This is a genomic window from Erwinia sp. AC075, from assembly GCF_979253995.1.
Window position 1 is genome coordinate 3,537,718 of sequence record NZ_CEEDEU010000001.1, and the last position, 57,671, is coordinate 3,595,388.

At 54.6% G+C, this 57,671-nt stretch carries 46 protein-coding genes, 9 tRNA genes and 3 rRNA genes (2 of these 58 only partly in view); 12 read left to right on the plus strand and 46 right to left on the minus strand.

All coding sequences use genetic code 11. The annotated features are described in order from the left end of the window. Nucleotides 1-353, minus strand: the beginning of a protein-coding gene (gene recQ, locus AC0IXH_RS16630; RefSeq protein ID WP_013200259.1) for an ATP-dependent DNA helicase RecQ. It extends 1,474 nt beyond the left edge of the window; only the first 353 of its 1,827 coding nucleotides appear in the window; the start codon lies at nt 351-353; its stop codon lies off the left edge, out of view. A 54-nt stretch (nt 354-407) separates the two neighbouring features. Beyond that, on the minus strand, nt 408-1,286 hold the full coding sequence (gene pldA / locus AC0IXH_RS16635) for a phospholipase A (protein WP_041691856.1): 879 nt from the start codon (nt 1,284-1,286) through the stop codon (nt 408-410). A gap of 171 nt (nt 1,287-1,457) precedes the next feature. On the opposite strand from pldA, the gene AC0IXH_RS16640 reads away from it, so the two are divergent. Together AC0IXH_RS16640 and rarD are read left to right on the plus strand one after the other, a co-directional pair. Further along, nucleotides 1,458-1,928: a thioesterase family protein gene (locus AC0IXH_RS16640; protein WP_041692183.1), complete on the plus strand. Its 471-nt coding sequence runs from the start codon at nt 1,458-1,460 to the stop codon at nt 1,926-1,928. 66 nt (nt 1,929-1,994) lie between these two features. After that, complete coding sequence (rarD, locus tag AC0IXH_RS16645; protein ID WP_134823189.1) at nt 1,995-2,897, plus strand: EamA family transporter RarD; 903 nt, start codon at nt 1,995-1,997, stop codon at nt 2,895-2,897. A 53-nt stretch (nt 2,898-2,950) separates the two neighbouring features. Here the strand turns inward: rarD and corA are convergent, their stop codons facing one another. The 9 genes from corA to AC0IXH_RS16690 all read right to left on the minus strand — a co-directional run bounded on the left by corA (nt 2,951) and on the right by AC0IXH_RS16690 (nt 12,579). Next, a complete protein-coding gene (gene corA / locus AC0IXH_RS16650) occupies nt 2,951-3,904 on the minus strand; it encodes a magnesium/cobalt transporter CorA (RefSeq protein WP_013200255.1) in 954 nt (317 codons plus the stop codon). A 151-nt stretch (nt 3,905-4,055) separates the two neighbouring features. Beyond that, nucleotides 4,056-4,112, minus strand: a complete 57-nt coding sequence (gene ysgD / locus AC0IXH_RS16655) for a YsgD/CorL family protein (protein WP_371732180.1) — start codon at nt 4,110-4,112, stop codon at nt 4,056-4,058. A 157-nt stretch (nt 4,113-4,269) separates the two neighbouring features. Beyond that, nucleotides 4,270-6,432 carry a DNA helicase II gene (gene uvrD / locus AC0IXH_RS16660; RefSeq protein WP_013200254.1) on the minus strand — a complete coding sequence of 721 codons (2,163 nt, stop codon included), beginning with the start codon at nt 6,430-6,432 and terminating at the stop codon, nt 4,270-4,272. A gap of 57 nt (nt 6,433-6,489) precedes the next feature. Next, a complete protein-coding gene (gene yigB, locus AC0IXH_RS16665) occupies nt 6,490-7,206 on the minus strand; it encodes a 5-amino-6-(5-phospho-D-ribitylamino)uracil phosphatase YigB (RefSeq protein WP_013200253.1) in 717 nt (238 codons plus the stop codon). After that, nucleotides 7,206-8,114: a tyrosine recombinase XerC gene (gene xerC / locus AC0IXH_RS16670; RefSeq protein ID WP_471720735.1), complete on the minus strand. Its 909-nt coding sequence runs from the start codon at nt 8,112-8,114 to the stop codon at nt 7,206-7,208. The genes yigB and xerC overlap by 1 nt, the downstream gene beginning before the upstream one ends. Then, entirely contained in the window at nt 8,111-8,818 is a 708-nt protein-coding gene (locus tag AC0IXH_RS16675) for a DUF484 domain-containing protein (RefSeq protein ID WP_013200251.1), read from the minus strand. The genes xerC and AC0IXH_RS16675 overlap by 4 nt, the downstream gene beginning before the upstream one ends. Then, entirely contained in the window at nt 8,815-9,639 is an 825-nt protein-coding gene (gene dapF, locus AC0IXH_RS16680) for a diaminopimelate epimerase (RefSeq protein ID WP_013200250.1), read from the minus strand. Before dapF ends, AC0IXH_RS16675 begins: the two co-directional genes overlap by 4 nt. A 27-nt stretch (nt 9,640-9,666) precedes the next feature. Continuing rightward, the gene (lptM, locus tag AC0IXH_RS16685) at nt 9,667-9,903 is read right to left on the minus strand and encodes an LPS translocon maturation chaperone LptM (RefSeq protein WP_041691855.1); all 237 of its coding nucleotides are present in this window, start codon (nt 9,901-9,903) and stop codon (nt 9,667-9,669) included. 120 nt (nt 9,904-10,023) lie between these two features. Beyond that, nucleotides 10,024-12,579 carry a class I adenylate cyclase gene (locus AC0IXH_RS16690; RefSeq protein ID WP_013200248.1) on the minus strand — a complete coding sequence of 852 codons (2,556 nt, stop codon included), beginning with the start codon at nt 12,577-12,579 and terminating at the stop codon, nt 10,024-10,026. 286 nt (nt 12,580-12,865) lie between these two features. Between AC0IXH_RS16690 and hemC the strand changes: the two genes are divergently transcribed. From hemC to hemY, 4 genes are read left to right on the plus strand one after another with little or no spacing between them, the layout of a single operon-like run. Further along, on the plus strand, nt 12,866-13,807 hold the full coding sequence (gene hemC / locus AC0IXH_RS16695; RefSeq protein WP_106382073.1) for a hydroxymethylbilane synthase: 942 nt from the start codon (nt 12,866-12,868) through the stop codon (nt 13,805-13,807). Then, a complete protein-coding gene (gene hemD, locus AC0IXH_RS16700; RefSeq protein ID WP_471720736.1) occupies nt 13,804-14,550 on the plus strand; it encodes a uroporphyrinogen-III synthase in 747 nt (248 codons plus the stop codon). The genes hemC and hemD overlap by 4 nt, the downstream gene beginning before the upstream one ends. 17 nt (nt 14,551-14,567) lie before the next feature. Then, the gene (hemX, locus tag AC0IXH_RS16705) at nt 14,568-15,698 is read left to right on the plus strand and encodes a uroporphyrinogen-III C-methyltransferase (protein WP_338572105.1); all 1,131 of its coding nucleotides are present in this window, start codon (nt 14,568-14,570) and stop codon (nt 15,696-15,698) included. Between the two features lie 2 nt (nt 15,699-15,700). Continuing rightward, nucleotides 15,701-16,891 carry a protoheme IX biogenesis protein HemY gene (gene hemY, locus AC0IXH_RS16710; RefSeq protein ID WP_013200244.1) on the plus strand — a complete coding sequence of 397 codons (1,191 nt, stop codon included), beginning with the start codon at nt 15,701-15,703 and terminating at the stop codon, nt 16,889-16,891. Between the two features lie 577 nt (nt 16,892-17,468). On the opposite strand, the gene AC0IXH_RS16715 is transcribed toward hemY, so the two are convergent. From AC0IXH_RS16715 to trxA, 17 genes are all read right to left on the minus strand, one after another. After that, a tRNA-Pro gene (locus tag AC0IXH_RS16715) sits at nt 17,469-17,545 on the minus strand. A 90-nt stretch (nt 17,546-17,635) separates the two neighbouring features. Continuing rightward, nucleotides 17,636-17,712: transfer RNA gene (locus tag AC0IXH_RS16720), tRNA-Pro, on the minus strand. Between the two features lie 37 nt (nt 17,713-17,749). Next, nucleotides 17,750-17,836 (minus strand) — tRNA-Leu (locus AC0IXH_RS16725). Between the two features lie 15 nt (nt 17,837-17,851). Further along, nucleotides 17,852-17,927 (minus strand) — tRNA-His (locus tag AC0IXH_RS16730). A gap of 88 nt (nt 17,928-18,015) precedes the next feature. Next, nucleotides 18,016-18,092 (minus strand) — tRNA-Arg (locus tag AC0IXH_RS16735). A 180-nt stretch (nt 18,093-18,272) separates the two neighbouring features. Beyond that, nucleotides 18,273-19,004 carry a lipopolysaccharide N-acetylmannosaminouronosyltransferase gene (gene wecG, locus AC0IXH_RS16740; protein ID WP_106382076.1) on the minus strand — a complete coding sequence of 244 codons (732 nt, stop codon included), beginning with the start codon at nt 19,002-19,004 and terminating at the stop codon, nt 18,273-18,275. Between the two features lie 53 nt (nt 19,005-19,057). Next, nucleotides 19,058-20,398, minus strand: a complete 1,341-nt coding sequence (wzyE, locus tag AC0IXH_RS16745) for an ECA oligosaccharide polymerase (protein ID WP_206404784.1) — start codon at nt 20,396-20,398, stop codon at nt 19,058-19,060. Then, complete coding sequence (locus AC0IXH_RS16750) at nt 20,395-21,462, minus strand: TDP-N-acetylfucosamine:lipid II N-acetylfucosaminyltransferase (protein WP_471720737.1); 1,068 nt, start codon at nt 21,460-21,462, stop codon at nt 20,395-20,397. Before AC0IXH_RS16750 ends, wzyE begins: the two co-directional genes overlap by 4 nt. Continuing rightward, the gene (gene wzxE / locus AC0IXH_RS16755) at nt 21,459-22,709 is read right to left on the minus strand and encodes a lipid III flippase WzxE (RefSeq protein ID WP_346600805.1); all 1,251 of its coding nucleotides are present in this window, start codon (nt 22,707-22,709) and stop codon (nt 21,459-21,461) included. The genes AC0IXH_RS16750 and wzxE overlap by 4 nt, the downstream gene beginning before the upstream one ends. A 1-nt stretch (nt 22,710) precedes the next feature. After that, a complete protein-coding gene (gene rffA, locus AC0IXH_RS16760) occupies nt 22,711-23,841 on the minus strand; it encodes a dTDP-4-amino-4,6-dideoxygalactose transaminase (protein ID WP_053142042.1) in 1,131 nt (376 codons plus the stop codon). A gap of 4 nt (nt 23,842-23,845) precedes the next feature. After that, on the minus strand, nt 23,846-24,565 hold the full coding sequence (rffC, locus tag AC0IXH_RS16765; protein WP_013200238.1) for a dTDP-4-amino-4,6-dideoxy-D-galactose acyltransferase: 720 nt from the start codon (nt 24,563-24,565) through the stop codon (nt 23,846-23,848). Next, nucleotides 24,562-25,824: a UDP-N-acetyl-D-mannosamine dehydrogenase gene (gene wecC / locus AC0IXH_RS16770; RefSeq protein WP_134823181.1), complete on the minus strand. Its 1,263-nt coding sequence runs from the start codon at nt 25,822-25,824 to the stop codon at nt 24,562-24,564. Before wecC ends, rffC begins: the two co-directional genes overlap by 4 nt. Continuing rightward, a complete protein-coding gene (gene wecB, locus AC0IXH_RS16775) occupies nt 25,821-26,951 on the minus strand; it encodes a non-hydrolyzing UDP-N-acetylglucosamine 2-epimerase (protein WP_206404790.1) in 1,131 nt (376 codons plus the stop codon). The genes wecC and wecB overlap by 4 nt, the downstream gene beginning before the upstream one ends. A 48-nt stretch (nt 26,952-26,999) precedes the next feature. Further along, nucleotides 27,000-28,025, minus strand: a complete 1,026-nt coding sequence (gene wzzE / locus AC0IXH_RS16780) for an ECA polysaccharide chain length modulation protein (protein WP_346596385.1) — start codon at nt 28,023-28,025, stop codon at nt 27,000-27,002. Nucleotides 28,026-28,075: 50 nt separating this feature from the next. Continuing rightward, a complete protein-coding gene (wecA, locus tag AC0IXH_RS16785; protein ID WP_106382082.1) occupies nt 28,076-29,155 on the minus strand; it encodes a UDP-N-acetylglucosamine--undecaprenyl-phosphate N-acetylglucosaminephosphotransferase in 1,080 nt (359 codons plus the stop codon). 320 nt (nt 29,156-29,475) lie between these two features. Continuing rightward, entirely contained in the window at nt 29,476-30,735 is a 1,260-nt protein-coding gene (gene rho / locus AC0IXH_RS16790; RefSeq protein WP_013200233.1) for a transcription termination factor Rho, read from the minus strand. Between the two features lie 388 nt (nt 30,736-31,123). Continuing rightward, on the minus strand, nt 31,124-31,456 hold the full coding sequence (trxA, locus tag AC0IXH_RS16795) for a thioredoxin TrxA (protein ID WP_013200232.1): 333 nt from the start codon (nt 31,454-31,456) through the stop codon (nt 31,124-31,126). A gap of 117 nt (nt 31,457-31,573) precedes the next feature. Here trxA and rhlB point away from each other — a divergent pair, with 117 nt between their 5' ends. Then, nucleotides 31,574-32,866 carry an ATP-dependent RNA helicase RhlB gene (rhlB, locus tag AC0IXH_RS16800; RefSeq protein ID WP_151038561.1) on the plus strand — a complete coding sequence of 431 codons (1,293 nt, stop codon included), beginning with the start codon at nt 31,574-31,576 and terminating at the stop codon, nt 32,864-32,866. Nucleotides 32,867-32,873: 7 nt separating this feature from the next. Beyond that, on the plus strand, nt 32,874-34,358 hold the full coding sequence (gppA, locus tag AC0IXH_RS16805; protein ID WP_134823178.1) for a guanosine-5'-triphosphate,3'-diphosphate diphosphatase: 1,485 nt from the start codon (nt 32,874-32,876) through the stop codon (nt 34,356-34,358). A 61-nt stretch (nt 34,359-34,419) separates the two neighbouring features. On the opposite strand, the gene rep is transcribed toward gppA, so the two are convergent. Next, nucleotides 34,420-36,441 (minus strand): DNA helicase Rep, encoded by a 2,022-nt coding sequence (gene rep / locus AC0IXH_RS16810; protein WP_471720738.1) that lies wholly within the window; start codon nt 36,439-36,441, stop codon nt 34,420-34,422. A gap of 89 nt (nt 36,442-36,530) precedes the next feature. Here rep and ppiC point away from each other — a divergent pair, with 89 nt between their 5' ends. Next, the gene (ppiC, locus tag AC0IXH_RS16815) at nt 36,531-36,812 is read left to right on the plus strand and encodes a peptidylprolyl isomerase PpiC (protein WP_013200228.1); all 282 of its coding nucleotides are present in this window, start codon (nt 36,531-36,533) and stop codon (nt 36,810-36,812) included. A gap of 85 nt (nt 36,813-36,897) precedes the next feature. Here the strand turns inward: ppiC and ilvC are convergent, their stop codons facing one another. Continuing rightward, on the minus strand, nt 36,898-38,376 hold the full coding sequence (gene ilvC / locus AC0IXH_RS16820; protein ID WP_013200227.1) for a ketol-acid reductoisomerase: 1,479 nt from the start codon (nt 38,374-38,376) through the stop codon (nt 36,898-36,900). Between the two features lie 164 nt (nt 38,377-38,540). Between ilvC and ilvY the strand changes: the two genes are divergently transcribed. Continuing rightward, nucleotides 38,541-39,422 carry an HTH-type transcriptional activator IlvY gene (gene ilvY, locus AC0IXH_RS16825; RefSeq protein WP_013200226.1) on the plus strand — a complete coding sequence of 294 codons (882 nt, stop codon included), beginning with the start codon at nt 38,541-38,543 and terminating at the stop codon, nt 39,420-39,422. Here ilvY and ilvA read toward each other — a convergent pair whose 3' ends face one another. From ilvA to ilvL, 6 genes are all read right to left on the minus strand, one after another. Next, complete coding sequence (gene ilvA, locus AC0IXH_RS16830) at nt 39,423-40,967, minus strand: threonine ammonia-lyase, biosynthetic (RefSeq protein WP_013200225.1); 1,545 nt, start codon at nt 40,965-40,967, stop codon at nt 39,423-39,425. 5 nt (nt 40,968-40,972) lie between these two features. After that, a complete protein-coding gene (gene ilvD, locus AC0IXH_RS16835) occupies nt 40,973-42,823 on the minus strand; it encodes a dihydroxy-acid dehydratase (protein ID WP_013200224.1) in 1,851 nt (616 codons plus the stop codon). A 63-nt stretch (nt 42,824-42,886) separates the two neighbouring features. Beyond that, nucleotides 42,887-43,813, minus strand: a complete 927-nt coding sequence (locus AC0IXH_RS16840) for a branched-chain amino acid transaminase (protein ID WP_013200223.1) — start codon at nt 43,811-43,813, stop codon at nt 42,887-42,889. A gap of 19 nt (nt 43,814-43,832) precedes the next feature. Further along, on the minus strand, nt 43,833-44,090 hold the full coding sequence (gene ilvM / locus AC0IXH_RS16845) for an acetolactate synthase 2 small subunit (RefSeq protein WP_041691853.1): 258 nt from the start codon (nt 44,088-44,090) through the stop codon (nt 43,833-43,835). Next, nucleotides 44,087-45,733 carry an acetolactate synthase 2 catalytic subunit gene (ilvG, locus tag AC0IXH_RS16850; protein ID WP_471720739.1) on the minus strand — a complete coding sequence of 549 codons (1,647 nt, stop codon included), beginning with the start codon at nt 45,731-45,733 and terminating at the stop codon, nt 44,087-44,089. The genes ilvM and ilvG overlap by 4 nt, the downstream gene beginning before the upstream one ends. A 140-nt stretch (nt 45,734-45,873) precedes the next feature. Continuing rightward, a complete protein-coding gene (gene ilvL, locus AC0IXH_RS16855; RefSeq protein ID WP_071822090.1) occupies nt 45,874-45,972 on the minus strand; it encodes an ilv operon leader peptide in 99 nt (32 codons plus the stop codon). 345 nt (nt 45,973-46,317) lie between these two features. On the opposite strand from ilvL, the gene AC0IXH_RS16860 reads away from it, so the two are divergent. Continuing rightward, nucleotides 46,318-47,838 carry a YifB family Mg chelatase-like AAA ATPase gene (locus tag AC0IXH_RS16860; protein WP_471720740.1) on the plus strand — a complete coding sequence of 507 codons (1,521 nt, stop codon included), beginning with the start codon at nt 46,318-46,320 and terminating at the stop codon, nt 47,836-47,838. A 25-nt stretch (nt 47,839-47,863) separates the two neighbouring features. Here the strand turns inward: AC0IXH_RS16860 and AC0IXH_RS16865 are convergent, their stop codons facing one another. Further along, nucleotides 47,864-48,202, minus strand: coding sequence for a MaoP family protein (locus AC0IXH_RS16865; protein WP_013200220.1), 339 nt, complete (start codon nt 48,200-48,202; stop codon nt 47,864-47,866). Between the two features lie 121 nt (nt 48,203-48,323). Between AC0IXH_RS16865 and hdfR the strand changes: the two genes are divergently transcribed. After that, on the plus strand, nt 48,324-49,148 hold the full coding sequence (hdfR, locus tag AC0IXH_RS16870) for an HTH-type transcriptional regulator HdfR (RefSeq protein ID WP_041692181.1): 825 nt from the start codon (nt 48,324-48,326) through the stop codon (nt 49,146-49,148). Between the two features lie 143 nt (nt 49,149-49,291). Here hdfR and AC0IXH_RS16875 read toward each other — a convergent pair. From AC0IXH_RS16875 to btuB, 9 genes are all read right to left on the minus strand, one after another. Next, a tRNA-Trp gene (locus tag AC0IXH_RS16875) sits at nt 49,292-49,367 on the minus strand. A gap of 7 nt (nt 49,368-49,374) precedes the next feature. Then, a tRNA-Asp gene (locus AC0IXH_RS16880) sits at nt 49,375-49,451 on the minus strand. 101 nt (nt 49,452-49,552) lie between these two features. Next, nucleotides 49,553-49,668, minus strand: a 5S ribosomal RNA gene (rrf, locus tag AC0IXH_RS16885). A gap of 107 nt (nt 49,669-49,775) precedes the next feature. Continuing rightward, nucleotides 49,776-52,682 (minus strand): 23S ribosomal RNA (locus AC0IXH_RS16890). A 200-nt stretch (nt 52,683-52,882) separates the two neighbouring features. Further along, nucleotides 52,883-52,958, minus strand: a tRNA-Ala gene (locus AC0IXH_RS16895). Nucleotides 52,959-53,129: 171 nt separating this feature from the next. Beyond that, nucleotides 53,130-53,206, minus strand: a tRNA-Ile gene (locus AC0IXH_RS16900). Between the two features lie 75 nt (nt 53,207-53,281). After that, nucleotides 53,282-54,822 (minus strand): 16S ribosomal RNA (locus AC0IXH_RS16905). Together the 16S, 23S and 5S rRNA genes with 4 tRNA genes alongside form the textbook arrangement of a ribosomal RNA operon. A 375-nt stretch (nt 54,823-55,197) precedes the next feature. Then, nucleotides 55,198-56,049 carry a glutamate racemase gene (murI, locus tag AC0IXH_RS16910; RefSeq protein WP_471720741.1) on the minus strand — a complete coding sequence of 284 codons (852 nt, stop codon included), beginning with the start codon at nt 56,047-56,049 and terminating at the stop codon, nt 55,198-55,200. Next, nucleotides 55,994-57,671 carry the 3' portion of a TonB-dependent vitamin B12 receptor BtuB gene (gene btuB / locus AC0IXH_RS16915; protein ID WP_471720742.1) on the minus strand. Its footprint extends 197 nt past the window's final position, so only the last 1,678 of its 1,875 coding nucleotides appear in the window; the start codon falls outside the window, past its right edge; the stop codon is at nt 55,994-55,996. The genes murI and btuB overlap by 56 nt, the downstream gene beginning before the upstream one ends.

Consider the following 57,671-nt stretch of genomic DNA (forward strand, 5'->3'; position numbering starts at 1 on the left):
AGCAGCCGCACTTTACCCGTACGGCAACCGGCCATCACCTCCTGCTGCTCTTCACGGGTCTGGGTGGAGTTGAGGCAAGCGGCCGAAACGCCGTTAGCCAGCAGCTGATCCACCTGATCTTTCATCAGCGAGATCAGCGGAGAGACCACCAGCGTCAGGCCTTCTCTTACCAGCGCAGGGATTTGATAGCAGAGCGACTTACCGCCGCCGGTCGGCATAACGACCAGGCAGTCACGCCCGTTCAGTGAGGCCTGAATGATCGATTGTTGTCCTGGGCGAAAGTGCTGGTAGCCGAAGGTCTCTTGCAGTACCTGTTCCGCCAGCGCTTCCTGATTAATAACTGCCGTTGACACGTATTCCCCAAATCTGATGAGGGGTGAGCGGCGTCAACCACTCACCCAAAAACATTAAAACAGGTCGTTCAACATCACGCCCACACCCACGCGCGTCTGGCGGTGATTGTAGTCAATCAGTGATTCACCATAGCCGCTGAACACCTGAGTGTAGAAGCGAACGTGATTGGTCATCGGGTAGCTCCAGCCCATTTCCGCGCCGCCATAACCGCTGTTCCAGTTATAGTTGCTCTTCACGCTGAAAATGCTCTCGCCCCACTGATAGCCAACGGTCAGGCGATAATACCCCATGTACTTAGTGATATCCGGGTTATCATCATTATTTTCATTTTCTGGAAGGCGGTACCAGGGTTTGGCTTCGACCATCCAGTTGCCGTTCTGCGCCATCAAACGCGCATAGACACGGTTCCAGCTTCGCGACGTCGGTTCTGAGCGTCCGTTGGACTGGTGGTTCAGACCGGTTTCGATATCTCGCAGCGTCCAGCCGGCAAAGGTGTAATCCGTTGCCCATCCCACGAAGATCTGTGGCTGGTAGTCAGTTTCACGAAACGGTGAAGACGCACCGCGGTTTGAAAGCTGCCACCAGTTGCTTTGCGTATAAGACGCCGCCAGCACTGAGTTATCACCCAAAATGCCACGCCACAGCGGAAACGCCAGGCTAAGCTGGAATTTCACTTCATCATGCTTGGCTTTATTGCCCCAGTTATAGGTCTGGATCGCATCTTTATTGATGTTGCTGGTGTCGGTATACAGAACATAGTTACTTTCGTACGGGAAAAGAACGAAAGGGTTGTCATGCTTTTCCAACAGGTTAGCAATGATACTGCCAGGCACGGCGGGCTTGTCATGAACCTCAGTGACCGTGGCCTCTTGTGCCAGAACTAATGTGGGAAACAGGAAGGCTGCAACCAGCAATCCTCTCAGCATAGGCATAATGTTCTCCAGAGCGAATAAAGGGATAAGTGGATAAAAAGCACGCCATTCTACACAGAAAGCGAGTGTGGCATTAGCGCTGTTTTTGTAAAGTGGAAACCTGACCCGCCTGAGCCTAATATGGCCAGCTGCTTCCCATTAAAATGACATTGCCGCAAAGGAATTCTCATGATGTCTGCAGTCCCTCTGACTCAGGATGCCGCGCGCCGCCTGATCGGTGACATTTTTGTTTATCATATGCCGTTTAACCAGGCGCTGGGCCTGCATTTAGACCGGCTGGAACCCGATTACGCCGAGCTGAGCTTCGCCAATCAGACCCAGCTGGTGGGCAATGTGGCGCAGAAGATTTTGCACGGTGGCGTGATCGCGTCAGTGCTGGACGTGGCGGCCGGTCTGGTCTGCGTCAGCAGCGCGCTGACGCGTCAGGAGAGTATTACCGAAGAGGAGCTGCGTCAGCGATTATCGCGTATGGGCACCATCGATCTGCGGGTCGATTATCTTCGTCCGGGTCGCGGAGAGCGGTTTATTGCCACCAGCAGCCTGCTGCGGGGCGGCAATAAGGTCTCGGTCGCGCGCGTTGAACTGCATAACGACACGGGCCTGTATATTGCCAGCGCTACGGCCACCTACCTGACGGGTTAATGCGCTCATCATGCCGTCAATAGCAGTCCCTACACCCCTACATTAGACCTGATGGAGCCTGTTTTCATGGATGCGCAACACACCCGCCAGGGGATCTTTTTTGCCCTCGGCGCCTATTTTATCTGGGGTATTGCCCCAGCCTATTTCAAACTTCTGCAACAGGTCGCGCCGGGCGAAATCATGACGCACCGGGTGATTTGGTCATTCTTCTTTATGCTGTTGCTGGTCAGTCTCAGCCGGAACTGGGCCAAAGTGAAGCTGATCCTGCAGCAGCCGAAAAAGATCCTGATGCTGGCGGTCTCGGCCACGGTTATCTGTGCAAACTGGCTGATTTTTATCTGGGCGGTGAATAATCAGCATATCCTGGAAGCCAGCCTGGGATACTTTATCAATCCGCTGCTGAACGTGGTGGTGGGCATGGTATTCCTGAAAGAACGCTTTCGTCGCCTGCAGTGGCTGGCGGTGGCGCTGGCCGCCTGTGGTGTACTCATTCAGCTGTGGAAGTTTGGTTCGGTGCCGATCATTGCTATCGGGCTGGCGGTCACCTTTTCCGCCTATGGCCTGATCCGCAAAAAGATTGGCGTGGATGCCCAGACCGGCATGTTGGTCGAAACCAGCTGGCTGCTGCCGGTGGCGGCTATTTACCTGTTTGGCATTGCTGATTCCAGCACCAGCCACCTGAGCCAGAATCCACTGACGCTGAACCTGTTGCTGGTGGCCGCCGGGATCGTCACCACCATTCCGCTGATGCTGTTTACTGCCGCCTGTAGCAGGCTGCGCCTGTCGACCGTTGGCTTCTTCCAGTATCTGGGCCCGACGCTGATGTTCCTGCTGGCCGTGGTGTTTTATGGTGAGCAGATGACGCCTGATAAAGTGGTGACCTTCAGCTTTATCTGGGCCGCGCTGGCACTGTTTATTCTGGATGCGGTGTGGACGCTGAAGCGGAGCAGGCAGCCAGGTCTGGCCTGAGTGTTGAAACAAAAACCCCGCTTTCGCGGGGTTTTCGTTTTTTGCAGCCGGGATTAAAGCCAGTTTTTACGCTTGAAGTAGGCGTAAGGCGCCAGCCCTGCCAGGATCATCAGCGTAATCGCGCCTGGGTAACCAAAGCTCCATTTCAGCTCGGGCATAAACTCGAAGTTCATCCCGTAGCTGGATGCCACCAGCGTTGGCGGCAGGAACACTACCGAGACCACCGAGAAGATCTTGATGATGCGGTTCTGTTCGATATTGATAAAGCCCATCGCCGCCTGCATCAGGAAGTTAACCTTCTGGAACAGCGATTCGTTATGCGGCAGCAGCGATTCGATATCTCGCAGGATTTCACGTGCCTGCTCCAGCTGATTGCCCGGCAAACGCGCTTTACGCACCAGGAAGTTCAGCGCGCGCTGGGTATCCATCAGACACAAACGCACCTTCCAGCCGATATCTTCCAGCTCGGCCAGCGTCGACAGCGCACCATCGAATTCGTCGCCCTGCTGACCTTCCATAATCACGCGGCTGAGCTTTTCCAGATCGCTGTAGATGTTTTCGATTTCATCCGCCAGCTGTTCAATTTTGGTCTCGAACAGATCCAGCAACAGCTCGTAGGCATTCCCGTCGATCAGTGTCTGGTTACGGGCACGCATCCTGTAGAGACGAAAAGCAGGCAGTTCGCGCTCGCGCAGCGTGTACAGACGCCCTTCACGAATGGTGAAAGCCACGGTGGAGTTACCGGCGTGGTCATCCGCATCTTCATAGAAGAAAAAGGAGTGGATATGCAGGCCGTCTTCATCTTCAAAGAAACGTGCTGAGGCTTCGATGTCTTCCAATTCAGGGCGGGTGGCCAGGCTCTGGCCCAGCTCGTTCTGGACACGGTCACGCTCATTTTCTTCCGGCTCGATCAGGTCGACCCAAACGGAGCTGGACAGCTCGTCGTTCGGCTCTTCCAGCTCAAGGCGGGTTAAGCGGCTTTTATCCAGTTTAAATGCGCTCAGCATAGCTGTACTCCCAATTCACAGTATCAGAATGGGACAATACGCTTGTACACAGGAAACGAGAGCGTTTCGCTCAGCAACAGCATCTGACTCAGAGCGACGGAAATGCGAGGTCGCCAACAACCGCGAAGGCTATCAGCAGAAGAGGATAGCCTTAGGAGTTGTACCTGGATTGCAGGTCAATGAGCCAGTAGGTACTGGGTGTGTCCAAGGCGAATGTCCTCTTAGGGTAATGGTGCGCGCATGTTACGCTGTGCTGAAAATGGCGTCAACAACCGTACCAGCATAAATACGCAACAAATATTGACAAGTGTTAAGCGAGCAGGAGAGAGGATCGGGGTGACGAAAAACTCACCCCGTAAACGTGATTAAACTGCTTCAAGCTTCGCATAGGCAGCGACCAGCCATTTGATGCCCTGCCCCTGAAATGCCACCTGAAGACGGCTGTGTTCACCGCTGCCTTCCAGATTAACGATGGTACCTTCACCAAACTTGGCATGCCGCACCCGCTGGCCCAGCGCAAAGCCACTGTCATTCTGTGCCAGCGGCGTGCCCATACGCTGATGGTTAACCGGCCGGCTGACGCTGGCGCGCAGGCGAACTTCCTCGATGCACTCCACCGGCAGTTCGCCGATAAAGCGGGAAGGACGGTGATTCACCTCTTTGCCATACAGGCGGCGGGTTTCAGCGTAGGTCAGGGTGAGCTTTTGCATCGCTCGCGTCACGCCGACATACGCCAGGCGGCGTTCCTCTTCCAGCCGGCCGCCTTCTTCCAGCGACATCTGGCTGGGGAACATGCCCTCTTCCATGCCGACGATAAACACCTGAATAAATTCCAGACCTTTGGCGGCGTGCATGGTCATCAGTTGCACCGCATCCTGCCATTTGTCGGCCTGACCTTCGCCCGCCTCCAGCGCAGCATGTGACAGGAATGCCTGCAACGGCATCAGATCTTCATCTTCATCCTGATAGCTGTACTGCCGGGTGGCGTTGACCAGCTCCTCAAGGTTTTCAATACGCGCCTGGCCCTTCTCGCCCTTCTCCTGGTCGTACATCAACCACAGGCCGGAATCCTTGATCACCCGGTCAGTCTGCACGTGCAGTGGCATTTCACTGGTTTCCTGCGCCAGCGAATCCACCAGCTCGGTGAAGCGCTGCAGAGCAGAAGCGGCGCGACCCGCCAGCGCTTTTTCCTGCAACAGCGCGCGGGTACTCTGCCACAAGGTCAGCTGACGTTCGCGGGCGGTCTGACGCACAACGTCCAGCGTACGATCGCCGATGCCGCGGGTTGGCGTGTTCACCACACGTTCAAATGCCGCATCGTCGTTACGGTTGGAGATCATTCGCAGATACGCCAGCGCATCTTTGATTTCCTGACGTTCGAAGAAGCGCTGACCGCCATAAATGCGGTAAGGCATGCTGGTTTGCAGCAAGGCCTCTTCCAGCACGCGCGACTGGGCATTACTGCGATACAGGATGGCGCAGTCTTTCAGCGCCCCGCCGTTTTCCATCCACACCTTAATGCGGTTGACCACAAAGCGGGCTTCATCCAGCTCGTTAAAGGCGCAGTAAATCGAAATCGGTTCGCCATCTTTGCCATCGGTCCACAGCTCTTTACCCAGACGGCCATTGTTATTGGCGATCAGAGTGTTAGCGGCTTTAAGGATGTTATTGGTCGAGCGATAGTTCTGCTCAAGACGAACCGTTTCGGCCCCTTTGAAGTCGGTCAGGAAACGCTGAATGTTTTCGACCTGCGCACCACGCCAGCCATAAATGGACTGATCGTCATCGCCAACAATGATCACCTTGCCGGTGTCACCTGCCAGCATGCGGATCCAGGCGTACTGAATGTTGTTGGTATCCTGGAACTCATCCACCAGCACGTTGGTAAAACGCTCGCGATAGTGGTTGAGGATATGCGGTTTGTTGAGCCACAGCTCGTGAGCACGCAGCAGCAGTTCGGCAAAATCCACCAGCCCGGCGCGATCGCAGGCTTCCTGATAGGCCTGGTAAATGCGTAACCAGGTTTGCTCAACCGGATTGCCGTAGCTTTCGATATGTTTCGGGCGCAGCCCTTCGTCTTTCTTGCCGTTGATGTACCACATCGCCTGACGCGCGGGCCACTGCTTGTCATCCAGATTCATCGCTTTGATCAGGCGCTTCAACAACCTCAGCTGATCTTCACTGTCCAGAATCTGAAAATCCTGTGGCAGATTGGCGTCCAGGTGGTGCGCACGCAGCAAACGGTGCGCCAGGCCATGGAAAGTCCCAATCCACATTCCGCCCTGACTGGTGCCGATCAGCTGCTCTATGCGATGACGCATCTCTGCCGCCGCTTTGTTGGTGAAGGTCACCGCCATAATCGAATAAGGTGAGCAGTTTTCAACGGCCATCAGCCAGGCAATACGATGAACCAGCACGCGTGTCTTGCCGCTGCCAGCACCAGCCAGCACCAGCAAGTTGCTGCGCGGCGCGGCAACGGCGTCGCGTTGTTTGTCATTCAAGCTGTCTAGCAGGTCAGAAACGTCCATAGGCACCGTCAGGAAAGGGGGAGCGCCACGCGCTCCACTGGATATTTAACCAGTCTATTATATCAGCGCAGTCAGCGATGCCAACTGCGAAATTTCCAGCGTGGGAAGCAGGCGGGAATCTGCGATATGCATCAGGTTGCCTTTGCGCAGATTGATCCAGCAGGCCTGCATACCGCAACGCACTGAACCCGCAACGTCAGTCGTCAGGTCATCGCCCACATGCAGAATACTCTGTAGCGGCAGATTCAGCTTCTCAGCCGCAACGTGATACATATCGTCATACGGCTTGGCGCGGCCATCCGGACCGGCACGCAGGATAAACTGGAAGTACTTGTCCAGACCAAACAGGTGCGGCTCAGCGTTACCGTTGGTGATCGCCACCAGCGGGATCTGTTTTGCCAGCGTGGCCAGCGTCTGATGGGTCTCTTCCGGCACGTCGATCTTGCTGCGCCAGTGAGCGAAGTGCGCCATCGCTGCGCGTGAACCTTCTTCGGATTCGCGCGGCGTCAGGCCGGCATTCAGCATCGCCAGTTCCACCGCGCGGCGTCGCCACTCGCTGACATCGTGATAAATGTCTGGCTCCTGCTCGCGCAGGCTGTCGCGCAGCTGCTGATATTGCTCAACGCTGAAATGGTTTAAGGCCGGATGATAAGACTGCAGGAAAGCGTGCGACTCTTCAGTGGTACGCATGATCACCGGATAGTTGTCGTACAGCGTGTCATCCAGATCAAAGGTCATCGCGGCAATCGGTCGCAGCGGTCGGTAAAAGTGCATCAGGATTTTCCTCGTTTGGCACGGGGATGGGCGGCATCGTAAACCGACGCCAGGTGTTGGAAGTCGAGATGGGTATAAATCTGGGTGGTGCTGAGGTTGGCATGACCCAGTAACTCCTGCACCGCGCGCAAATCGCCGCTGGACTCCAGCATATGGGTGGCAAAAGAGTGGCGCAATTTATGCGGGTGAATATGGCTGGAAACGCCCTGCTTCACGCCCCACTCGGCGAAGCGCTTTTGCACGTTGCGGGCGGACATGCGTTTACCGTACTTCGACAGGAAAACCGCCTGGTCTTCGTGGGCAAACAGTTCGCGCATTTCCAGCCAGTGTTCCATCCATTGCACGGCGGTGCGGCCAATCGGCAAGCGTCGCTCCTTGCTGCCTTTACCCACCACCCACACTTCACCCGAAGCTAAGTCCAGATGGCCGGTATTGATGCCCACCAGCTCTGACAGACGCAATCCGGCACCGTACATAATTTCGAGCATGGCGCGGTCGCGCACCGCCAGCGGATCGTTCAGGTCGATATCCAGCAGCTGGCTGACTTCATCCACATCGATATTCTTCGGCAGATGGCGCGGCGCGCGCGGCGTGGCTACGCCTTTTGCCGGATTGGCTTTCAGCACGCCCTGGCTGATTTGCCAGTCGAGGAAGCTGCGGAGTGCGGACAGACGTAAGGCCAGGCTGGCCGGTTTCAGGCCGCCGCGACGGCTGCGGGCCGCCAGCGAACGCACCTGCGCCGCATCCAGCTTGTCCCAGGCCGTTAGCTTCATCTCGGTGAGCAAGGCAAGGCAGGCGGCAAGCTGGCGTTGGTAATTGCTTTGAGTCAGCGGACTGAGCTGGCGCTCTACCTTCAGGTAGCGCAGGAATCCCTCTACGGCGGGTTGTAGAGGCGAGTCACTGCTCATGCGCGTTCGACCCAGCGCGTCAGCAGATCGGGCAGCATCAGAGAGAGGTGCTGTAACAGCACGGTTCCCATGCCTGACTGATAATGCTGCGTGTCACGGCTGCTGAAAATCAGCACGCCCAGATCGCCCTGTTCGCCCATCAGCGACATCGCCACCGAACCAATCGCTTTGGCCTGAGGCAGCAACAGCAACAGCTCAGGGCCATTCAGGCTGCCCAGGTAATGCTGCTGTTTACCCAGCCGCTGGATGCGGACGGATTCAAAAGCGTGTCGGGAAAGCGCGAGCTGAGTGAAGTCAGAAGGCGCGCCAATCCGCCATTTCTCGCTGAACAGGCGGACGTTAGCGCCTGCCAGCCCCAGCTCTCTGGCCCAGCGATGCAGGCGATTAAGCATATCGTGCAGGCTGTCTGCGGCCGCAAGGCGGGCCTGCAGGGATAACAGGCGGTCAAACAGCTGCTGATTCGCGCTGGCCTGCTCCATCAGCAGGGTGATCTCTTCTTCTAACTGGGTGATATGGTTGCGCTGGCGAGCCAGCTGCCACTCCACCAGCGAGACCGTACCGCGCACCGGATGGGGCACCAGCATCTGCTCAACCTGACGGGCATTACGGATAAAGAAGTCCGGATTTTGCAGCAGGAACTCGCTGACCGCTCGATCGTCCAGCAGCAATTCGCTGGTCGCCTGTTGTTCTCCGACATTTTTCATAAATGAATAAATCCGTCATAAACGTGAGTGGCTGGACCGGTCATATACAGCGGATGTCCCGGGCCTTTCCAGGCAATGTTTAAGCTGCCGCCAGGCAGATCGACGCGTACTTTTTCAGCCAGCAGCGCCTGCTGAATGCCGACGGCAACCGCCGCACAGGCTCCGCTACCGCAGGCCTGAGTTTCACCCGCGCCACGCTCATACACGCGCAGGCGGATGTGTTCACGGCTGACCACTTCCATAAAGCCGACGTTAACGCGCTCAGGGAAGCGATCGTGACTTTCCAGCACCGGACCCAGGCTTTCGACAGCGGCGGTTTTCACGCTGTCCACTTGCAGCACACAGTGAGGATTACCCATCGACACCACGCCACACATGATGGTTTGCTCAGCAACGCGCATCAGGTAGAGGTTTTCGGCTTTATTGGCGCGGAACGGCACCTGTTGCGGATCGAAGTTGGGTTCACCCATGTTGACGCAAACCAGCTCATCCTGCGTGACGCTAAGCACCATACGCCCGGTTTGCGTGCTGACGCGAATATCATTCTTGTTGGTCAGCCCTTTCAACCGCACGAAGCGGGCAAAACAGCGCGCGCCATTGCCGCACTGGGCAACTTCACTGCCATCAGCATTGAAAATACGGTAATGGAAGTCGAGATCGGGATCGTACGGTGGCTCGACGATCAGCAGCTGATCGAAACCGATCCCCAGATGACGATCCGCCAGACGCCGGATCAATTCTGGAGAAAAATAGACGTTTTGCGTCACGGCATCGACCACCATAAAGTCATTGCCCAGACCGTGCATTTTGGAGAACTGCATTTTTGGCTCCAACGAGTGCGTCATAGTTTACTGAGCCGTTTGCGTTTCCGGTTCGGTGGTCGAAGGCTGGCTCTGCGTTCCATTCTGAGCTGGCGTCGTGACAGCGCGCTGATCCGTGGCGGTCGCGGGTGTCTTTTTGGTGCTCTCAGTGGTTTGCTGCTTTGGCTTTTCCTGCGGCGGGAAGTACAAAGGTCCTTTCAGTCCGCACCCTGCCAGGCTGACTACAGCCAGCACCAGCGCCATCCGGCAAATCATTTTGTTCATGCTTATTCTGCTCGTTATCAGGGCCTGTTTGTTGTCTATCATCGCAGGTGAAGTGCTAAAAGCAACAGGAAAAGCTGATTCGATGTCACAGTCAGTGGCGGAAAGCATCCCGCCATGACATCAATGCATTTGATAGCGTTGGGCGTAGTCGCCGTTCGGATCGTTATCCGAGACGGTGGCGCAAAGTTGGGCCAGCGTCTGGCTGCGGAAAGGGATGACCTGGAAACGGTCGTCAACATTCACAATCTGGTAGAACTGCGGCAGATTGAAGTTGATAAAGCTCGAGCCGTAGGTGAAGCGATCGTGTGAAGAGGAGTAGAAGCGGCTCACGTCGCGCACCAGATCCTCTTTACTGCCTTCACAATGGTGATAAATCTCTACCCGGTTGGTTTCATCCAGAATGTAGATATTAAAGCCGAAATCGTCTTTGGTATCTTCGAAGAAGAACTGGATGAGCCCTTCGCTGGCGTAGCCATTTACGACAGCAGGCAGGCGCGTCTGATCGGTTTCCACCTTGATCGACAGGCCATGTAATTTGTTGTTGGAGATAGCGCCATAGAATTCGACGGCGTTTTCCAGCTTCTGCACCGACACGCTCAGCCGTTCAAAGAACAGACCCCAGGTCTGACCTGCCACACGTACCGCTTTGAAACGCCCGGGTTCCAGACGGGTGCTGGACAGGCGCAGCTCGATGCATTCCGACACCAACTGCTGAACGCGGGTACGGATTAATCCGCGCAAATGCTGGCTGTAGCAGAACACTTCCACTGAGTCTGGCGGCGCAGCATCCTGGTGCATTTTGCCAAGGATGGTTTTCAATCCTTCGATCATCGCCTGCTCGCCATTAAAGTGCAGCGTGCGCACTTCATTCCACGAGTTGCGATAAAGCAGATCGATGCTGCCAATCAGGCACTGCTGCTGCTGACCAAAGCTGAAGACGTCCAGCTTACGGAAGTCAAAATGCACCACCTGATTGCGGAAAGCGGCGGTCGGGTCATATTCGAGGTTAACGATAATGGCCAGATGGCGGATTTCACAGGGACTGTAGAGCGCTTTCGGCGTTGGTGAGGGCACCCGCAACGGGAAGTGGTGCGACACGTCAGCGACCAGCTCCTGTAATCTGGCGAGGTCACAGATTTCATTGCCTTTAATGTGCAGGCGGGTTTTGCTGGTCAGCAGGCCGTTAAACCAGGCCCAGGCCACCAGCTTATTCAGGTAACGGTTATATTCCAGCGGTTGATGGCTGATGATCGATTGCATATCCGGCGACTGATTATACAAATACCAGCCCGCGCGGTTGGCACGGCCATGCGGCACATGAATAAAGGTCAGATGCGATTCAGAAAGATCCGGCGAAATTTGCGGGTTCACCAGCGTCACTTTGCCCGGCAGCGCTTCAAAAGCCGCGTACAGTTTACGGGTCAACACCCCGATATCCTGCGGGCTGGCGCTAACGCTCAGGTTGTTACGACGGGCGAAGCGGATCAGGTTGCGATAACTCTGCATCATCGCATCCAGCAGTTCGTTGTGGGCTTCACGCACCCGTTCAATTTTCCAGTCGGCGCGGCTGTCCAGCATCGTGATGCGATCCGCATCCCAACCCCATTCCGTCACCAGCTGATTAAGAATTTCGCGCCGCCAGCCAGACTTGCCGTGATCAACCGACAGCTTTTCGCAGACTTTCAGATAGAAGCAGCGGCGAACCAGATCCAGACGGGCATGATCGTCAATGCTGGTGAGGTAATACGTCACTCTTTCCAGCATCATGCAGTAAGGGTCGAGGCCGTAAGAAACGATTTCCCCGTCATGCAGGCGCTGCTTGATGTCCATCGCCAGCAGCTGAGTACTCGGGTATTCCCACGAGTAGGCTTCCAGCAACAGGGTTTTCAACACCGCTTTGTACGGAGAATCGATACTTTTATACAGCTGCCACAGGCTGGCACCGAAATACTCTTCGGCAGACAGCGTGCCCAGGCCGCCCAAATCAAGCCACTCGTTCGGGGTTAACACGCCCTTTTGATAGAGTGACATGACGTAATCGTCGTAATGCTCTTCCTCTTCTCCCGGCACCATATTCCACAGAATACGCTTACCCGCCAGCCGCACTGCGGTGCGGTAAAACTCATCCAGCAGCAGGATATGCTGCGTGGAGCCGCAATCTTCCCCGCCGAGGCTGCCGCTCTCGTTATGGCGGAAACGGTTTTCATCAATCAGGAAGAAGCTGACTTCAACGCCCATCGACGCACACCATTTCTGCAGGCGGGTACATTTCTTTTGCAGCGCCAGGCGCTCTTCATTATCCAGCCATGACTGGTGGCAGACCCAGATATCGAGGTCGGAGGTGAGGTTTTGACCAACAGAAGAGGTACTGCCCATCGAATACACGCCGGTAATTGGCAGTTCGCCGCGGGGCGGAATGGCAGCGAATGATCCAGATTTACCTTCTAAATCATTGAGATAATCAATTTGGCTTTCATCAGGCGTGTAAAAGCTGATGCCATGTGGAACGTTACCTTCGAGGTAACCCGGCATCAGCGGATGATGATAATGTAATAAGGTTGGCAGCAGACTGTAGACCTGTTGGAACGAAGGTCCCATAGCAGCCAGCGCGCGATCTACGCGCAGCTGGTTGATAGCATCCAGTCTCTGTTTCAGTGTCTCTATGTAGAGGTACAAGACGTCTCGCCTGATTATCCCAGTGCTTACAAAAACCCTGTTTCCGAAATCCGCCGCTTGATTTAAAAATAGTCGGGCAAATTATTGCTGGAAACGTGATCAATCTAACACCTGGCAGATTGACCGTAAAGAAAGTTGCGCTACACAACAGTTTAGCACGTTTTACGTTCTGCCTGGTTTTAGATGCCGTGATCCGTCCGCTGGTGGCCGTTTGACAGCGTGGAAACTGACAGCATTCCCGTATCAATGATAGGATAATCAATGAGCGATCAAAACGGTAAGAAGCATGTTAGACAAAATTTTAAGAATTGCCACCAGGCAAAGTCCGCTTGCACTTTGGCAGGCACATTATGTTCAGCAGCGTCTGATGGCTTGCCATCCGGGGCTTCGGGTCGAACTCGTCCCGATGGTGACCAAGGGTGATGTGATCCTCGACACGCCGCTGGCTAAGGTCGGCGGCAAGGGATTATTTGTCAAAGAACTGGAGCAGGCGATGCTCGAAGACCGCGCAGATATTGCCGTTCATTCGATGAAAGATGTGCCAATCGCCTTCCCGGAAGGGCTGGGACTGGTCACAATCTGCGAGCGTGAAGATCCGCTCGACGCCTTCGTTTCTAATCAATACGACTCGGTTGATGCCCTGCCGCAGGGCGCGGTCGTGGGAACATCGAGCCTGCGTCGTCAATGTCAGCTCAGCGCCCGTCGACCAGATTTGATCATCCGATCGCTGCGTGGCAACGTCGGCACGCGTCTGGGCAAGCTCGATGCAGGTGAGTATGACGCGATCATTCTTGCCGTAGCCGGACTGAAACGCCTGGGCCTTGGCGATCGCATCCGCTATGCCATGCCGGCGGAAGAATCCTTGCCGGCCGTTGGTCAGGGCGCGGTTGGCATTGAATGCCGTCTGGATGATGCGCAGGCTATCGCGCTGCTGTCAGCCTTAAATGATGACGACACCGCCGTCCGTGTGAAAGCGGAGCGGGCAATGAACACCCGTCTGGAAGGTGGCTGCCAGGTGCCAATCGGTAGCTTTGCGCTGCTGCAGGGTGATGAACTCTGGCTGCGTGGGCTGGTCGGTTCCCCAGACGGCACCGCGATGATCCGTGGCGAACGCCGTGGGCCAAGGGCCGATGCGGAAAAAATGGGCATCTCGCTGGCCGAAGAGCTGCTGAATAATGGCGCTCGCGAGATCCTTGCCGAGGTTTACCAGGGAAATCCTCCCGCATGACCATCCTGGTCACCCGTCCATCACCGGCCGCCGACGAGCTGGTAAGCCGTTTACGCACGCAAGGACGGGCGGCTTGGGCGATGCCGCTAATTGAATTCACGCCTGGCGTTGATCTCGACAGCCTGCCTGGTCACCTCGCCACCCTGCGGCCGGATGACCTGGTTTTTATTCTGTCGCAGCAGGCCATTCATTATGCGCAGCCTGCTCTTATGCGCTCGAAGGCATCATGGCCCGCCAGCTTGAACTATTATGCTATTGGCCGGACAACGGCTTTGGCCCTGCATGCGGCAAGCGGACTGGATGTTGTCTGGCCGCACGAGCGTGAAACCAGCGAAATATTGATTCAGCTCCCGGCCTTGCAGCAGGTTGCGGGCAAGCGCGCGCTGATCCTCAGGGGCAACGGCGGGCGTGAACTGCTGGCAGAGACCTTGCAAGCGCGCGGCGCTACTGTACAGTTTGTTGAATGCTATCAACGTTGTGCGAAGATTTACCAGGGTGCAATAGAAGGTCGGCGCTGGCGCGATCGTCAGATTGATACGCTGGTGGTGACCAGTGGCGAAATGCTGCAACAGCTTTATTCGCTGTTCCCCGAGATTGATCGTGAGGAATGGCTTCTGCACTGTCGACTGGTTGTCGTCAGTGATCGTTTGGCTACTCGCGCCAGGGAACTGGGCTGGCGAGAGATACGGGTAGCCGATGGTGCCGATAACGACGCGTTGCTGCGAGCGTTACAACAAACTTAAATATGGGATGTGCCACAATGACGGAACAAAAAAATTCCTCCGCCATGGTTGAAGAAACCACCCCAGCGGGTGAGACCACTACAGCAGAACAAAAACCACCCCGCAAGCCGAAGAATACCGGCACGGCGTTGGGCGTTCTGGCTATAGCGATCGCGCTGGCGATAGGCGTTGGACTTTATATAAATGGTAAACACCAGGCTCAACAGCAGGCTGCGGCTAATCAGACGCTGGCTAATCAACTCTCTGACCTGCAGCAGCAGGCCGCCAGCGACAAGCAGACGCTGGTGCAGCAACTGGCGACGCAGAGCAGCGCGTTAGACACTGCCCATCAACAGCAAACGGCGATGAGCCAACAGCTGGATGAGCTGAAACAGAAAGTCGCGACCATTTCCGGCAATGATGCGCATACCTGGCTGCTGGCTCAGGCCGACTATCTGGTGAAACTGGCGGGCCGTAAGTTGTGGAGCGATCAGGATGTCACCACCGCGGCTGCACTGCTTAAAAGCGCCGATCAGAGTCTGGCCGATATGAACGACCCGAGCCTGATTGATGTGCGTCGCGCCTTGACCCAGGACATCAGCACGCTTTCTGCCGTTAGCCAGGTGGATTACGATGGCGTCATCCTCAAACTGAATCAGCTTTCCAATGGCGTTGATAACCTGCGCCTGGCCGACAATGACTCCGACGGCAGCCCAATGGATCAGGACAGCGGCGAGCTCTCTTCTTCCCTGCGCGAGTGGCGTCAGAATCTGGTGAAAAGCTGGCACAACTTTATGGATGATTTCATCACCATCCGTCGTCGCGATACCACTGCCGAACCACTGCTGGCCCCGAATCAGGATGTCTATCTGCGTGAAAACATCCGTTCACGCCTGCTGATTGCGGCGCAGGCCGTGCCACGTCATCAGGATCAAATCTATAAGCAGTCCATCGACACGGTGTCGACCTGGGTTCGCGCCTGGTTTGATACTCACGATCCGGCCACGAAGGCGTTTCTCAGCCAGCTGGACGACCTGAGCCAGCAAAGCGTCTCAATGGACGTTCCGGATGCACTGCAAAGCCAGCCGATGCTGGATAAACTGATGCAAACGCGCGTGCGCAACCTGCTGGCACAGCCAAGTGCCGGGCAACAGCAGCAGGGAGAATAAGCATGCTTAAAGTCCTGATACTGTTTCTCCTGCTGATTGCTGGCGTGGTGCTTGGCCCAATGCTGGCCGGCCACCAGGGTTATGTGCTGATCCAGACCGATAACTGGAATATCGAAACCAGCGTTACCGGCCTGGCCATCATCCTGATCCTGTCACTGATCGTTATCCTGGTGGTGGAGTGGGTGTTGCGTCGCCTGTTACGCACCGGCGTCAGAACCCGTGGCTGGTTTATGGGCCGTAAGCGTAACCGCGCGCGTAAGCAAACCAATGCTGCGCTGGTTAAGCTGGCTGAAGGAGATTATCGCCAGGTTGAAAAACTGCTGTCGCGCAATGCTGACCATGCGGAACAGCCCGTGGTGAACTACCTGCTGGCAGCAGAAGCCGCTCAGCAACGTGGTGACGAAATTCGTTCCAACCAGCACCTTGAACGTGCCGCGGAACTGGCGGGCAGCGATCAGCTGCCGGTGGAGATCACCCGCGTGCGTATTCAACTGGCGCGTAATGAAGATCACGCCGCGCGTCATGGTGTTGATCGACTGCTGGAAGTGGCTCCGCGCCATCCTGAAGTGCTGCGTCTGGCTGAGCAGGCTTACGTGCGGACCGGTGCCTGGAGCGCCCTGCTGGATATCCTGCCTGCGATGGAGAAATCCCAGGTGTCGGATGAAGCGCATCGTCTGGCGCTGCAACAGGAAGCCTGGCTGGGCTTAATGAACCAGGCAATGGCCGATCAGGGTAGCGATGGATTGAAACGCTGGTGGCAGGATCAGAGCCGTAAAACGCGCAATGAGACGGCCCTGCAGGTTGCCATGGCGGATCACCTGATCGTCTGTGATGACCACGAAACGGCGCAGCAAATCGTGCTGGATGGCCTCAAGAAGGCCTATGACGAGCGTTTAATCCTGCTGATGCCACGCCTGAAGACCGGCAATCCGGAACAGCTTGAGAAAGCGCTGCGCCAGCAGATCAAACAGCATGGTGCCACACCATTGCTGCACAGCACGCTGGGTCAGCTGCTGATGAAGCATGGCGAGTGGGAGCAAGCAGCCGAGGCCTTCAGAGAAGCGCTTAAGCAGCGTCCTGATGCCTTTGATTACGCCTGGCTGGCTGACACGCTGGATCGTCAGCATAAGCCAGAAGAAGCGGCACAGATGCGGCGTGACGGGTTGCTGCTGACCCTGAAGAACGCACCGTAATCCTGCGTCCTCCAGATAACCGGGCCCTGTGCCCGGTTTTTTTATGCCTGATTTCTGGCAGACAGACAAAAAAAACACCTGCCAAACTGGCAGGTGTAAAGATCAGGTCGGTAAGACAATTTGGCTGGTACCTGACTCAACGTATTGTCCCTGGACTCCAGTAAGGCCGAAGCGAGACTGGCGGGCGGACAACAGGTACCGTAAAGGGCTCTGCATCATTCCTGGTTTATGAAGCGTTAACAATCATAAGGAGTGGAATGAGCATCTACAGTGGTGATATTGCAGGAGACGTGCCAGCTTTATCGACACCACTGAAAAATATATTAACTCTTTGATAGTTAGCCATTTTATTCACATCGACGTGAGTCAAACACCGTTCTGGCCGTTGGCATTTAACGACAAACGGTTGTACGGGCGTCGTGGATTAACGACAGCGAAAATGAAGTTGAGTAAAGGCTTTAATAAACAACGAATTAGCTGTCTCTTAACGGAGACAAAAAACGGGAAGAAACGACAGGGCTGCGGATAGCGAATGGCGGAAAGCAAAAAACCCCGCCAAAGCGGGGTTTTTCTAAATTGGTCGGCGAGAGAGGATTCGAACCTCCGACCCACTGGTCCCAAACCAGTTGCGCTACCAAGCTGCGCTACTCGCCGAATACTGCTGGCACTTCATTACTGCTTTTTACTGCTGCTAAGATCCGTGGACCTTAAGCAAAAAAACCTGCCTCGGCAAGTCTTTGAAAGTGGTCGGCGAGAGAGGATTCGAACCTCCGACCCACTGGTCCCAAACCAGTTGCGCTACCAAGCTGCGCTACTCGCCGAATACTGCTTACTGCTTCACAATACTGCTGATTTTGTTGGTGCGAAGGGAGGGACTTGAACCCTCACGTCCGTAAGAACACTAACACCTGAAGCTAGCGCGTCTACCAATTCCGCCACCATCGCGTACCGGACAAAATCTGGGGTGGCTAATGGGACTCGAACCCACGACAACTGGAATCACAATCCAGGGCTCTACCAACTGAGCTATAGCCACCACATCTACTGCTGTACTACCGAACTTCTTACTGCTTACTACCTAACGCGGTAAAACTACCACCGCAGCTCTTGCTGCACTAAATTAATGGTGCGCCCGACAGGATTCGAACCTGAGACCTCTGCCTCCGGAGGGCAGCGCTCTATCCAGCTGAGCTACGGGCGCTTAGCGCCGTTGCGGATGGGCATACTACGTATTTGAGCCGATCCTGTCCAGTGCTTTTTATCACTAAATATCTTGTTTGATTACGCTTTGTGCGTTCTGTCTAAATGGCGAACGTTTTCACCCGATTTCCGGGCTAAAACGTTCAGCATTCAGCCAACCGCCGGCAAACAAATACGAAAACTACAGATCGCCACGCCAGTGATAGTTCAGATATTTCAGCAGCCTGAGCTGCCTGCGCAGACGTGATGGCTGCATAATAAGCCGGTAGAGCCACTCCAGGCCCATTTTCTGCCAGATCTTAGGCGCACGCTTCACATGACCGGTAAAGACGTCGTAGGTGCCACCCACGCCCATATACAGGGCTTCTGGCCAGACGGCCTTGCAGTCGCGCATCAGAATTTCCTGTCGCGGCGATCCCATCGCCACGGTAACAATCTTCGCGCCGCTCGCGGCAATTCGGGCAAACAAGGCTTCGCGGTCTGCCGGCGCAAAATAACCGTCCTGCGAACCGACAATGTTCACATTCCACTGACGACGCAGCTTATCTTCCGTTTGTGCCAGCACCTGAGGCTTGCCGCCAATCAGAAACACCGGCGTGCCTTCGCGTCCGGCACGTTCCATTAATCCTTCCCACAAATCGGCACCGGCAATGCGGGAGACTTCCGCCTGCGGATATTTTTTGCGTACGGACCGCACGATGCTGATGCCGTCGGCGTACTTAAATTCCGCTTCGTCGATCAGCTGGCGGATCGCCGGCTGGCTTTCGGCGGTCAGGACTTTCTCCGCATTAATCGCCACCAGCGTGCCGGTCTTGAGGTTTTTTCCCAGATAGAGATAGTCAAGAAACGCAGCCATATCGCGAAAACCGAGCAGCGTGAAGCCGCGGATTTGGTATAGCGGTACTGAATCCACAATCGGTTCCTTCAGGTCAAATGCAACAAATCAGGCCCGCAGGCCTGAGAAAATTAGTCATGTAGCGCGACCGGCATTTTACGGGGGCGGATCAGACCTGCCGCATCAAACAGCCAGAACAGCAGTTTCGCCAACACCACCGCCACCACAAAGATCAGGCAGAAGAACACCACTCGCGAAGCGAAAGAGTCCAGGCCTTCACGTGCCAGCACAATCATATTAAACACCGCGCCAAAGCAGAAACTTTGTAGGATCGCAGCCTTGTAGCGGTTGGTTTCCTGCTGTCCCTTTTGATAGAGCCAGTCGAACCATTTAATGATCATCCCCACGGCTACCGCGCCCGGCGGGATAAACCACGCGCCTCCCATCACCACCAGAGAGCCTATCAGCGTCGGCGAAATTGCCAGCCCGGAATGGTTATCCAACACCTCCCAGGTGAAATAATTGCCGCTGTTTAACACGATGGAGGGCCGGTCGGGCCACAACCAGCTGGGGATAAACACGTAAAAATCACGAACAATCGGTGCCAGTCCCTGGAAATCAATTTTGTCGTAATTTTGCAGCAGCAGGCCGAGGTTTTCCCATGGGGAGAAGGTGTCCCTCGTCAGATACAGGAAGGTATAGAACGCTTCAGAGCCACTGACATCGAGGTTATAGCGGCGCAGCGCCAGCCAGAACATCCCGACCACGGAGAACACACCCGCCATCGCCAGCATCCACAAGGAGATCCAGCCGCGAATAATGCCGATAAACAGGAACAGCGCAAAAGCGATGATGATATTTGCCCGCGTCCCACCCACTACCGCATAGGTCAGTAAACCAAAGGCGACGGTCGCCACCAGGAAAAACAACCAGTTACGGAATCCGGGTTTGAGGAAATAGACCACCAGCATCGCCGGGATAAAGAAGTAGAAAAAGCGCTTCAGCGCGACGCCTGACACTTCGGCAGAAAAGATCTGGCTGTAACTGTGCAGCTTAAAAAGCAGGAAGCCGTTGTGCAGGAAGAATACCGCCACCGTGCCCAGCGCTATCGCCGCCAGAATGCCCCAGGTTAAATGCGCTTCGACCCGGTTGATGGTGAAAAACTGCCGGCTGGGTTGGGACGAGGCTGGCCGCAGGCGTGTTTTATAGCTGACATAGTAAATGGCATAAAACCCGGTAGCGGAAAGCAGCGCCTCGAGCAGAAATTCAGGGGGAACCACCTCAACGTTGAAGCCGAACACCAACATGCAGGTCAGCGGGAAGCCGAAGTAAAATGTCAGCAAAAATAGCAGTGAAAAGAAGACGTTGAAGTTGAACTTTACCCGTCGAAATTCCTTCCAGGTCAGCGTCAGGATCAGCCCCAGCGACAGCAGCCAGACCACCAGCAGACCAGCAAATTGCATCAGCGTCATGCCTTCTCTCCTTCAGCCTGGGCCAGCGCCGTTTTCCAGCCGTCGAGATAAGCAGGCTCAAAAAAGGCAATCGCGGGTTTATCCAACAGGGACATTTGCCGTTTTGCTTCGCCAACCACCTGTGCATCCAGCGAATCGCCGGCAAACAGCACGGGCACCTGTTGCTCGGTCAAATCCTGCCAGAATGGGTTTTTACGGTTAACCACAAACGGCACGTTGGCCTGGATCAGCAAGCATAATGTGCCAATGCCCTGCTGACGTTCAAAAATAAAATACCCCAGGTCGCAGCGCGAGATCAGCTGTAAATAAGTGGCGAACTCGAGCTTTTCCGTGAGGATCTGTAATCTTTCCGGCGCAAAAAGTGCCAGCCCGGCTTCACGCACGCGCTGAATGTAGGCGTCATTGTGTTCCGGGTAGCCCATCGGGACCACCACATTAACCTGACGACCAAACTGCTGATGGATCTCCTGCAGCGCCTGAATATGGCGATTACTTTCATCGCCAGAATTTCCTACCAGCAAGGTCATCTCTGGCTGCGTTTCGGCGGCAGGCAACGCCACCTGAGCCATTCGGGTCGGAAAATAGAGCAGTGCCGCTGGGACATCGGGATAGCGTTGCTGGAAATAGTTAATGTCGCCACGCGTGGCAAAAACCTGACCGACCCTTTTTTGCGCCAGCCGCCGCAGAAAATAGAACAGACGAAATTTGAGGCCACCGGCCTGTTCGTAGAGATCTGCGCCCCAGATATGCCAGTAAACCTGCGCCGGTTTAATCTTACCGAACAGGATCGCCAGCCACAGCGTGGGATTGAACTGTCCGTGGAAAAAGAAATGGGTTTGTCTGTCTGCCTGTGCAAGCGCGACGACCGCATCGGCAATGGCGCGTTTGTTGGCAAACCAGCGGATCGCCAACCGGCTGTAATCCGCGGCGGGTTCCCCAACCACCCAAAACTGACGAGGTTCCGCACGCGGCACGGCGTCGGCCACGCTGTCATTAAAAAAGCGCAGCACGGTTTGATTATGGTGTGGAATGGCAGAGCCGAGAACGTGAATCAATGTTGTCATACTTTTCTACGATAAAGAAAAAAGGTGCCTGCGCAGAGCGCAAAATAGACCATATACGTCGCCATATAGGCTTGTGCCGCGCCGGTGGCCCCGTGCAGCGGGATCAGCCAGCGCGCGAACAGCGTCAGCAGAATGAACTGGCTGATCTCGGTCAGGGCATAAAAACGTAGTGAGGCTTTGGCGATCACCAGATAACCAAAAACGTAGGAGCCTACTTTAAAGACATCGCCGGTCAGCTGCCAGATAAAGAGATCCCGCATGCCGGTAAACTGACTGGAGAACAGCAGCCAGATAGCCACGTCCCGCAACAGCCATACCATCAGGCTGACTCCCATCACCGCGGGCAGTACAAAACTCAGCGAGCGCAGGATTTCCCGGGAGATCTCTTTTTTGCTGGTCAGACGCGACAGCGTTGGCAGCAAATAGACGCTGAATGAGGCGGTGATAAATTGCAGATAGGCATCTGAAATGCTGGTCACCCCTTGCCAGAGACCTACCTGCTCCCAGCCGTTATGGTCGGCCAGCAGATTTCGCATCATGATCCATGCCACCGGCAAGGTGATGGAGGTCATCAGCGCCATCAGGGTGAACTTACTCAGATTGCGGGCAATCGCCCCATCCCAGCGAGGTTTGAAAAATCGCATCGGCAGATGATCACGCTTTGCAAGTAACAACGCCGCAGGCACCACCACCAGCGCAGGAACCATCGCCATGCCCACCAGCGCCCCGCTATAGCCGCCGATCCAGTAACAGACAAACCAGGCCATTACGCCAATCAGGCTGCCCAGGATCAGCGCCAGCGCATTGCCCTTCGCATCGCGGAAGCCTTTCACTACCGCCAGCGCCAGATTGGCCCAGGCAATGCCTGCCTGCAGGAAGGCGACAATACGCACCACGTTCTGGTAATCACTGTGGCCAAATAAGCCGACGCTAATCGGTCCGGCAAACAGCAAAAATACGATGGCCAGGAGAGTGGAGAAGCCCAGCACCATCGCCGAGGCGGTGCCCGTTACCGCCTGAAGTTGCGCTGGGTTTTGCTGATATTCGGCAACATATTTGGTCACACCGTTAAAAATACCCGCCCCGGCCAGCACGCCAAGCACGGTAATCAGCTGACGGAAGTTGCCTGCCTGACCAACGCCTGACGGGCCAAATGACACCGCCAGCATTTTGACCACCAGCAGACCGGCCGCAATTTTTACCAGCGTGGACGCTGCCGTCCACACCGACGCTTTAGCCAGCGACATATCAGGAAAAATAGCTCAGCAGGGAGTTAATCACCGTCTGCTGATTATTATCAGTGAGGTTATAAAACAGCGGCAGACGCAGCAGTCGTTCACTCTCGGACTGGGTGTAGCGATCTTCGCCGTGGAAGCGGCCAAAGCGCTGACCGGCAGGTGAAGAGTGCAGCGGAATATAGTGGAAGACGGCCAGGATTTCGGCTTCCTTCAGCCAGTTAATCAGCGCCGTGCGGTCGTCAATATCATGCAGCTTGATGTAAAACATGTGCGCGTTATGCTGACAGGTCGACGGGATGGTGGGCAGGGTAATCCGGCCGCTGGCCGCAATCGGCTGCAGCGCGCTGTAGTAGTTCTGCCACAAGCGCAGGCGCTGCGCGTTAATCGCCGACGCGGCTTCCAGTTGGGCCCACAGATAAGCCGCCTGCAAATCGGCCATCAGGTAGCTGGAACCAATATCGCGCCAGGTATACTTATCCACTTGCCCACGGAAAAACTGGCTGCGATTCGTGCCCTTCTCTCTGATGATTTCAGCACGCTCAACCAAAGCCGGATCGTTAATTAACGTCGCGCCGCCTTCACCGCCTGCCGTGTAATTCTTGGTTTCGTGGAAGCTGAAGCAGCCAATATGACCAATTGTCCCCAGCGCTTTGCCTTTCCAGGTGGACATCACGCCCTGTGCGGCGTCTTCAATCACAAACAGATGGTGTTTGGCTGCCAGCGCCATAATCACGTCCATATCACAGGAGACGCCGGCGTAATGAACCGGAACAATGGCTTTGGTTTTGTCGGTGATCGCCGCTTCAATCAGCGTCTCATCCATGTTCAACGTATCCGGGCGGATATCGACGAACACGATAGTCGCGCCGCGCAGCACAAAGGCGTTAGCCGTTGAGACGAAGGTATAGCTTGGCATGATCACTTCATCGCCAGGCTGGATATCGATCAGGATCGCGGCCATTTCCAGAGAGGCCGTGCAGGATGGGGTCAGCAGCACTTTTTTGCTGCCGAACTTATTTTCCATCCACTGCTGGCAGCGTCGGGTAAATCCACCGTCGCCGCACAGCTTGCCGCTTCCCATCGCCGATTTCATGTAGTCGAGTTCGGTTCCCACGATCGGTGGTGCGTTAAATGGGATCATAATGTTACCTGTAGAGCCAGTAAGCGGTGCGTTCTATAACACCCCCACAGCGATGATAGAGTCTGAGCGCGGGTAAGTTGCCCAGTTGAGTTGCCACATGCAGACGAGTCAGGCGTCGCGCGCGACACCAGTCGGACGCCGCTTCGATCATGCGCTGTCCCACTCCTAATCCCTGAGCTTCCGGTAACGTCGCCAGCAGCCCGATGCGCGCACTGCCATCCGACAGTTCACGTAGGGAGATAAACCCCTGCAGATCGCCCTGCTCATTGATAGCAAGCAGGCATTGATGATCAAAGGTGCCAAGCACCGCGTTTTCAATCCACTGAGCATAGAAACGGCCGCTGTCACCGGGCTGATACCAGGGCGCACGGAAGCGACTTTGCGCAAACGCGCCGCTTGCCGCTTCGCGTAAGGCAGGAATATGCTCTTTTCTGGCAATCCGGATCCCTTCAGGGCGGCTTGCAGAGGCAATGCCCAGCACAAAGTCGGCTTCCCCTTCCACCAGCTTAAAACCCAGCGCGCTGAGCGCGTCCAGCTCGGCGGTCTGCTGCGACAACACCTTCGCCTGAACGAGATCGTAGCCGGCAAACAGCGCGTCAGTTAATGGCGACCCATTCGCCTCAAATGAGAGCAAGCCACTGTTCACGCCAAAGAAGGTATTTTCCCAACTCAGCGGGTTGAGGGCTACCGATGGCATAAGCGCAGGCTGGCTGCTGGCACTCATTGCCAGACTCCTTTGGTATCCACTCTCTGATGAGCGTGGATTTGTGTCGCATCCATCGCTTTGAACTGCGCGTGATCGACCAGCATCACCAGCACATCAGCCTGCTTCAGGGCGTGATGCAGCCCAACCAGCTCAGCTTTACCGGCCAGTTTCTCCGGAAGCTGGTGAATGTTCGGTTCCACCACTAACGTGGTGCCGGAATGCCAGTCCGCGATCATTTCAGCCACGTGCATAGCCGGGCTTTCACGCAGATCGTCAATATCCGGTTTAAACGCCAGGCCAAAGCAGGCAATCGTCAGCTCACTGGCGCGCTTGTCGCTGGTGGTCAGACTCTCGGCTAATGCCTTTTTTACCTGCTCAAGGACCCACAGCGGTTTGCTGTCATTCACTTCACGCGCGGTGCGGATCAATCGCGCCTGTACCGGGTTTTGCGCCACGATAAACCAGGGATCGACGGCGATGCAGTGGCCGCCAACGCCAGGGCCGGGCTGCAGGATATTCACCCGCGGATGGCGGTTCGCCAGGCTAATCAGTTCCCAGACGTTGATCCCCTGATCGGCACAAATCAACGACAGCTCGTTGGCAAAGGCGATGTTGACGTCCCGGAAGCTGTTTTCGGTCAGCTTACACATTTCGGCAGTGCGGGAGTTGGTGACCACGCACTCACCTTCAAGAAAGATATTGTACAGGTCACAGGCAAGCTGCGAGCAGGCTGGCGTCATCCCGCCAATCACCCGATCGTTTTTGAACAGTTCGACCATCACCTTGCCCGGCAGAACACGCTCAGGACAATAGGCAATATGCACATCAGCCGCTTCACCAACCTGTTGCGGGAAGCTCAGGTCTTCACGAGCTGTCGCCAGCCAGGCCGCCATTTGCTCGGTGGCACCCACCGGAGAGGTCGATTCGAGGATCACTAAGTCCCCTTTCTTCAACACCGGCGCGATGGATTCAGCGGCCGCTTTCACCCAGCTGAGATCGGGCTGATGATCGTCTTTAAACGGTGTTGGGACAGCAATCAGAAAGGCATCGGCCTCTTCAGGTTGGGTTGCCGCGCGCAGGTAACCTTGTTCAACGGCGGTCTTCACAACCCGGTCGAGGTCTGGCTCAACGATGTGGATCTCACCGCGATTGATGGTCTCAACAGCGTGCGCATTGATGTCGATGCCAATGACCTTCTTCTGCCGTGAGGCAAATGCCGCTGCGGTTGGCAGGCCAATGTAGCCCAGGCCGATAATGGAAATGGTATTGAAAATCATAACGTAACCCGATTATTTTTTAGTGCCTGCACAATACGTTCGCAGGCCAGGCCGTCACCATAAGGGTTATGGGCACGGCTCATGGATTGATAAGCGTCTTCATCCGTCAGCAGGCGCGTGGCCTCACCAACTATCTTCTGTACGTCTGTGCCCACCAGCTTGACCGTTCCCGCCGCAACCGCTTCTGGCCGCTCGGTGGTTTCGCGCATCACCAGCACCGGTTTACCCAATGACGGCGCTTCTTCCTGAATACCGCCGGAATCCGTCAGGATTAGCCAGGAACGCACCATCAGCCAGACAAAAGGCAGGTACTCCTGAGGTTCAATCAGGAAGATATTGTCGATGCCGCTCAGGATACGGTTTACCGGCTCGCTGACGTTGGGATTCAGGTGAACAGGATAAACAATCTGAACATCAGGATGCAGGCGGGCAATTTCAGCCAGCGCGCTACAAATGCGTTCAAAACCGCCACCAAAACTCTCGCGTCGGTGGCCAGTGACCAGAATCATTTTTTTGTCTGAATCAAGGAACGGATAGCGCGAAGCCAGGCCTTCCCGTAGTCCTGTATCACCCAACACCCGATCTCTTACCCAGAACAGCGCATCAATCACCGAGTTGCCGGTGACGAACATCCGGTCACTGCGCAGGTTTTCTTTCAGCAGGTTCTGACGGGCATTTTCCGTCGGGGTGAAATGCCAGGTGGCAAGGTGACCGGTCAGCGTGCGGTTAGCTTCTTCCGGCCACGGAGAATAGAGGTCGCCGGTGCGCAGACCAGCCTCAACGTGGCCAACGGGGATGCGGTGATAGAATGCCGCCAGGCTGGCAGCAAAGGTCGTGGTGGTATCGCCATGGACCAGCACCACATCCGGTTTGAATTCAGCGAATACGGCCTTTAATCCTTCCAGAATCCGGCTGGTGATTTCAGTCAGTCCCTGACCCGGACTCATGATATTCAGATCATAATCCGGAACGATGGCGAACAGTTGCAGCACCTGATCCAGCATCTCACGATGCTGTGCGGTGACGCACAGGCGAGCGTCAATCTCGCTATCCTGCGCCAGCGCATGGACCAGCGGCGCCATTTTTATCGCTTCAGGGCGCGTGCCAAAAACTGTTAATACTTTCACAGTGACTCTCTTTCGTTCATCTGTCTGATAACAACAGGCCAGCCGCGGTTAGCGCGGTCGGCGTGCCAGTGCAATCCCTGCCCCAATTAAGGCACCCACAGCGCCCCACATAATCATCAAAAACAGGCGACGAGGGCTGTCGCGTTTCACCGGCTCCTCCGGTGTACGCAGATAGCGGTAAGTCTGGAAAGTAGTCACCAATGTTGGCCCGACATTCAGGGTCGACAACATGGCTTTGTTTTGATCATAGTCCAGATCGTAACCCGGTCCGGTCGCCTGCAGATTTTCCAGCCTGGCCTGCAGCAGCGGGCGACCTAACAGGAACAGTTCAGAATCGGGCAGCTGTTCGGAAGGGGTATCCGTTTTGGCCTGTTCAAAACCCTGCTGTTGGGCAATTTTCAACGCCTGCTGAACACTGTTCACCTGACGATCGTAGATCGCTTTCGCGACGGCTTCCTGCCTTTTAACCTGTGCTTTCATCTGGATGGTTCTGGCTGCCCAGGCACCGGTCAGCTCTTCATTTAGGTGCGTGGCCGCACGCTGGCTGGCGAAAGCCACATACTGGCGTAACAGCGTATTGGCATCTTTCGACGTCTCAGCGACCAGACGCACGGAATCATTGAGGTTTTTAGCGGCATCCGCCGGCTGATACTGAATGTTGGCAATCAGCTCGTCTAACAACACTGCGTCATCACGGTTGTTGCCATGCTGCCGCTGCTTGTAATAGTCCGTTTGCAGCCAGAATTCGCGACGGGTGTCATAGGCAGACAGTTGCATCACAAACTCCTGGTAGGCCTCAGCCATCACCGAAGGAGGGGTATCCGCAGACTGACTGGCGCGCAGATCCAGATTATTCAGGAATTGCTGTTGCGAATAGTAGCTGCTCAGCATGTTGACCGTCGGACGATCGGTAACCGCTGTGGTACTCCATTGCGGCGTCACCAACAGTGACCCGATCCAGGCAAGCAGGACAAACACCAGCGCCACGCCCGCAATCCATTTTTTACCCTGCCATAAGGTGCAGCAAAGCCCGCGAATATCCAGCTCGTTATGGGTAACGTCAGGATGCGTCATACTTCATATTCCTTGTTATCAGGGTCAGCTTTTCAGAGGTAATAAGCGCTTTACTGTGTCTGCCGTAAGCGTCTTTTGAAGCGTTTGATCATTCTGGCCACTCGCCATGCCCGCTTGATGCAGTAGCCGTAAAGCATAAAGGCCAGCAGGAACAGCACCAGCATCGCCCAGTCAGGGATAAAACTCAGCGACTCGCCCAACACGCCCACCGCAGCCAGCAACGCTGCCGCCAGCGTAATCAGGAAACACGCCTGCCTGGAGGTGAACCCGGCGCGCATAATCAGGTGGTGAATATGCTGCCGATCGGCGGAAAACGGGCTCATCCCTTTACTCAGGCGGCGGTACATAATAGCAACCATGTCCATCAACGGGATAGCAATCAGCCAGAGCGCGGTGACCGGGGTGATAGGGTGATACTGACCCTGTGTCGCCTCGAGCAGGATCCAGATGATAGTGAACCCAATCAGCGTACTTCCCGCATCGCCCATAAACACTTTATAGCGGCGACCGAACACGCCCAGGTTCAACAAGATATAGGGCACGATGGCGACAATCATGATGAAGCACCACATTGCCAGGCTCTGCTGGCCATCCAGTAACAGGATGATACCCATCGCGAGGAAAGTGACGCAGGACAGCCCACCCAACAGTCCGTCTATGCCATCCACCATATTAAAGGCGTTGATCGCTGCCCAGACGGCAAACAGGGTAAGGACATAACCAAAGGGACCAACAATCAGTTCCCAGGGACCAAAGATGTATCCCAGGCTGAGCAAGTAAAGCTTACCCATGCTCATCATCAGCACGGCAACAATGGCCTGGACAATAGCACGAATTTTGACGCTGATATCCCAACGGTCGTCGAGGGCACCGATCAGGACCAACATGCCAGCGCAGCAAAGATAGAGCAGAGCGTGGGGAATGTAGAAGTTAGTGATGGCAAAGCCAAAGCAGGTCCCGGCAAAAACAGAGATGCCGCCCACCAAAGGAACCACACCCTGGTGGCGCTTACGGTAGTTAGGCTTGTCTACCAGACCAACCTTTTTAGCTGCTTTACGGGCAAAAAAGAGGAAAACCATCGAAAAGACAAATATTAAAGCAAGCTCAGTACTCATATTGAGTAAATTCACATTAACCAGCTCTCTGCAAAGAATCTCGCAGTGTTATAAGCATTTTATGTGCCATTAACATCCGTTTAATTCTGATTTCTGTTGTGCGTGATGAGCATAAAACGGCTTAAAGTCCCTTTTTTGCTAACCGCACCTTTTGGTTTAATTCTCCAGTTGCTGAATATCGTATAGCCCATAAACGAAAAACGCCACGTCTGAGCGTGGCGTTCCCCGAGTTTTCTTATTTTTTTGCTGTCGCGAACAGCCCGATCCACACGAAAAGGCCAGAAAGAGCAGGTTCAGCCTGGCTGAACCTGAACGTTACAGCCCGATGAGTCGCCTTAAGAGCGTTTCATCATGTCGAAGAACTCATCGTTGGTTTTGGTCATTGCCAACTTGTTGATGAGGAACTCCATCGCGTCAATTTCACCCATTGGATGGATGATTTTGCGCAGGATCCACATCTTCTGCAGTTCTTCCGAGCTGGTAAGCAGCTCTTCTTTACGCGTACCGGAACGGTTGTAGTCGATAGCAGGGAACACACGCTTCTCAGCGATTTTACGCGCCAGATGCAGTTCCATGTTGCCTGTACCTTTAAATTCTTCGTAGATCACTTCGTCCATCTTCGAACCGGTATCAACCAGTGCGGTGGCGATGATTGTCAGGCTTCCGCCCTCCTCTACGTTACGTGCAGCACCGAAGAAACGCTTTGGACGGTGCAGGGCGTTGGCATCAACACCACCGGTCAGGACTTTACCTGAAGCAGGAACTACGGTGTTGTAAGCACGCGCCAGACGGGTAATGGAGTCCAGCAGGATGATCACGTCTTTCTTGTGCTCAACCAGGCGCTTGGCCTTCTCGATAACCATTTCGGCAACCTGCACGTGGCGGGATGCTGGCTCATCGAAGGTAGATGCAATCACTTCGCCTTTCACCAGACGCTGCATCTCGGTCACTTCTTCCGGACGCTCGTCAATCAGCAGTACCATCAGTACGCAGTCTGGGTGGTTGTAAGCAATGCTGGTGGCGATGTTCTGCAGCAGCATGGTTTTACCGGCTTTTGGTGGTGCAACGATCAGACCACGCTGACCACGACCAATTGGCGAGGCCAGGTCCAGTACGCGAGCGGTCAAATCCTCGGTCGAACCGTTACCACGTTCCATACGCAGACGAGAGTTTGCATGCAGCGGGGTTAAGTTTTCGAACAGGATTTTGTTGCGGGCGTTTTCGGGTTTGTCGTAGTTAACTTCATTAACTTTCAGCAGGGCGAAATAACGCTCACCTTCTTTCGGCGGGCGGATCTTGCCGGAAATGGTGTCACCTGTGCGGAGGTTGAAGCGGCGGATTTGGCTAGGGGAAACGTAGATATCATCAGGGCCGGCGAGGTAGGAACTGTCTCCAGAACGGAGGAATCCAAAGCCATCCTGCAAAATTTCCAGTACGCCGTCGCCGAAGATGTCTTCGCCGCTTTTTGCATGCTGCTTCAGGATGGAGAAGATAATGTCCTGTTTGCGCATACGAGCCTGGTTTTCAAGCCCCATGTTTTCGCCGAGTGTAATCAGGTCAGAAACCGGCGTATTTTTTAATTCGGTAAGATTCATAATGGTGGGTTCTTAAACTCGGGGTAAATCTCGGAATGATTGTCGTAAGTGGTATGGCGAAAAATCCATGCCTGTTAATGGCACTCTTGTCAGGATCCGCTCGATGATCACGTGCAGGAAAACGCAAATCTGAGACGAGGAGACGGTAAGGACAAGACGCCGGAAATTCTGATGATGCTAACCGTCAGATTGCTGAATGCCCATAAGGAGAAGATGATTAGGCGTTCAACAAGGAATAAATCTAAGATTCAAACTACAGGTAAGTTCGTAGTGCAGTAAAAACAACTTAGCACGACTGATGTGAAACGTCTAGCAGCTGACTAAAAATATGCCAGGCGCCAGGTCTGAGGGCAAATAAACCCCCTCAGACCTGGCGCCGGACAGGCTGTTAGCCCAGGTTCGCGTTAAGGAACTCTTTGAGCTGGCCTTTTGAAAGGGCGCCAACTTTAGTCGCCGCGACTTCGCCGTTTTTGAACAGCAGCAAAGTAGGAATACCACGAATACCGTATTTAGGCGCGGTGCCCGGATTATCGTCGATATTCAGTTTCGCGATTGTCAGCTTGCCGTCGTACTCTTCGGCGACTTCATCGAGGATTGGGGCGATCATTTTACAAGGACCACACCACTCTGCCCAGAAGTCGACCAGCGTCAAACCTTCTGCTTTTAATACGTCGGAATCGAAGCTGTCGTCGGTCAGGTGAACAATTTTATCGCTGCTCATGTCTTACTCCAAAAGATTATGCCTGGCTGGTTGGCGTAAAATCTGCCAACTTAGGTTGACTTTATTTCACCGGATACGCTTTCGTAAAGCAATAGTAAGCTGATATTCTACCACACTATGAGCAAAACACACTTAACCGAACAGAAGTTTTCCGACTTCGCCCTGCACCCTCAGGTGATTGAAGCCCTTGAAACTAAAGGCTTTCATAACTGCACGCCGATTCAGGCGCTGGCATTGCCTTTCACGCTCTCAGGGCGTGATGTAGCGGGACAGGCGCAAACCGGTACCGGAAAAACGATGGCGTTCCTGACGTCAACGTTCCATCATCTTCTTTCTAACCCTGCGCCAGAAGGCCGTCAGGTGAATCAGCCACGTGCGCTGATCCTGGCCCCTACGCGCGAATTAGCCGTACAGATCCACGCTGATGCTGAACCGCTGACGCAGGCAACCGGTCTCAAGCTTGGGCTTGCTTATGGCGGTGACGGCTACGATAAGCAGCTGAAAGTGCTGGAAAGCGGTGTCGATATTTTAATCGGCACCACTGGCCGACTGATTGACTATACCAAGCAAAATCACGTTAACCTCGGCGCCATTCAGGTGGTTGTGCTCGATGAAGCGGATCGCATGTTCGATCTCGGCTTTATTAAAGATATTCGTTGGCTGTTCCGCCGGATGCCTGCGGCAAATCAGCGTCTGAATATGCTGTTCTCCGCGACCCTCTCTTTCCGTGTTCGCGAACTGGCGTTCGAAAACATGAACAACGCGGAATATGTAGAAGTGGAACCCGAGCAGAAAACCGGCCACCGCATTAAAGAAGAACTTTTCTATCCTTCTAATGAAGAGAAGATGCGCCTGCTGCAAACTTTGCTGGAAGAAGAGTGGCCAGATCGTGCCATCATCTTCGCGAACACCAAGCACCGTTGTGAAGATGTCTGGGGCCACCTGGCAGCAGATGGACACCGTGTTGGGCTGTTGACCGGCGATGTGGCACAGAAGAAACGTCTGCGTATTCTGGATGACTTCACTAAAGGTGATGTTGATATCCTGGTCGCCACCGACGTTGCCGCGCGTGGCCTGCATATCCCTGCGGTAACTCACGTGTTCAACTATGACCTGCCGGATGACCGTGAAGACTATGTGCACCGTATTGGTCGTACCGGACGCGCTGGCGCCAATGGACATTCCATCAGCCTGGCGTGCGAAGAGTACGCGCTGAATCTGCCTGCTATCGAAGAGTATATTGGCCACAGCATTACCGTGAGCCGCTATAACAGTGATGCGCTGATGACCGATCTGCCGCCACCGAAGCGTTTAACACGTCATCGTTCTGGCAATGGTCCACGTCGTGGCGGCAACAACAATCGCCGCAGCAGTGCACCACGCAACAATAACCGTAAACGTTCAGGTTAAAACAGCCATGCTGAGCGCGTCATCACTTTATGCTGCTATCGATCTGGGATCGAACAGTTTTCATATGTTGGTGGTGCGCGAGGTGGCTGGAAATATCCAGACCGTAGCGCGCATCAAGCGCAAAGTGCGTCTGGCCGCCGGCCTCGATAGCGAAAACCATCTTTCCGATGAAGCGATGGAGCGCGGCTGGCAGTGTCTGCGGCTGTTCTCAGAGCAGTTGCAGGACATTCCTGCTGAGCAAATTCGCGTCGTCGCCACCGCCACGCTGCGGCTGGCGTCGAATGCCGGCACCTTCCTGCAAACCGCCCAACACATTCTTGGCTGCCCGGTGAATGTCATCAGCGGCGAGGAAGAAGCACGCCTGATATATCAGGGCGTTGCGCATACCACCGGCGGATCCGATAAGCGTCTGGTGGTGGACATTGGCGGCGGCAGTACGGAGCTGGTAACCGGAAGCGGTTCGCAAACCACCTCCCTTTTCAGCCTGTCGATGGGATGTGTCACCTGGCTTGAGCGCTATTTTGGCGATCGTCATCTGGCGAAAGCCAATTTTGAACAGGCAGAACTTGCCGCTCGTGCGATGATCCGCCCGATTGCTGCTGAGCTACGTGAGCACGGCTGGCAGGTCTGTGTGGGGGCTTCTGGCACCGTACAGGCGTTGCAGGAAATTATGATGGCGCAGGGCATGGATGAACGCATCACCCTGAGCAAGCTGCAGCAGTTGAAGCAGCGGGCGATTCAGTGCGGCAAGCTGGAAGAGCTGGAGATCGAAGGGCTGACGCTGGAGCGCGCGCTGGTGTTTCCAAGCGGTCTGTCGATTCTGATCGCTATTTTCACCGAGCTGAATATCCACAGCATGACGCTGGCGGGCGGTGCACTGCGTGAAGGCCTGGTTTATGGCATGCTTCATTTGCCGATCGATCGTGATATTCGCAGCCGCACGCTGAAAAATATCCAGCGTCGTTTCACTATTGATGCCGAGCAAGCCGACCGCGTGCGCAATCTGGCAGAAAGTTTCGCCCGCCAGGTCAGCCACAGCTGGAAACTGGACGATCGATGTCGGGATCTGCTGGACAGTGCCTGCCTGATGCACGAAATCGGTCTCAGCGTCGATTTCAAACAGGCTCCGCAACACGCTGCCTATCTGATCCGCCATCTCGACCTTCCCGGCTTTACTCCCGCACAGAAAAAACTGCTGGCAACCTTGCTGCAAAATCAGGTCAACAGCATCGATCTGGCGGTATTAAGCCAGCAAAATGCCATCCCGCCGCGAATGGCTGAACGACTCTGTCGTTTGCTGCGTCTGGCGATCATTTTCTCCAGCCGTCGACGTGACGATACGCTTCCTGCGGTTCGGCTTCATGCCGATGACGATGCGTTGCATGTGACGCTGCCCGCTGGCTGGCTGGAAGCGCATCCGCTTCGTGCGGAGCTGCTGGAGCAAGAATGCCACTGGCAGAGCTATGTTCACTGGCCGCTGACCATCGGCTGACCGACAGGCAGTAAAAAGGGGCTGATTCAGCCCCTTTTTCATTTTTAACCGCTCAGTGATTCTACTTCCCTTTCGCCTTGTCGAGCATCGCCTTCAGATTGGCGACGCGGCTTTGTCCGGTCTGCATCCGCTCTTCGGCGCTGACCACTTTGCGCTCGGTTTCCCATTTCAAATCATCCTGCGGCAGCTCCATCAGGAAGCGGCTCGGTTCAGGTCGGATGGTTTCGCCATATTGCCGACGTTCGCGGCATAAGGTGAAGGTCAGCTCTTTGCGGGCGCGGGTGATGCCCACGTAGGCCAGCCGACGCTCTTCTTCGACGTTGTTCTCATCAATGCTGCTTTGATGGGGCAACAGCCCTTCTTCCATCCCGACCAGGTAGACGTAGGGGAATTCCAGACCCTTCGACGCGTGCAGCGTCATTAACTGAACCTGATCCATATCTTCCTCGCTTTCGCCGCGCTCCATCATATCGCGCAGCGTAAACCGGGTGACAACCTGCGTCAGCGTCATCGCCTCATCGATATCGCTGCCCTCCAGCATTTCTGTCATCCACTGGAACAGCGTATTGACGTTTTTCATCCGCATTTCGGCCGCTTTTGGGCTGGCAGAGGTTTCAAACAGCCAGCTTTCATAGTCGATACCGCGGATCAGATCGCGAACGGCGGCGACCGGCTCACGTTCAGCCAACTGTGCGACGTCCTGCAGCCAGAACGTGAACCGCTGTAGCGATTCCAGCCCACGTCCTGACAATGTCTGCTCAAGCCCCATATCGAAGCTGGCGGTAAACAAACTCTTGTTGCGCTGCATCGCCCACTCGCCCAGCTTCTGCAACGTCGCCGAGCCAATTTCACGGCGGGGCGTATTCACAATGCGCATAAATGCGCTGTCATCATTGGGATTGGTCAGCACGCGTAGATACGCCAGCAGATCCTTGATCTCCGGTCGGGAGAAGAAAGAGGTTCCCCCAGAGATGCGGTAAGGAATGCGGTTCTGCATCAGCATTTTTTCGAATACGCGCGACTGATGGTTGCCACGGTAGAGGATCGCGTAATCCTTGTACTGGGTCTTATTGATAAAGTGATGGGCAATCAGTTCACCAATCGTCCGCTCCGCCTCATGATCTTCGTTGTTGGCGGTGACGACTTTCAGCTCTGCGCCATAACCCAGTTCGGAGAAAAGGCGTTTCTCAAACACATGCGGATTGTTGGCGATCAGAATATTGGCGGCTTTCAGGATGCGCTCGGTGGAGCGGTAATTCTGTTCCAGCTTGATGACCTGCAACGCCGGGAAATCCTCGTTAAGCAGCACCAGGTTTTGCGGCCGCGCGCCGCGCCAGGAGTAGATCGACTGATCGTCATCGCCTACCACGGTAAAACGCGCGCGTGCGCCCACCAGCAGCTTCACCAGTTCATACTGGCTGGTGTTGGTATCCTGATATTCATCCACCAGTAGGTAACGGATGCGTTGTTGCCAGCGCTCCAGCACTTCCTGATTGCGCTGGAAAAGCAGGGTCGGCAGCAAAATCAAATCATCAAAGTCGAGCACGTTGCAGGACTTCAGATGTTTGTCGTAAAGGCCATAACAGTGGGCGAAAAGCTTATCCCGCTCCGACACGGCACCCGCCGCCGCACGGGAGGGATCCATCAGATCGTTCTTCCAGTTGGAGATCGTGGAGATCAGCTGTTGCAGCAAGGTCTTGTCATTTTCCAGCCACTCTTCGGTCAGATCCTTCAGCAAAGCCAGCTGATCCTGATCGTCAAATAGCGAAAAGTTCGACTTCATACCCAACGCGGCATACTCGCGCTTGATGATCTCCAGCCCCAGGGTGTGGAAGGTGGAAATCATCAGCCCACGCGCTTCTTTGCGCCCGAGCGTTTGCGCCACACGCTCTTTCATCTCGCGCGAGGCCTTGTTGGTAAAGGTTACCGCGGCAATATGGCGCGCCTGATAGCCGCATTCACGGATCAGATGGGCGATTTTATTGGTGATCACGCGTGTTTTGCCCGACCCCGCACCCGCCAGCACCAGGCAGGGCCCGGTAACAAATTCGACGGCATGTTGTTGGCCAGGATTCAGACGCATAGGAAAGTCGCTCGATGAAAAGACAGAAGGAAAGAGAAATTCAGCGTGGTAGTATAGCCAGCAGCATCCATACGACTCAAGGTACGATCATGGCAAAAACCGCAGCAGCACTCCATATCCTTGTTAAGGAAGAAAAACTGGCTCAGGATATTCTGGCTGAGCTGGAAAAAGGCGCAGACTTTGAAAAGCTGGCCAAGAAGCATTCCACCTGCCCATCGGGCAAAAAAGGCGGCCATTTAGGCGAGTTCAAACAGGGCGCAATGGTGCCGGCGTTTGATAAAGTGGTGTTCTCCTGCCCACTTATCGTGCCCTATGGTCCTCTGCATACCCAGTTCGGTTACCACATCATCAAGGTGTTGTACCGCAACTGATTGCCGGATGACGGACGAAAAAAAAGAGCGGATTCCGCTCTTTTTTTTGCTTTCGGGCCAGTGAAACCAGCCCGTCAGTCAGGCATTAACCGGCAACGGCAATACGCTTCATGTCAGTCATGTAGCCACGCAGTTTGCTACCAACGGCTTCGATTGGATGGTGACGAATGGCTTCGTTAACATCACGCAGCTGAGCGTTGTCGATGGCGGTAGAGGTCGCCTGTGATTTGCCCAGATCGCCGGCCTGCAGGGTAGTCATAAACTCTTTCAGCAGCGGAACTGCCGCGTAAGAGAACAGATAGTTACCGTATTCCGCCGTGTCAGAGATCACCACGTTCATTTCATACAGACGCTTACGCGCGATGGTGTTCGCGATCAACGGCAGCTCGTGCAGAGATTCGTAGTAAGCTGATTCTTCGATAATGCCGGCATCAACCATGGTTTCAAATGCCAGCTCAACGCCTGCTTTGACCATCGCGATCATCACCACGCCTTCATCAAAGTACGTCTGCTCTGCAATTTTACCTTCGAACTGTGAAGCCGTTTCGAAGGCCGTTTTACCGGTCTCTTCACGCCAGCCCAGCAGTTTCTTATCGTCGTTCGCCCAGTCAGCCATCATGCCGGAAGAGAATTCACCGGAGATGATGTCATCCATGTGCTTCTGGAACAGTGGCGCCATGATGGTTTTCAGCTGCTCAGACAGCGCGTAAGCACGCACTTTCGCTGGGTTAGACAGACGATCCATCATCAGCGTGATGCCGCCCTGCTTCAGCGCTTCGGTCACGGTTTCCCAACCGAACTGAATCAGTTTCTCGGCATAGGCCGGGTCAGTCCCTTCTGCCACCAGCTTGTCGAAGCACAGCAGTGAACCCGCCTGCAGCATACCGCACAGAATTGTCTGCTCGCCCATCAGGTCAGATTTCACTTCAGCAACGAAGGAAGATTCCAGAACACCGGCACGGTGACCACCTGTTGCAGCGGCCCAGGCTTTAGCAATCGCCATGCCTTCGCCTTTCGGATCGTTTTCCGGGTGAACCGCAATCAGCGTTGGAACACCGAAGCCACGCTTGTACTCTTCACGGACTTCAGTGCCCGGACATTTCGGCGCAACCATCACTACAGTAATGTCTTTACGAACCTGCTCGCCCACTTCAACGATGTTGAAGCCGTGTGAGTAACCCAGCGCCGCGCCATCTTTCATCAGCGGCTGAACAGCCTGAACAACAGAGGTGTGCTGCTTGTCTGGCGTCAGGTTAACGACCAGGTCGGCCTGCGGGATCAGCTCTTCGTAGGTTCCCACTTTGAAGCCGTTTTCGGTCGCTTTACGCCATGAAGCACGCTTCTCAGCAATCGCTTCTGCACGCAGGGCGTAAGCAATATCCAGACCGGAGTCACGCATGTTCAGACCCTGGTTCAGGCCCTGAGCACCACAACCAACGATGACGACTTTTTTGCCTTTCAGGTAGCTTGCTTCATCAGCAAATTCTTCACGGGACATGAAGCGGCATTTACCTAATTGCGCCAACTGGTTGCGCAGGTTCAAAGTGTTGAAATAGTTAGCCATGGAAACTCCGTATAGGGTTGTTTGGGTCTTTTAATAAGGAGGGAACGCCTTTCGCGCTTACCCTGTATAAACCTTATCATATGACAGGAAATGCATTGCTTAAATTGATATATTAACAACGTGACATTGCAAAAACTGCAACGTGAAATTGAGGCCTGAATTATATGGACTTACGCGATCTGAAACTGTTCCTTCATCTGGCCGAAAGCCGGCATTTTGGCCGCAGCGCAAGGGCGATGCACGTCAGTCCTTCCACCTTATCCCGACAAATTCAGCGGCTGGAAGAAGACCTCGGCCAGGCTTTGTTCCTGCGGGATAACCGTACGGTCACCCTGACCGATGCAGGTGAGCAGCTGCGCCAGTTCGCCCAGCATACGCTGTTGCAGTATCAACATCTGCTGCATTCCATTGGGCAGAATGGTCCATCACTCAGCGGTGAGCTACGCCTTTTTTGTTCCGTGACCGCGGCGTACAGCCACTTGCCCCCGATTCTGGATCGCTTCCGTGCTGAACATCCGCTGGTAGAAATTAAGCTGACAACCGGGGATGCCGCGGACGCGGTGGAGAAAGTGCAGAGCACAGAGGCTGATATTGCCATTGCAGGACGGCCGGAAACCCTGCCGGCCAGTATTGGTTTTACGCCGATCGGACTGATCCCGCTGGTGTTGATTGCCCCGGCGTTGCCCTGCCCGGTCCGGACTCAGGCCACAGAACCTGAGCCGGACTGGTCAGAGATCCCGTTTATTTTGCCCGATCAGGGTCCTGCCCGGCAGCGCATTGATTTATGGTTCCGCCGCCGCCGCATTCCTAATCCGTTGATTTACGCCACGGTGGCCGGTCACGAAGCGATTGTGTCGATGGTTGCGCTGGGCTGTGGCATTGCTTTGCTGCCGGATGTAGTGCTGGAGAACAGTCCGGAGTCCGTGCGCAATCGTATTCTTGAGCTGGATAACGTGGAGATGGTCGCACCGTTCGAACTGGGCGTTTGCGTACAAAAAAAGCGGCTCAATGAGCCGCTTATCGATGCGTTTTGGGCACTGATGTAACTAGCCTGCGAGGAAGAAGCTGAAGGCCGGGTTGTTACTTTCATCATGGAAATCATAGCCCAGCTCGGCCAGGTGCTCTTCAAACTGGGGCTCGCTGTCGCTGAGCTCAAAGCCTGCCAGCACCCGACCATAGTCAGTGCCGTGGCTACGATAATGGAACAACGAAATATTCCAGTGTGTGCCCAGCGTTTGCAGGAAGCGCAGTAATGCGCCCGGCGCTTCAGGGAACTCAAAGCTGAACAACCGCTCACGCAGCGGTTTTGAAGGGCGTCCGCCGACCATATAACGCACGTGCAGCTTGGCCATTTCATCGTCGGACAGGTCGACAACTTTATAGCCGCCCTCTTGCAACAGTTGCAGGATTTCGCTGCGCTCTTCAAGCCCACGCGTCAGCCGCACGCCAACAAAAATGCAGGCGTTATCGGCATTCGCATAGCGATAGTTAAACTCGGTGACCGAGCGACCGCCAAGCAGTTGGCAAAACTTCAGGAAGCTGCCTTTCTGCTCCGGAATGGTGACCGCCAGCAATGCCTCGCGCTGTTCACCCAACTCACAACGCTCCGAGACATATCGCAGACCGTGGAAGTTGACGTTTGCGCCAGAGAGCACGTGTGCCAGACGTTCCCCTTTGATCTGGTGCTGTTGGATATACTTTTTCATGCCGGCCAGTGCCAGCGCCCCGGAAGGCTCGGCAACGGCGCGAACATCCTCAAATAAATCCTTCATCGCCGCACATATCGCATCGCTGTCGACGGTGATGATGTCGTCGAGATACTCCTGGCACAGACGGAAGGTTTCATTGCCGATGCGTTTGACCGCCACACCTTCAGCAAAGCCCCCCACGCGAGCCAGATCGACAGGATGACCCGCGTCGAGCGCCGCCTTCAGACAGGCCGAATCTTCTGCTTCCACCGCGATCACTTTGATCTGCGGCATCAGCTGTTTAATCAGCACGGCAACACCTGCTGCCAGACCGCCGCCGCCAACGGGCACGAACACGCGGTCAAGATGCGCATCCTGCTGAAGCAGCTCCATCGCCAGCGTACCCTGTCCGGCGATCACCATCGGGTGATCGAATGGCGGCACAAAGGTGTAGCCCTTCTGCTCGGCCAGTTCGATGGCCTTGGCTTTCGCTTCGTCAAAGTTGGCACCAAACAGGTAAGCCTCACCGCCAAACGCCCGCACCGCATCCACTTTGATATCTGCGGTAGTCACTGGCATCACAATCAGGGAAGCAATCCCTAACTTTGATGCCGATAACGCCACGCCCTGAGCATGATTGCCGGCGGAGGCGGTAATCACCCCGCGCGCTTTCTGCTCTTCATTCAACGTTGCGATCATCGCGTAAGCCCCGCGCAGCTTGAAGCTGTGCACCGGCTGACGATCTTCACGCTTGACCAAAATGGTGTTGCCCAGACGGGATGAGATCTTCTCCATCTTCTGCAACGGGGTCACCTGCGCCACTTCGTAGACCGGCGAGCGGAGAACCGCCCGCAGATACTCCGCGCCGCATGGCTCGTCGGGTAACGGTTGAGACTCAGCCATCGTTGTTAGCCTCCCAGCTTGCTCTTGTCACGCACAGCGCCTTTGTCCGCACTGGTTGCCAGTAAGGCATAAGCGCGCAGGGCATAGGAAACTTCACGCACACGACCATGTGGCGTGTAGGCCTCGCTACCGCGGGCTTCTTCTTCTTCGCGACGGGCATGCAGCACGTTATCTGGCACATCAACCTTGATGCCGCGATTAGGAATATCGATATCAATGATGTCGCCGTCTCTCACCAGCGCAATGGTTCCGCCGCTGGCCGCTTCTGGTGAAGCATGGCCGATTGACAGCCCGGAAGTACCGCCGGAGAAGCGTCCATCGGTGATCAGCGCACAGCTTTTGCCGAGGCCCATCGATTTCAGATAGGTGGTCGGGTAAAGCATTTCCTGCATGCCCGGTCCGCCTTTAGGCCCTTCGTAACGGATTACAACCACATCACCGGCAACCACTTTGCCGCCCAGGATCGCCGCAACGGCATCATCCTGGCTTTCGTAAACTTTGGCCGGACCACGGAAGGTGTGGCTCTCTTTTTCCACGCCCGCCGTTTTGACGATGCAACCATCTTCAGCGAGGTTACCGTACAGCACGGCCAGACCACCGTCCTGACTGAAGGCGAATTCACGCGTACGAATACAGCCTTCTTTGCGATCGTCATCCAGCGTTTCCCAGCGGCAGTCCTGAGAGAACGCCTGCGTGGTGCGGATACCGGCCGGGCCAGCACGGAACATTTTCTTCACGTCTTCATCTTTGGTCAGCATGATGTCGTACTGATCCAGCGTTTCCTGCAGGGTCAGACCCAGCACGTTACGGACGCTTTGATCCATCAGGCCGGCACGGCTTAATTCGCCGAGGATACCGAATACGCCACCGGCGCGGTGCACATCTTCCATATGGTATTTCGGGGTGCTCGGCGCCACTTTACACAGGTGTGGCACTTTGCGTGACAGACGGTCGATATCTGACATATTGAAGTCGATATCACCTTCCAGCGCAGCGGCCAGCAGGTGCAGAACGGTGTTGGTGGAACCGCCCATGGCGATATCCAACGTCATGGCGTTCTCGAAAGCCGCTTTATTGGCGATGTTACGCGGCAGCGCGCTTTCATCATCCTGCTGATACCAGCGTTTGGTCAGTTCAACAATGCGCTTACCGGCATTCAGGAACAGGTCTTTACGGTCGGCGTGAGTCGCCAGCAGTGAACCGTTACCCGGTTGGGAAAGGCCCAGCGCTTCGGTCAGGCAGTTCATCGAGTTGGCGGTAAACATACCGGAACAGGAGCCACAGGTCGGGCACGCGGAGCGTTCGATCTGCTCGCTGTCGGCATCGCTGACGTTCGGGTTTGCGCCCTGGATCATGGCATCGACCAGATCCAGCTTGATGATTTTGTCAGAGAGCTTGGTTTTACCGGCTTCCATCGGGCCGCCAGAAACGAAGATCACGGGGATATTCAAACGCAGGGAAGCCATCAGCATCCCCGGGGTGATTTTGTCGCAGTTGGAGATACAGACCATCGCATCGGCACAGTGCGCATTCACCATGTACTCGACCGAGTCTGCAATCAATTCACGCGACGGCAGGGAGTACAGCATGCCGCCATGCCCCATCGCGATCCCATCATCCACCGCAATGGTGTTGAACTCTTTTGCCACGCCGCCGGACGCTTCAATCTGCTCAGCGACCAGTTTCCCCATGTCGCGCAGGTGAACGTGGCCCGGTACGAACTGGGTAAAGGAGTTAACTACCGCAATGATTGGCTTACCGAAATCGTCGTCGGTCATTCCAGTGGCGCGCCAGAGGGCACGGGCACCGGCCATATTGCGGCCATGTGTGGTGGTAGCGGAACGTAACTTAGGCATGCTCATACTCCAAAATCAGATAGTGCGCGGGCGTCATATGACGCCCGCTCAGGTATTTTTTTATTATGGGTTAACCGAATCCAGCCAGCCCCATTTGTCTTCTGTTTCGCCAGTGAACAGGCCGAAGAAGGCGGACTGAATGCGGGCAGTAACCGGACCGCGCTTGCCTTCACCTACCTGGATACCGTCTACGCTGCGAACCGGTGTGATTTCAGCAGCCGTACCTGACATGAAGACTTCGTCGGCCAGATACAGAGATTCACGTGACAGCACCTGCTCACGCACTTCGATACCCATGTCTTTAGCCAGCTTGATGATCGCATCACGCGTAATGCCCGGCAGCGCTGAAGAGGTGAATGGCGGGGTAAACAGAATGCCCTCTTTCACTTCGAACAGGTTCTCACCCGCACCTTCAGAGATGTAGCCCTGAGTATCCAGAGCGATACCTTCCTGATAGCCGTGGCGGCGAGCTTCGCTGCCTACCAGCAGTGAGGACAGGTAGTTACCGCCCGCTTTCGCAGCAGTTGGGATGGTGTTGGGTGCCACACGGTTCCAGGAGGAGACCATGGCATCAATACCCTGCTCCAGCGCTTCAGGACCCAGGTACGCGCCCCAAGGGAACGCGGCAATGATCACATCGGTGCTGAAGCCTTCTGGCGGGTTAACACCCAGACCCACGTCGCCAACGAAGACCAGCGGACGGATATAAGCGCTTTTCAGTTTGTTGACGCGCAGAACTTCGCGGCACGCTTCCATCAGTTCATCAACGCTCTGGCTGACCGGGAAACGATAAATTTTTGCAGAGTCGTGCAGGCGCTGCATATGTTCACGATGGCGGAAGACTACCGGGCCTTTGTGCGAGTCGTAGCAGCGGACGCCTTCAAACACAGACGTACCGTAGTGCAGTGCGTGGGACATCACGCTGACCTTCGCGTCTTCCCACTTAACCATCTCGCCATTGAACCAGATAAAGTCAGCTTTCTTCGTCATTCTTATTTTCCTTTCGCGCTCAGGCGCGGATCTGTTGTGTTGTCTGTTGTTGGATCTGGACGCACGCGACATCCATCAGCTTGCTTAATTGTGTTGACAGTAAATCGACTGAGCGCTGGCTGGCAACGGTCATTTCAATATTAATGTTGTCGGTATTATTACTGGAAGCCATATTCATCGCACACACCTGAAAACCACGGTGTCTGACAACCCGCAATATCCGTTCCAGTATTTCGGGTCTGAAGCGGGCTTCGATAGACAATTGATGCTGCATCATGAGGTTTTCTCCATCATATTTTCGTTGCTGGCACCAGGCGGTACCAAAGGCCAGACGTTTTCATGCTCGTCGATGGCGACGTGGAGCATGTATGGCCCTTCACTGTGCAGTAAAGCGTCTAATGCGGCGTCGACCTGGTCTTTCCGGGTAATGCGCTGGCCAGGGATATCAAACGCGCTGGCCAGGGTCAGGAAGTCTGGATTGTCGGACAAATTGGTTTCGCTGTAGCGCTCGGAGAAGAACAGTTGCTGCCACTGGCGAACCATGCCCAAACGCTGGTTATCCATCAGCACGATTTTGACCGGCAGCTGCTTACGTTTAATGGTGCCGAGTTCCTGCACGTTCATCATGAATGAACCATCGCCGGAAACGCAGATAACGGTATCGTTCGGGCGGGCAACCTGCGCACCGACGGCGGCTGGCAGGCCAAAGCCCATCGTGCCCAGCCCGCTGGAGGTGATGAAGTTCTCCGGGCGGTTGAAGAGCATATGCTGTGCGGCCCACATCTGATGCTGGCCCACGTCAGTGGTGACGATAGCGCTGGCGGGTTTACGATCGGACAACTGCTTCAGGAACAATGGGGCAAAGATAGCTTCACCTGGATGATCATAGCGCCAGCCGTTTTCCGCTTTCATCGCGATGACGTGATCGCGCCAGGCGCTGATGTCTGCCGGATGATATAAGTCTGGCAGCATTTTATTCAGGTCGCCGCGCAATGCCACATGGGCCTGACGCAGTTTATTCAATTCAGCCGGGTCAATGTCCATATGGATCACGCTGGCATGCGGAGCGAAGGTGTTTAACTTGCCCGTCACACGGTCATCAAAGCGCGCACCGACGGCAATCAACAAATCACACTGTTGCACCGCGTAGTTAGCGGCTTTGGTACCATGCATACCTAACATGCCCAGGTAGCATGGGTCTTCGGCATCGGGCGTACCCAACCCCTTAAGCGTAGCAACTGTTGGAATACCGGTCTCTTTAACGAAAGCGCGCAGTGCCTCAACGGCGCCGGCCATGCCAACACCGCCGCCGACATAGAGGATTGGCTTCTTCGCCTGCGCCAGCATGGCTCTTGCCAGCTGCAATTCCTGATGAGGATGCTCGGTTTCGGCTTCGACCGGCAACAGGTGAGCCGTTAACTCGCCACTCGCCAGTTGAATATCTTTAGGAATGTCGATCAGTACCGGGCCAGGACGACCAGACTGCGCGATAGCGAAAGCTTCAGCCATCACTTCTGGCAATTCTTCCAGTGATTCCACCAGGAAGCTGTGTTTGGTGCAGGACAGGGACATTCCCAGCACGTCAATTTCCTGAAACGCATCAGTACCGATAAAGGCAGCGGAAACCTGACCGGTGATCGCCACCACAGGCACAGAATCCATCATCGCATCAGCCAGGCCGGTGATCAGGTTCGTTGCACCCGGGCCGGAAGTGGCGATACACACGCCGACTTTGCCAGTAGAACGGGCGTAGCCGATAGCGGCCATTGCTGCGCCCTGCTCATGGCGACAGAGTAGGTGTTCGACGCCACCGTCATAGAGCGCATCATAGACGGGCATAATCGCCCCACCCGGATAGCCGAAAACTGTCTCGACACCGTGCGCACGCAACGCCTGAACCACCCACTGAGCACCATTCATAGTTATTTCCCCGCCTCTGGCTGGGAACAACAGCATTTTATTCTACTGTTCATAATCTGTTCCTCTGTCATTGATAACCTGCCAAAAAAAAACCCCCGGACCTTTCGGTGCGGGGGTTCTTTCGAAATCAGGCTTGATTTTTAAGCCTTTCTTTCTCCGAGCGTAGCCCCGCACGGCGTGATAATAATCACGACGACGTTAATAATGACTAGGCTGACGACTCGTAGAAGGGCTTTCATTTGTATTCGATAATTTCGCTTGTTCGAAGTAATGCCTACAGAGTTATCACAGTTAGCGAGTCAAACTCAACTTTTTTGATCATTTTATTTTATACTGCGCGCTGCAATATTCAAAAAAGCGATGGTTATTCAGGGAATAAGCCAGATCCTGAAAATTATTCATTACGCACCCTGCGCAATGACTACAGGTGAAAAAAACACCGTTCATATTGCGAGCCCTGTCGAACGCCACTCATAAAATCTGTCCTCAGGACAATGTTCTTTGCGAGCCCGCCCGGTAAAGCAGCAGCGGGCACTCGAAAGTGTTCCGCTGAAAAGTAAGACTGCGATAAACAAGGAGTGTCTATGTCGCTATCTCTCGCCTATACCCGAGCCGCTATTGGTATCGAGGCGCCATTGGTGTTGGTTGAAGTTCATCTCAGTAATGGCCTGCCCGCGCTTTCACTGGTGGGTCTGCCTGAAACGACGGTAAAAGAAGCCCGCGATCGGGTACGCAGTGCCATCATCAACTGTGGCTTTACCTTTCCCGCTAAACGCATCACCGTCAATCTTGCGCCAGCCGATCTTCCGAAAGAAGGAGGAAGATACGATCTTCCTATCGCAATAGCGATTCTGGCGGCCTCAGAGCAGATTCCTGCGGAGAAGTTGGGGCAATATGAATTCCTGGGAGAGTTAGCTTTAACAGGTGCTCTCCGTGGCGTACAGGGCGCCATTCCCGCAGCGCTGGCAGCCACTCAGGCACAGCGCCAGCTGATCTTGTCGAGCGATAACCTTGAAGAGGTCGGCATGATCCACGAGGCGAAAAGCTTGCTGAGCGGTCATCTATTAAACGTTTGCCATTTTCTTGCCGGCCACACAACGCTTGAAGAGGCACGATGTGAGTTACCTGAGGTAGGCTGGCAAGGAGGAGACCTCAGTGACATCGTGGGTCAGCAACAGGCGAAGCGGGCACTGGAAATTTGTGCCGCCGGTGGGCATAACCTGTTACTGATTGGGCCACCCGGCACAGGGAAGACCATGCTTGCCACCAGGCTAACCGGGTTGATGCCATCATTAAGCGATGAGGAGGCCCTGGAGAGCGCCGCCATCGCCAGCCTGGTCAGCACAGGTGTTCTGCATCAGCAATGGCGACAGCGCCCATTCCGGGCCCCTCATCACACGTCATCACGCTATGCACTGGTCGGTGGCGGTTCAATGCCAAAACCCGGCGAGATTTCGCTGGCACACAATGGCATTCTGTTTCTGGATGAGCTGCCAGAGTTTGATCGTAAAACGCTGGATGCGCTGAGAGAACCGCTTGAGTCTGGTGAGATTTGTATTTCACGCGCGCGGGCGAAAGTGACCTACCCGGCGCGCTTTCAGTTAATAGCCGCAATGAACCCCAGCCCGACGGGTCATTATCAGGGTACCCATAATCGCAGCACGCCGCAGCAGACGCTTCGCTACCTCAACAAACTGTCCGGGCCGTTCCTCGATCGCTTCGATCTGTCGCTTGAAGTCCCTCTGCTTCCACCTGGCACACTGAGCAGGCAAAACGCCAACAGTGAAAGCAGCACCACTATTCGGCTGAGGGTGATTGCGGCCCGACAACGCCAGCTTAATCGTGCCGGAAAGGTTAATGCCCTGATTCAGCCCAAAGAAATTAAGCGCGATTGCCGGATAACGCAGCAGGATGCGCAGTGGCTCGAAGAGGTGTTGAATCAGTTAGGTCTGTCAGTTCGCGCCTGGCAGCGTATTCTGAAGGTTGCCCGCACGATTGCAGATTTAGGAAAGAAGGAGAGTATTCAGCGAGAGCACCTGCACGAGGCGCTAAGTTATCGGGGGATCGACAGGTTACTTAGCCATCTACAGAAAAGTCTGGAATGAAAAAGGGGCCGAAGCCCCTTTTATCTTAATCGTCGCTATCCGTGTAATCTTCCACACCTTCCATCTGTGGCTTACCGCCAGACAGGGTGTGGAAACGTTTAGGACGCTTAATCCGGCTCATGTACTTGGACCAGACGCGCTCTGCTTCAGTCTGTGGCTCACGGATGCCGCGGCACACCTCAACAAACAGACGCTCTTCTTCCGTTGCAGGCTCACGTTTTACCAGATCCAACTCGTTAAAAGCGTAACCATAACGCTCAAGAAGTTGGGCTTCTTTGATGGTGAAATCACCATGACGGGAGAATCCACGCGGATAGTGTTTGTTGTCAAAAAAACGATTAGTTGTTGCGAAGCTTTCCGCCATTCTACACGCTCCTAACTCTTCTATGGCCGTGCTATTTATGGCGCGGAGTATTAGATACGCTTGACAGAGTGTAAAACAAAACATTTAAATCATAACGACAAATGTTTTTTAGGAGATGGATGTGGATACGGAATTACTGAAGACCTTTCTTGAAGTGAGCAGAACTCGCCACTTTGGACGTGCCGCTGAAGCGCTCTATCTCACACAATCGGCCGTGAGTTTTCGCATCAGGCAGCTTGAAAATCAGCTGGGGGTGAATCTTTTTACCCGTCACCGCAATAACATACGGCTGACTTCGGCTGGTGAGCGCCTGTTGCCTTACGCCGAAAGTTTGATGAGCACATGGATGATGGCCAAGAAGGAAGTCTCGCACACCCAGCAGCATCATGAGCTGTCGATAGGGGCCAGTGCGTCGTTATGGGAGGCTTACCTCACGCCCTGGCTGCAGACACTGTATGAGAACCGTGAAAGCCTGCACCTCGAAGCGCGCGTCGCTCAGCGTCATCTGCTTGTGAAGCAATTGCATGAGCGTCAGTTGGATCTGCTGATCACCACTGAGGCACCGAAAATGGATGAGCTCACCAGCCAGCAAATTGGGCATATCTCATTAACCCTGTATCGTTCACGAAAAACGGACAAACGTGAGAAATATGACTATATCAAGCTGGAATGGGGCGCTGATTTTCACCAACATGAGAGCTATCTTGCCGGTGCAGATGACGTCCCAGTGTTAACGACCACCTCGGCCCACTTAACCCGGCAGCTGCTGCACACCACGGGAGCCTGCTCATTCTTGCCGGACATCTGGCAAAGTGAATACCCGGATCTGGTGGTGATCCCGGACACGCCAGTGGCCGTCAGACCGCTTTATGCCGTGTGGCTACAGAACAGCGATCAACAAACGCATATTCGTCAGTTGATTAAATTTCCGGTTAATACGCAGTAACTCGGGCATGAAAAGCGAGCAGAATGGTCAGTTTACTGGCCATTTTTTTCATCTGAAGAGAGGGAATTGGAGGAATTTGCAGCAGAAATCGCTGTATTACAGGCAAAAAAAAATCCTTTGCCGAAGCAAAGGATCATTTTTAATGGCAGGGGCGGAGAGACTCGAACTCCCAACACCCGGTTTTGGAGACCGGTGCTCTACCAATTGAACTACGCCCCTAAAAGGGTGGCGGAACGGACGGGGCTCGAACCCGCGACCCCCTGCGTGACAGGCAGGTATTCTAACCAACTGAACTACCGCTCCACCGATTCTGTACTGACTTCAGAATGTTGCTTCTGATATCAGGTGTTTCGCCCTTTCCGTGTCACTGGAAAGGTCATGACCATAAAATGGTCTAAATTGATGCCTGGCAGTTCCCTACTCTCGCATGGGGAGACCCCACACTACCATCGGCGCTACGGCGTTTCACTTCTGAGTTCGGCATGGGGTCAGGTGGGACCACCGCGCTAAAGCCGCCAGGCAAATTCTGTTATTCACGCCGCCATAGGGCCGCGCAAATTTATCCGGTTCAAGCTGAAAATATCTGTTCGTGTCTCTCAGACACCACCAGAACGCTTCTGGTGTTGTAAGGTTAAGCCTCACGGGTCATTAGTACCGGTTAGCTCAACGCATCGCTGCGCTTACACACCCGGCCTATCAACGTCGTAGTCTTCAACGTCCCTTCAGGGGCCTTAAAGGCCCAGGGAAGATTCATCTCGAGGCAAGTTTCGCGCTTAGATGCTTTCAGCGCTTATCTTTTCCGCACTTAGCTACCGGGCAATGCCATTGGCATGACAACCCGAACACCAGTGGTGCGTTCACTCCGGTCCTCTCGTACTAGGAGCAACCCCTCTCAATCTTCCAGCGCCCACGGCAGATAGGGACCGAACTGTCTCACGACGTTCTAAACCCAGCTCGCGTACCACTTTAAACGGCGAACAGCCGTACCCTTGGGACCTACTTCAGCCCCAGGATGTGATGAGCCGACATCGAGGTGCCAAACACCGCCGTCGATATGAACTCTTGGGCGGTATCAGCCTGTTATCCCCGGAGTACCTTTTATCCGTTGAGCGATGGCCCTTCCATTCAGAACCACCGGATCACTATGACCTGCTTTCGCACCTGCTCGAGCCGTCACTCTCGCAGTCAAGCTAGCTTATGCCATTGCACTAACCTCACGATGTCCGACCGTGATTAGCTAACCTTCGTGCTCCTCCGTTACTCTTTAGGAGGAGACCGCCCCAGTCAAACTACCCACCAGACACTGTCCCCACGCCGGATCACGGCGCCAGGTTAGAACATCAAACGTTAAAGGGTGGTATTTCAAGGTTGGCTCCACGCAGACTGGCGTCCACGCTTCAAAGCCTCCCACCTATCCTACACATCAAGGTTCAATATTCAGTGTCAAGCTATAGTAAAGGTTCACGGGGTCTTTCCGTCTTGCCGCGGGTACACTGCATCTTCACAGCGAGTTCAATTTCACTGAGTCTCGGGTGGAGACAGCCTGGCCATCATTACGCCATTCGTGCAGGTCGGAACTTACCCGACAAGGAATTTCGCTACCTTAGGACCGTTATAGTTACGGCCGCCGTTTACCGGGGCTTCGATCAAGAGCTTCTCCTTGCGGATAACCCCATCAATTAACCTTCCGGCACCGGGCAGGCGTCACACCGTATACGTCCACTTTCGTGTTTGCACAGTGCTGTGTTTTTAATAAACAGTTGCAGCCAGCTGGTATCTTCGACTGGCTTCAGCTCCGGGAGCAAGTCCCTTCACCTACGCGCCAGCGTGCCTTCTCCCGAAGTTACGGCACCATTTTGCCTAGTTCCTTCACCCGAGTTCTCTCAAGCGCCTTGGTATTCTCTACCTGACCACCTGTGTCGGTTTGGGGTACGATTCCGTGTTACCTGATGCTTAGAGGCTTTTCCTGGAAGCAGGGCATTTGTTACTTCAGCACCGTAGTGCCTCGTCATCACACCTCAGCGTTAAAAGAGTCCGGATTTACCTAAACTCTCCGCCTACATGCTTAAACCGGGACAACCGTCGCCCGGCTAACATAGCCTTCTCCGTCCCCCCTTCGCAGTAACACCGAGTACAGGAATATTAACCTGTTTCCCATCGACTACGCCTTTCGGCCTCGCCTTAGGGGTCGACTCACCCTGCCCCGATTAACGTTGGACAGGAACCCTTGGTCTTCCGGCGAGCGGGCTTTTCACCCGCTTTATCGTTACTTATGTCAGCATTCGCACTTCTGATACCTCCAGCAGACCTCACAGTCCACCTTCGACGGCTTACAGAACGCTCCCCTACCCAACAACGCATAAGCGTCGCTGCCGCAGCTTCGGTGCATGGTTTAGCCCCGTTACATCTTCCGCGCAGGCCGACTCGACCAGTGAGCTATTACGCTTTCTTTAAATGATGGCTGCTTCTAAGCCAACATCCTGGCTGTCTGTGCCTTCCCACATCGTTTCCCACTTAACCATGACTTTGGGACCTTAGCTGGCGGTCTGGGTTGTTTCCCTCTTCACGACGGACGTTAGCACCCGCCGTGTGTCTCCCGTGATAACATTCTTCGGTATTCGCAGTTTGCATCGGGTTGGTAAGCCGGGATGGCCCCCTAGCCGAAACAGTGCTCTACCCCCGAAGATGAGTTCACGAGGCGCTACCTAAATAGCTTTCGGGGAGAACCAGCTATCTCCCGGTTTGATTGGCCTTTCACCCCCAGCCACAAGTCATCCGCTAATTTTTCAACATTAGTCGGTTCGGTCCTCCAGTTAGTGTTACCCAACCTTCAACCTGCCCATGGCTAGATCACCGGGTTTCGGGTCTATACCCTGCAACTTAACGCCCAGTTAAGACTCGGTTTCCCTTCGGCTCCCCTATACGGTTAACCTTGCTACAGAATATAAGTCGCTGACCCATTATACAAAAGGTACGCAGTCACACCACGAAGGTGCTCCCACTGCTTGTACGTACACGGTTTCAGGTTCTGTTTCACTCCCCTCGCCGGGGTTCTTTTCGCCTTTCCCTCACGGTACTGGTTCACTATCGGTCAGTCAGGAGTATTTAGCCTTGGAGGATGGTCCCCCCATATTCAGACAGGATGTCACGTGTCCCGCCCTACTCATCGAACTCACAGCAAGTGCATTTTTGTGTACGGGAGTATCACCCTGTACCCTGCGACTTTCCAGACGCTTCCACTAATGCACAAACTGATTCAGGTTCTGGGCTGTTCCCCGTTCGCTCGCCGCTACTGGGGGAATCTCGGTTGATTTCTTTTCCTCTGGGTACTTAGATGTTTCAGTTCCCCAGGTTCGCCTTGCAACACTATGTATTCATGTTGCAATGATGCACCAAAGTGCACCGGGTTTCCCCATTCGGGTATCGTCGGTTATTGCGGTTCATATCACCTTACCGACGCTTATCGCAGATTAGCACGCCCTTCATCGCCTCTGACTGCCTAGGCATCCACCGTGTACGCTTAGTCACTTAACCTCACAACCCACAAGCGTCCCGAAAGACACTGCTGTTGTAAGCATTTGAGAGACTCGAACATATCGTTGATTTCATTCTTATTACGGAGAATGAAAACGACATGTCGTTTCAATTTTCAGCTTGTTCCGGATTGTTAAAGAGCATAATACTTCGCAGCACACCGTTGCCGGTACGCTCTGAAGTATTGTCAGAAAACTGCATGGTGGAGCTAAGCGGGATCGAACCGCTGACCTCCTGCGTGCAAGGCAGGCGCTCTCCCAGCTGAGCTATAGCCCCATACAGTTACTGCAGAGACCATCTACTACCACTTACGTTCTTTTCTTTCGAAGAGGACGTTGAGGACATAACTCTTTGGGAGAAATGTAATTTTTGCTCAGGCAAGGCATGCGGAAGGGAAGTTTACCTGAGGTAAACGACCGCGCGCATAACGCAGCATGAGTGAAAATTTGGTAGGCCTGAGTGGACTTGAACCACCGACCTCACCCTTATCAGGGGTGCGCTCTAACCACCTGAGCTACAAGCCTGTAGAGGTTTTTTCTGCTCGTTACTTTTCTATCAGACAATCTGTTGTGGACACTACGCGGGAAGGTATCTTCAGGTAAGGAGGTGATCCAACCGCAGGTTCCCCTACGGTTACCTTGTTACGACTTCACCCCAGTCATGAATCACAAAGTGGTAAGCGCCCTCCCGAAGGTTAAGCTACCTACTTCTTTTGCAACCCACTCCCATGGTGTGACGGGCGGTGTGTACAAGGCCCGGGAACGTATTCACCGTAGCATTCTGATCTACGATTACTAGCGATTCCGACTTCACGGAGTCGAGTTGCAGACTCCGATCCGGACTACGACGCACTTTGTGAGGTCCGCTTGCTCTCGCGAGTTCGCTTCTCTTTGTATGCGCCATTGTAGCACGTGTGTAGCCCTGGCCGTAAGGGCCATGATGACTTGACGTCATCCCCACCTTCCTCCGGTTTGTCACCGGCAGTCTCCTTTGAGTTCCCGACATTACTCGCTGGCAACAAAGGATAAGGGTTGCGCTCGTTGCGGGACTTAACCCAACATTTCACAACACGAGCTGACGACAGCCATGCAGCACCTGTCTCACGGTTCCCGAAGGCACTAAGGCATCTCTGCCGAATTCCGTGGATGTCAAGGCCAGGTAAGGTTCTTCGCGTTGCATCGAATTAAACCACATGCTCCACCGCTTGTGCGGGCCCCCGTCAATTCATTTGAGTTTTAACCTTGCGGCCGTACTCCCCAGGCGGTCGACTTAACGCGTTAGCTCCGGAAGCCACGCCTCAAGGGCACAACCTCCAAGTCGACATCGTTTACGGCGTGGACTACCAGGGTATCTAATCCTGTTTGCTCCCCACGCTTTCGCACCTGAGCGTCAGTCTTTGTCCAGGGGGCCGCCTTCGCCACCGGTATTCCTCCAGATCTCTACGCATTTCACCGCTACACCTGGAATTCTACCCCCCTCTACAAGACTCTAGCCTGCCAGTTTCAAATGCAGTTCCCAGGTTAAGCCCGGGGATTTCACATCTGACTTGACAGACCGCCTGCGTGCGCTTTACGCCCAGTAATTCCGATTAACGCTTGCACCCTCCGTATTACCGCGGCTGCTGGCACGGAGTTAGCCGGTGCTTCTTCTGCGGGTAACGTCAATCGATAAGGTTATTAACCTTATCGCCTTCCTCCCCGCTGAAAGTACTTTACAACCCGAAGGCCTTCTTCATACACGCGGCATGGCTGCATCAGGCTTGCGCCCATTGTGCAATATTCCCCACTGCTGCCTCCCGTAGGAGTCTGGACCGTGTCTCAGTTCCAGTGTGGCTGGTCATCCTCTCAGACCAGCTAGGGATCGTCGCCTAGGTGAGCCATTACCCCACCTACTAGCTAATCCCATCTGGGCACATCCGATGGTGTGAGGCCCGAAGGTCCCCCACTTTGGTCCGAAGACGTTATGCGGTATTAGCTACCGTTTCCAGTAGTTATCCCCCTCCATCAGGCAGTTTCCCAGACATTACTCACCCGTCCGCCACTCGTCACCCGAGAGCAAGCTCTCTGTGCTACCGTTCGACTTGCATGTGTTAGGCCTGCCGCCAGCGTTCAATCTGAGCCATGATCAAACTCTTCAATTAAAAGTTCGATTTGCTGAAACAAGTTCAGCGGTGCTCAAGTGTAAAACGTCATAATGAATTTCATTATGTGTTCACTCTTAAGGCTTGATATTTTTTTGCGCCTTGCGGCGCTGATATCAATCCTGCGAGTGCCCACACAGATTGTCTGATAAATTGTTAAAGAGCAGTGCCACATAATCTCGTGTGGCGCGGGGTGCAGATATTACGCTTTCCCGCTGAAGAGTCAAGGAATTTTCTCACTTTTCTCTTCCTGACCCGGCGACCTGTAAGTCGTTGTTCCGTGTCAGTGGAGGCGCAGTATAGGGATTTTCTGGAGTCTGACAAGCGCTAAATGCAAAAAACTTTTCAACCGATTATTTTTCACTCACAAACCGACTAAAGTGCCAGTTTTTCGAGCTTTTCGAAGCCATAACGCTTCAAAACGGGCATTAATTGTACTGCCTGCTCGGTGATGTCCATGCAGAAAGCGATATTGCTGTCGGCAGAAAAAGCTGCCGGGGATTCATTTTCTAATAACCAGGCCGTACGACGCGCTATCGCCGCGCCTGAATCCACTAAACGCGTCCCTTCCGGCAATACCTGCTGTAACTCCTCATTTAACAGAGGAAAGTGGGTACAGCCCAGCACGACGGTATCCGGCGGTTCTTTCATTCGCAGCCACGGCTGCAAAATGCGGCGAACGTCTTCCAGCGGAACGGGCTTGCCTTGCAGCTTCGCTTCAGCCAGCTCAACCAGCTCTGCCGATCCCAACATTTCCGTTTTACATTCACTGGCAAAACGCGCCACCAGCTCGTGAGTATAAGGACGCTTAACCGTACCTCGTGTCGCCAGTAATCCGACGATGCCATTACGGGTCAAACGGGCAGCCGGTTTAATCGCGGGGACGACACCAACAACAGGGAAGTCAAAACGGGCACGAAGTGCTGGGAGGGTAACGGTACTGGCAGAGTTACAGGCTATCACCACTAACGCCAGCGGGTAGCGACGGGTGACAGCCTCTACGATATCGACAACGCGATGAACGATGAACTCTTCTGACTTTTCACCATAAGGAAAGGCCACGTTATCGAAAGCATAAAGGTAGTGGAGATCCGGCATCAGCTGCCGGAGCTCTTCATAGACTGAAAGCCCACCGACGCCGGAGTCAAAGACCAGCACGGTGGGACGCTCTTTAGAAGGTGTAGCTGCCGCTGAGGTAATACTCCCTTCCTGGAGTTTGATAGCCATAAACTGTCTCGTAATCTTTATCGAACAGGTTGGCTATTCTACCACGAACGGTCAGCTGAGACGTGACCGGATACGAAACGGCGAGATCCCACAGGCTCACGCCACCCAGTTTGACAGTGCGGGTAGTATAAGAGGTATTGAAGTCCTTATCGTAACGCTCGCCCAGGTATTGATAGCTGAGTGACCAGTCAAAATCATAAATCGTGTAATCCAGCTGGTACTTAACCTGCTGCTTAGCACGACGAACAAGGATTTCGTTGGTATTGCCGTCACGCGGATCCACATAGTCATAAGAAACGGTATGGCTCAGTGGGCCGGTATCGAATGACGCGGTAGCCTCTACACCTTTAATAGTGGCTTTATCGATATTGTAATAACGGAACGTGGTTGGATCGCTGTCAATCAGGTTATCAATGTCGTTGCGATAACCCGACAGGCGCCAGTTAACCGGACCGGTCAGCCCTTCGAAGCCTCCTTCCCACTGTTTGCTTTTTTCCGGGTCCAGATCGCGGTTACCATAGACTCCACTGTATAACTGGCTCAGATTTGGTGCCTTAAACGCGGTACCGTAAGAGGCGAAGACGCTGTAACCATCAACAAACTCCCACGCGGCACTGGTTTGCCAGGTGTTATGCCAGCCGAAGGTATTGTTGTCATCGCCACGAACTGCCCCTTCCAGCGTGACGCTGCCCAGCTTTTGCTGTGCCGTGGCATACACGCCGGTGTTACGTTGTTCCTGCCCTTCAGTAACAGTACTGGTGTTCGGCTCTGACGTTTGCTTCTGCCAGTCCACGCCGGCGCTGACGGTGCCGTAACCGACAGCAACGGTGTTACCCCATTGCAGGTTGTACTGCTCAACATCATCCAGCGTGGCGGGATCGGCATAACGTCCCAGACGCGGATCGTAATTGTAATCCTTGGTATGGCTGTAGCTGGCAATCAGCTGAGTGGAATAGATGTCACGGTTAAAGCGCAGCCCGGTATCCCACGTCTGGCTGTAAAGCTGACGGGTATCAACCAGTGCGCCGGGAACGTTATAACTGAGGCTGCTATCGTACGCGGTGCGGTTGTCGTAGCCATAGCCACGCACAAAACCGCTCAGCTCGTCACTAAACTGTTGTTCTACCGAGCCGTAGAGGGATTTACTCATAAATCCATCACGATCTTTCTGTGCCGGGTCCCCGTAGACGTCAGGATAGTTGGCAACCACGTCATAACCCTTGGTATAGGTATAGTTACCTGCCAGGGTCACCCGGGTGTTTGGTCCAAGCATCTGCTGAGTCGAACCATCATAAGACTGATAGCCATTCGAGCCGACGCCGGCGGTAAGCGTCGTACCTGGTTTGCTGCGGCCGGTGATAATGTTAACCACACCGCCAATGGCATCTGAGCCGTATACGGCAGAACGCGCGCCACGGACGTATTCAATACGCTGGACAAGTGAAATGGGGATCTGGCTGAGGTCGGAAGAGCCGCTGATACCGGCCTGGTTCAGACGGACACCATCAATCAGCACCAGCACATGGCGGGATTCGGTACCACGGATAAACAACGAGCTCTGCTGTCCCAGGCCCCCGGACTGCGCGATATCAACACCGGGCAGACGACGCATCACATCCGCG

Excerpts from the sequence above, each read along its gene's own strand:
- pldA (WP_041691856.1), bottom strand. The coding sequence starts at position 1,286 with ATGCCTATGCTGAGAGGATTGCTGGTTGCAGCCTTCCTGTTTCCCACA.
- AC0IXH_RS16640 (WP_041692183.1), top strand. The coding sequence starts at position 1,458 with ATGTCTGCAGTCCCTCTGACTCAGGATGCCGCGCGCCGCCTGATCGGT.
- rarD (WP_134823189.1), top strand. The coding sequence starts at position 1,995 with ATGGATGCGCAACACACCCGCCAGGGGATCTTTTTTGCCCTCGGCGCC.
- corA (WP_013200255.1), bottom strand. The coding sequence starts at position 3,904 with ATGCTGAGCGCATTTAAACTGGATAAAAGCCGCTTAACCCGCCTTGAG.
- uvrD (WP_013200254.1), bottom strand. The coding sequence starts at position 6,432 with ATGGACGTTTCTGACCTGCTAGACAGCTTGAATGACAAACAACGCGAC.
- yigB (WP_013200253.1), bottom strand. The coding sequence starts at position 7,206 with ATGCACTTTTACCGACCGCTGCGACCGATTGCCGCGATGACCTTTGAT.
- xerC (WP_471720735.1), bottom strand. The coding sequence starts at position 8,114 with ATGAGCAGTGACTCGCCTCTACAACCCGCCGTAGAGGGATTCCTGCGC.
- AC0IXH_RS16675 (WP_013200251.1), bottom strand. The coding sequence starts at position 8,818 with ATGAAAAATGTCGGAGAACAACAGGCGACCAGCGAATTGCTGCTGGAC.
- dapF (WP_013200250.1), bottom strand. The coding sequence starts at position 9,639 with ATGCAGTTCTCCAAAATGCACGGTCTGGGCAATGACTTTATGGTGGTC.
- lptM (WP_041691855.1), bottom strand. The coding sequence starts at position 9,903 with ATGAACAAAATGATTTGCCGGATGGCGCTGGTGCTGGCTGTAGTCAGC.
- hemC (WP_106382073.1), top strand. The coding sequence starts at position 12,866 with ATGTTAGACAAAATTTTAAGAATTGCCACCAGGCAAAGTCCGCTTGCA.
- hemD (WP_471720736.1), top strand. The coding sequence starts at position 13,804 with ATGACCATCCTGGTCACCCGTCCATCACCGGCCGCCGACGAGCTGGTA.
- hemX (WP_338572105.1), top strand. The coding sequence starts at position 14,568 with ATGACGGAACAAAAAAATTCCTCCGCCATGGTTGAAGAAACCACCCCA.
- hemY (WP_013200244.1), top strand. The coding sequence starts at position 15,701 with ATGCTTAAAGTCCTGATACTGTTTCTCCTGCTGATTGCTGGCGTGGTG.
- wzyE (WP_206404784.1), bottom strand. The coding sequence starts at position 20,398 with ATGACGCTGATGCAATTTGCTGGTCTGCTGGTGGTCTGGCTGCTGTCG.
- AC0IXH_RS16750 (WP_471720737.1), bottom strand. The coding sequence starts at position 21,462 with ATGACAACATTGATTCACGTTCTCGGCTCTGCCATTCCACACCATAAT.
- wzxE (WP_346600805.1), bottom strand. The coding sequence starts at position 22,709 with ATGTCGCTGGCTAAAGCGTCGGTGTGGACGGCAGCGTCCACGCTGGTA.
- rffA (WP_053142042.1), bottom strand. The coding sequence starts at position 23,841 with ATGATCCCATTTAACGCACCACCGATCGTGGGAACCGAACTCGACTAC.
- rffC (WP_013200238.1), bottom strand. The coding sequence starts at position 24,565 with ATGAGTGCCAGCAGCCAGCCTGCGCTTATGCCATCGGTAGCCCTCAAC.
- wecC (WP_134823181.1), bottom strand. The coding sequence starts at position 25,824 with ATGATTTTCAATACCATTTCCATTATCGGCCTGGGCTACATTGGCCTG.
- wzzE (WP_346596385.1), bottom strand. The coding sequence starts at position 28,025 with ATGACGCATCCTGACGTTACCCATAACGAGCTGGATATTCGCGGGCTT.
- rho (WP_013200233.1), bottom strand. The coding sequence starts at position 30,735 with ATGAATCTTACCGAATTAAAAAATACGCCGGTTTCTGACCTGATTACA.
- trxA (WP_013200232.1), bottom strand. The coding sequence starts at position 31,456 with ATGAGCAGCGATAAAATTGTTCACCTGACCGACGACAGCTTCGATTCC.
- rhlB (WP_151038561.1), top strand. The coding sequence starts at position 31,574 with ATGAGCAAAACACACTTAACCGAACAGAAGTTTTCCGACTTCGCCCTG.
- gppA (WP_134823178.1), top strand. The coding sequence starts at position 32,874 with ATGCTGAGCGCGTCATCACTTTATGCTGCTATCGATCTGGGATCGAAC.
- rep (WP_471720738.1), bottom strand. The coding sequence starts at position 36,441 with ATGCGTCTGAATCCTGGCCAACAACATGCCGTCGAATTTGTTACCGGG.
- ppiC (WP_013200228.1), top strand. The coding sequence starts at position 36,531 with ATGGCAAAAACCGCAGCAGCACTCCATATCCTTGTTAAGGAAGAAAAA.
- ilvC (WP_013200227.1), bottom strand. The coding sequence starts at position 38,376 with ATGGCTAACTATTTCAACACTTTGAACCTGCGCAACCAGTTGGCGCAA.
- ilvY (WP_013200226.1), top strand. The coding sequence starts at position 38,541 with ATGGACTTACGCGATCTGAAACTGTTCCTTCATCTGGCCGAAAGCCGG.
- ilvA (WP_013200225.1), bottom strand. The coding sequence starts at position 40,967 with ATGGCTGAGTCTCAACCGTTACCCGACGAGCCATGCGGCGCGGAGTAT.
- ilvD (WP_013200224.1), bottom strand. The coding sequence starts at position 42,823 with ATGCCTAAGTTACGTTCCGCTACCACCACACATGGCCGCAATATGGCC.
- AC0IXH_RS16840 (WP_013200223.1), bottom strand. The coding sequence starts at position 43,813 with ATGACGAAGAAAGCTGACTTTATCTGGTTCAATGGCGAGATGGTTAAG.
- ilvM (WP_041691853.1), bottom strand. The coding sequence starts at position 44,090 with ATGATGCAGCATCAATTGTCTATCGAAGCCCGCTTCAGACCCGAAATA.
- ilvG (WP_471720739.1), bottom strand. The coding sequence starts at position 45,733 with ATGAATGGTGCTCAGTGGGTGGTTCAGGCGTTGCGTGCGCACGGTGTC.
- ilvL (WP_071822090.1), bottom strand. The coding sequence starts at position 45,972 with ATGAAAGCCCTTCTACGAGTCGTCAGCCTAGTCATTATTAACGTCGTC.
- AC0IXH_RS16860 (WP_471720740.1), top strand. The coding sequence starts at position 46,318 with ATGTCGCTATCTCTCGCCTATACCCGAGCCGCTATTGGTATCGAGGCG.
- AC0IXH_RS16865 (WP_013200220.1), bottom strand. The coding sequence starts at position 48,202 with ATGGCGGAAAGCTTCGCAACAACTAATCGTTTTTTTGACAACAAACAC.
- murI (WP_471720741.1), bottom strand. The coding sequence starts at position 56,049 with ATGGCTATCAAACTCCAGGAAGGGAGTATTACCTCAGCGGCAGCTACA.